Annotated in this window: 50 protein-coding genes and 1 pseudogene; 17 read left to right on the plus strand and 34 right to left on the minus strand. The window is 66.8% G+C overall.

What is annotated here, in order from left to right; genetic code table 11:
- Positions 1–367, plus strand: a pseudogene (locus VNQ78_RS11235) (altronate dehydratase); the annotation flags it as partial.
- Between the two features lie 7 nt (positions 368–374).
- On the opposite strand, the gene VNQ78_RS11240 reads toward VNQ78_RS11235, so the two are convergent.
- Complete coding sequence (locus tag VNQ78_RS11240) at positions 375–1,352, minus strand: LacI family DNA-binding transcriptional regulator (protein ID WP_325689697.1); 978 nt, start codon at positions 1,350–1,352, stop codon at positions 375–377.
- A gap of 176 nt (positions 1,353–1,528) precedes the next feature.
- Here VNQ78_RS11240 and ptsP point away from each other — a divergent pair, with 176 nt between their 5' ends.
- The 4 genes from ptsP (at position 1,529) to VNQ78_RS11260 (ending at position 7,250) form a co-directional block, all read left to right on the plus strand.
- Positions 1,529–4,054: a phosphoenolpyruvate--protein phosphotransferase gene (gene ptsP, locus VNQ78_RS11245; protein WP_325689699.1), complete on the plus strand. Its 2,526-nt coding sequence runs from the start codon at positions 1,529–1,531 to the stop codon at positions 4,052–4,054.
- A complete protein-coding gene (locus VNQ78_RS11250; protein ID WP_325689701.1) occupies positions 4,054–4,998 on the plus strand; it encodes a 1-phosphofructokinase family hexose kinase in 945 nt (314 codons plus the stop codon). The genes ptsP and VNQ78_RS11250 overlap by 1 nt, the downstream gene beginning before the upstream one ends.
- Before the next feature lie 39 nt (positions 4,999–5,037).
- Positions 5,038–6,738 (plus strand): fructose-specific PTS transporter subunit EIIC, encoded by a 1,701-nt coding sequence (locus VNQ78_RS11255; RefSeq protein ID WP_325689702.1) that lies wholly within the window; start codon positions 5,038–5,040, stop codon positions 6,736–6,738.
- Positions 6,739–6,857: 119 nt separating this feature from the next.
- Positions 6,858–7,250: a hypothetical protein gene (locus VNQ78_RS11260; protein WP_325689704.1), complete on the plus strand. Its 393-nt coding sequence runs from the start codon at positions 6,858–6,860 to the stop codon at positions 7,248–7,250.
- A 91-nt stretch (positions 7,251–7,341) separates the two neighbouring features.
- On the opposite strand, the gene VNQ78_RS11265 is transcribed toward VNQ78_RS11260, so the two are convergent.
- Positions 7,342–8,709 (minus strand): dicarboxylate/amino acid:cation symporter, encoded by a 1,368-nt coding sequence (locus VNQ78_RS11265; RefSeq protein ID WP_325689706.1) that lies wholly within the window; start codon positions 8,707–8,709, stop codon positions 7,342–7,344.
- Between the two features lie 202 nt (positions 8,710–8,911).
- On the opposite strand from VNQ78_RS11265, the gene VNQ78_RS11270 reads away from it, so the two are divergent.
- The 3 genes from VNQ78_RS11270 to VNQ78_RS11280 all read left to right on the plus strand — a co-directional run bounded on the left by VNQ78_RS11270 (position 8,912) and on the right by VNQ78_RS11280 (position 14,373).
- Entirely contained in the window at positions 8,912–10,603 is a 1,692-nt protein-coding gene (locus VNQ78_RS11270; RefSeq protein WP_325689708.1) for a sensor histidine kinase, read from the plus strand.
- Positions 10,600–11,955, plus strand: a complete 1,356-nt coding sequence (locus VNQ78_RS11275) for a sigma-54 dependent transcriptional regulator (protein ID WP_325689710.1) — start codon at positions 10,600–10,602, stop codon at positions 11,953–11,955. The genes VNQ78_RS11270 and VNQ78_RS11275 overlap by 4 nt, the downstream gene beginning before the upstream one ends.
- 111 nt (positions 11,956–12,066) lie before the next feature.
- Positions 12,067–14,373 (plus strand): Tex family protein, encoded by a 2,307-nt coding sequence (locus tag VNQ78_RS11280; protein ID WP_325689712.1) that lies wholly within the window; start codon positions 12,067–12,069, stop codon positions 14,371–14,373.
- Positions 14,374–14,435: 62 nt separating this feature from the next.
- On the opposite strand, the gene pdxY is transcribed toward VNQ78_RS11280, so the two are convergent.
- The 15 genes from pdxY to VNQ78_RS11355 form a co-directional block, all read right to left on the minus strand.
- Positions 14,436–15,272 (minus strand): pyridoxal kinase, encoded by an 837-nt coding sequence (gene pdxY / locus VNQ78_RS11285; protein WP_325689714.1) that lies wholly within the window; start codon positions 15,270–15,272, stop codon positions 14,436–14,438.
- Complete coding sequence (locus VNQ78_RS11290; protein WP_325689716.1) at positions 15,269–15,973, minus strand: MOSC domain-containing protein; 705 nt, start codon at positions 15,971–15,973, stop codon at positions 15,269–15,271. Before VNQ78_RS11290 ends, pdxY begins: the two co-directional genes overlap by 4 nt.
- Before the next feature lie 105 nt (positions 15,974–16,078).
- Positions 16,079–17,053, minus strand: coding sequence for a class 1b ribonucleoside-diphosphate reductase subunit beta (gene nrdF, locus VNQ78_RS11295; protein WP_325689718.1), 975 nt, complete (start codon positions 17,051–17,053; stop codon positions 16,079–16,081).
- Between the two features lie 75 nt (positions 17,054–17,128).
- On the minus strand, positions 17,129–19,255 hold the full coding sequence (nrdE, locus tag VNQ78_RS11300) for a class 1b ribonucleoside-diphosphate reductase subunit alpha (RefSeq protein WP_325689720.1): 2,127 nt from the start codon (positions 19,253–19,255) through the stop codon (positions 17,129–17,131).
- Positions 19,237–19,653, minus strand: a complete 417-nt coding sequence (gene nrdI / locus VNQ78_RS11305; RefSeq protein ID WP_325689722.1) for a class Ib ribonucleoside-diphosphate reductase assembly flavoprotein NrdI — start codon at positions 19,651–19,653, stop codon at positions 19,237–19,239. The genes nrdE and nrdI overlap by 19 nt, the downstream gene beginning before the upstream one ends.
- Before the next feature lie 9 nt (positions 19,654–19,662).
- The gene (gene nrdH / locus VNQ78_RS11310) at positions 19,663–19,884 is read right to left on the minus strand and encodes a glutaredoxin-like protein NrdH (RefSeq protein WP_325689724.1); all 222 of its coding nucleotides are present in this window, start codon (positions 19,882–19,884) and stop codon (positions 19,663–19,665) included.
- A 379-nt stretch (positions 19,885–20,263) separates the two neighbouring features.
- Positions 20,264–20,902 carry a 3-oxo-tetronate 4-phosphate decarboxylase gene (otnC, locus tag VNQ78_RS11315; RefSeq protein ID WP_325689727.1) on the minus strand — a complete coding sequence of 213 codons (639 nt, stop codon included), beginning with the start codon at positions 20,900–20,902 and terminating at the stop codon, positions 20,264–20,266.
- Positions 20,895–22,160, minus strand: coding sequence for a 3-oxo-tetronate kinase (gene otnK / locus VNQ78_RS11320; RefSeq protein ID WP_325689729.1), 1,266 nt, complete (start codon positions 22,158–22,160; stop codon positions 20,895–20,897). The genes otnC and otnK overlap by 8 nt, the downstream gene beginning before the upstream one ends.
- A 53-nt stretch (positions 22,161–22,213) precedes the next feature.
- Positions 22,214–23,344: a M20/M25/M40 family metallo-hydrolase gene (locus VNQ78_RS11325; RefSeq protein WP_325689731.1), complete on the minus strand. Its 1,131-nt coding sequence runs from the start codon at positions 23,342–23,344 to the stop codon at positions 22,214–22,216.
- On the minus strand, positions 23,341–24,516 hold the full coding sequence (locus tag VNQ78_RS11330) for a M20 aminoacylase family protein (RefSeq protein ID WP_325689733.1): 1,176 nt from the start codon (positions 24,514–24,516) through the stop codon (positions 23,341–23,343). Before VNQ78_RS11330 ends, VNQ78_RS11325 begins: the two co-directional genes overlap by 4 nt.
- Positions 24,500–26,173 (minus strand): ABC transporter ATP-binding protein, encoded by a 1,674-nt coding sequence (locus VNQ78_RS11335; RefSeq protein WP_325689735.1) that lies wholly within the window; start codon positions 26,171–26,173, stop codon positions 24,500–24,502. The genes VNQ78_RS11330 and VNQ78_RS11335 overlap by 17 nt, the downstream gene beginning before the upstream one ends.
- 3 nt (positions 26,174–26,176) lie before the next feature.
- Positions 26,177–27,052, minus strand: a complete 876-nt coding sequence (locus tag VNQ78_RS11340; RefSeq protein WP_325689737.1) for an ABC transporter permease — start codon at positions 27,050–27,052, stop codon at positions 26,177–26,179.
- On the minus strand, positions 27,052–27,993 hold the full coding sequence (locus tag VNQ78_RS11345; RefSeq protein WP_325689739.1) for an ABC transporter permease: 942 nt from the start codon (positions 27,991–27,993) through the stop codon (positions 27,052–27,054). The genes VNQ78_RS11340 and VNQ78_RS11345 overlap by 1 nt, the downstream gene beginning before the upstream one ends.
- A gap of 69 nt (positions 27,994–28,062) precedes the next feature.
- Complete coding sequence (locus VNQ78_RS11350) at positions 28,063–29,628, minus strand: ABC transporter substrate-binding protein (protein ID WP_325689741.1); 1,566 nt, start codon at positions 29,626–29,628, stop codon at positions 28,063–28,065.
- Positions 29,629–29,694: 66 nt separating this feature from the next.
- Positions 29,695–31,221, minus strand: coding sequence for a M81 family metallopeptidase (locus tag VNQ78_RS11355; protein WP_325689743.1), 1,527 nt, complete (start codon positions 31,219–31,221; stop codon positions 29,695–29,697).
- An 82-nt stretch (positions 31,222–31,303) separates the two neighbouring features.
- On the opposite strand from VNQ78_RS11355, the gene VNQ78_RS11360 reads away from it, so the two are divergent.
- Together VNQ78_RS11360 and VNQ78_RS11365 are read left to right on the plus strand one after the other, a co-directional pair.
- A complete protein-coding gene (locus VNQ78_RS11360; RefSeq protein ID WP_325689745.1) occupies positions 31,304–32,092 on the plus strand; it encodes an IclR family transcriptional regulator in 789 nt (262 codons plus the stop codon).
- An 82-nt stretch (positions 32,093–32,174) separates the two neighbouring features.
- The gene (locus VNQ78_RS11365; RefSeq protein ID WP_325689747.1) at positions 32,175–32,603 is read left to right on the plus strand and encodes a VOC family protein; all 429 of its coding nucleotides are present in this window, start codon (positions 32,175–32,177) and stop codon (positions 32,601–32,603) included.
- Positions 32,604–32,624: 21 nt separating this feature from the next.
- Here the strand turns inward: VNQ78_RS11365 and VNQ78_RS11370 are convergent, their stop codons facing one another.
- The gene (locus VNQ78_RS11370) at positions 32,625–33,143 is read right to left on the minus strand and encodes a MarR family winged helix-turn-helix transcriptional regulator (RefSeq protein ID WP_325689749.1); all 519 of its coding nucleotides are present in this window, start codon (positions 33,141–33,143) and stop codon (positions 32,625–32,627) included.
- Positions 33,144–33,243: 100 nt separating this feature from the next.
- Entirely contained in the window at positions 33,244–33,492 is a 249-nt protein-coding gene (locus VNQ78_RS11375) for a succinate dehydrogenase assembly factor 2 (RefSeq protein ID WP_325689795.1), read from the minus strand.
- A 108-nt stretch (positions 33,493–33,600) separates the two neighbouring features.
- On the opposite strand from VNQ78_RS11375, the gene VNQ78_RS11380 reads away from it, so the two are divergent.
- Positions 33,601–34,803, plus strand: a complete 1,203-nt coding sequence (locus tag VNQ78_RS11380) for a pyridoxal phosphate-dependent aminotransferase (RefSeq protein ID WP_325689751.1) — start codon at positions 33,601–33,603, stop codon at positions 34,801–34,803.
- Between the two features lie 4 nt (positions 34,804–34,807).
- Here the strand turns inward: VNQ78_RS11380 and VNQ78_RS11385 are convergent, their stop codons facing one another.
- Entirely contained in the window at positions 34,808–35,062 is a 255-nt protein-coding gene (locus VNQ78_RS11385; protein ID WP_325689753.1) for a hypothetical protein, read from the minus strand.
- 101 nt (positions 35,063–35,163) lie between these two features.
- Between VNQ78_RS11385 and VNQ78_RS11390 the strand changes: the two genes are divergently transcribed.
- Entirely contained in the window at positions 35,164–36,048 is an 885-nt protein-coding gene (locus VNQ78_RS11390) for a LysR substrate-binding domain-containing protein (RefSeq protein ID WP_325689755.1), read from the plus strand.
- Positions 36,049–36,087: 39 nt separating this feature from the next.
- Here VNQ78_RS11390 and aspA read toward each other — a convergent pair whose 3' ends face one another.
- The 8 genes from aspA to VNQ78_RS11430 form a co-directional block, all read right to left on the minus strand.
- Positions 36,088–37,494 carry an aspartate ammonia-lyase gene (gene aspA, locus VNQ78_RS11395; protein WP_325689757.1) on the minus strand — a complete coding sequence of 469 codons (1,407 nt, stop codon included), beginning with the start codon at positions 37,492–37,494 and terminating at the stop codon, positions 36,088–36,090.
- A 185-nt stretch (positions 37,495–37,679) separates the two neighbouring features.
- Complete coding sequence (locus tag VNQ78_RS11400; RefSeq protein WP_325689759.1) at positions 37,680–38,555, minus strand: LysR family transcriptional regulator; 876 nt, start codon at positions 38,553–38,555, stop codon at positions 37,680–37,682.
- 67 nt (positions 38,556–38,622) lie between these two features.
- Entirely contained in the window at positions 38,623–39,402 is a 780-nt protein-coding gene (locus VNQ78_RS11405) for a DUF1217 domain-containing protein (RefSeq protein ID WP_325689761.1), read from the minus strand.
- Positions 39,399–39,803, minus strand: a complete 405-nt coding sequence (gene flbT / locus VNQ78_RS11410; RefSeq protein ID WP_325689763.1) for a flagellar biosynthesis repressor FlbT — start codon at positions 39,801–39,803, stop codon at positions 39,399–39,401. Before flbT ends, VNQ78_RS11405 begins: the two co-directional genes overlap by 4 nt.
- Positions 39,800–40,165 (minus strand): flagellar biosynthesis regulator FlaF, encoded by a 366-nt coding sequence (locus VNQ78_RS11415; protein ID WP_325689765.1) that lies wholly within the window; start codon positions 40,163–40,165, stop codon positions 39,800–39,802. Before VNQ78_RS11415 ends, flbT begins: the two co-directional genes overlap by 4 nt.
- 67 nt (positions 40,166–40,232) lie before the next feature.
- Positions 40,233–41,072 carry a flagellin gene (locus VNQ78_RS11420; protein WP_325689767.1) on the minus strand — a complete coding sequence of 280 codons (840 nt, stop codon included), beginning with the start codon at positions 41,070–41,072 and terminating at the stop codon, positions 40,233–40,235.
- 165 nt (positions 41,073–41,237) lie between these two features.
- Entirely contained in the window at positions 41,238–41,531 is a 294-nt protein-coding gene (locus VNQ78_RS11425) for a hypothetical protein (RefSeq protein WP_325689769.1), read from the minus strand.
- Positions 41,528–41,758, minus strand: coding sequence for a hypothetical protein (locus tag VNQ78_RS11430; RefSeq protein WP_325689771.1), 231 nt, complete (start codon positions 41,756–41,758; stop codon positions 41,528–41,530). The genes VNQ78_RS11425 and VNQ78_RS11430 overlap by 4 nt, the downstream gene beginning before the upstream one ends.
- 107 nt (positions 41,759–41,865) lie before the next feature.
- On the opposite strand from VNQ78_RS11430, the gene VNQ78_RS11435 reads away from it, so the two are divergent.
- Together VNQ78_RS11435 and VNQ78_RS11440 are read left to right on the plus strand one after the other, a co-directional pair.
- Positions 41,866–43,287, plus strand: a complete 1,422-nt coding sequence (locus VNQ78_RS11435) for a flagellar hook-length control protein FliK (RefSeq protein WP_325689773.1) — start codon at positions 41,866–41,868, stop codon at positions 43,285–43,287.
- 12 nt (positions 43,288–43,299) lie between these two features.
- Entirely contained in the window at positions 43,300–43,959 is a 660-nt protein-coding gene (locus tag VNQ78_RS11440; protein ID WP_325689775.1) for a flagellar hook capping FlgD N-terminal domain-containing protein, read from the plus strand.
- 9 nt (positions 43,960–43,968) lie between these two features.
- On the opposite strand, the gene VNQ78_RS11445 is transcribed toward VNQ78_RS11440, so the two are convergent.
- Positions 43,969–44,943 carry a glutathione S-transferase family protein gene (locus VNQ78_RS11445; RefSeq protein ID WP_325689777.1) on the minus strand — a complete coding sequence of 325 codons (975 nt, stop codon included), beginning with the start codon at positions 44,941–44,943 and terminating at the stop codon, positions 43,969–43,971.
- Positions 44,944–45,185: 242 nt separating this feature from the next.
- Between VNQ78_RS11445 and VNQ78_RS11450 the strand changes: the two genes are divergently transcribed.
- Both VNQ78_RS11450 and VNQ78_RS11455 read left to right on the plus strand, forming a co-directional pair.
- Positions 45,186–46,121 (plus strand): XdhC family protein, encoded by a 936-nt coding sequence (locus VNQ78_RS11450; protein WP_325689779.1) that lies wholly within the window; start codon positions 45,186–45,188, stop codon positions 46,119–46,121.
- Positions 46,118–46,666 carry an NTP transferase domain-containing protein gene (locus tag VNQ78_RS11455; protein WP_325689781.1) on the plus strand — a complete coding sequence of 183 codons (549 nt, stop codon included), beginning with the start codon at positions 46,118–46,120 and terminating at the stop codon, positions 46,664–46,666. Before VNQ78_RS11450 ends, VNQ78_RS11455 begins: the two co-directional genes overlap by 4 nt.
- Here the strand turns inward: VNQ78_RS11455 and VNQ78_RS11460 are convergent.
- The 3 genes from VNQ78_RS11460 to VNQ78_RS11470 all read right to left on the minus strand — a co-directional run bounded on the left by VNQ78_RS11460 (position 46,663) and on the right by VNQ78_RS11470 (position 51,632).
- The gene (locus tag VNQ78_RS11460; RefSeq protein ID WP_325689783.1) at positions 46,663–47,541 is read right to left on the minus strand and encodes an MBL fold metallo-hydrolase; all 879 of its coding nucleotides are present in this window, start codon (positions 47,539–47,541) and stop codon (positions 46,663–46,665) included. The two genes, VNQ78_RS11455 and VNQ78_RS11460, sit on opposite strands and share 4 nt — an antisense overlap.
- Before the next feature lie 119 nt (positions 47,542–47,660).
- Positions 47,661–51,095 (minus strand): pyruvate carboxylase, encoded by a 3,435-nt coding sequence (locus tag VNQ78_RS11465; protein WP_325689785.1) that lies wholly within the window; start codon positions 51,093–51,095, stop codon positions 47,661–47,663.
- Positions 51,096–51,182: 87 nt separating this feature from the next.
- Positions 51,183–51,632, minus strand: coding sequence for a nucleoside deaminase (locus VNQ78_RS11470; RefSeq protein ID WP_325689787.1), 450 nt, complete (start codon positions 51,630–51,632; stop codon positions 51,183–51,185).
- A 108-nt stretch (positions 51,633–51,740) separates the two neighbouring features.
- Here VNQ78_RS11470 and VNQ78_RS11475 point away from each other — a divergent pair, with 108 nt between their 5' ends.
- A complete protein-coding gene (locus VNQ78_RS11475; RefSeq protein ID WP_325689789.1) occupies positions 51,741–53,366 on the plus strand; it encodes a pseudouridine synthase in 1,626 nt (541 codons plus the stop codon).
- Between the two features lie 68 nt (positions 53,367–53,434).
- Here the strand turns inward: VNQ78_RS11475 and hemP are convergent, their stop codons facing one another.
- Positions 53,435–53,611 (minus strand): hemin uptake protein HemP, encoded by a 177-nt coding sequence (hemP, locus tag VNQ78_RS11480; protein WP_325689791.1) that lies wholly within the window; start codon positions 53,609–53,611, stop codon positions 53,435–53,437.
- Positions 53,612–53,745: 134 nt separating this feature from the next.
- The coding region (locus tag VNQ78_RS11485; protein WP_325689793.1) for a metal ABC transporter substrate-binding protein at positions 53,746–54,250 on the minus strand (505 nt) is incomplete at its 5' end.

The following is a 54,250-nucleotide window of genomic DNA, read 5'->3' on the forward strand; positions in this document are numbered from 1 at the left end:
GGAACCCGTGACCGAACATGGCATGGTCTTCATGGACAGCCCCGGCTACGACCCGGTCTCGGCCACGGGGCAGGTGGCCTCGGGCGCGAACCTGATCTGCTTCACCACCGGGCGCGGCTCGGCCTTCGGCTGCGTGCCGGCGCCCTCGCTGAAATTCTCGACCAATACCGCGACATGGAAGCGGCAGCAGGACGACATGGACCTGAATTGCGGTGGCATCATCGAGGGGGAGGCCACGATCGAGGAACTGGGCGAGGTCATCTTCCAGATGATGATCGACTGCGCCTCGGGCAAGAAATCGAAAAGCGAGGAGCTGGGCTATGGCCAGGACGAATTCGTGCCCTGGCAGATCGGCGTCGTGACCTGAAGGCCGCTTACGCCGGGGCGGTCGATCCGCGGATGACCAATTCTCCCGTCAGGATCACCGTGCGATAGGGTTGGGGGGGCGTGGCGATGCGCCCGCGCAGCATCTGCATCGCCTCGCGCCCGAAGGCATCGACCGGCTGGCGGATCACGGTAATCCCCGGCTCGACCAGCGAGGTCCAGGCCTCGTCGTCGAAACCCGCCAGCGCCATGTCCCGCGGGATCGCAAGGCCCCGGTCGCGGCAGAGCCGCAGCGCCGCGCCGACGAAGAGCCCGTTCGACAGGATCAGCGCCTCGGGCGCTTCCTCGTCCAGCAGGCGTTCCAGCGCCTCGCGCCCGCCCTCGGGATTGGGCGGGGCGGTCCGGGCCATGGGGGCAAGGCCAAGCTCGGCCATCCGTGCCTCATAGGCCACGCGCCGCTCGCTCCCCGTGCCGGAGGTCGCGCCGAACAGGCCAGCGATGCGCCGCCGCCCGCCCTCGACAAGGTGATCGACCAAAAGGCGCATGGCCCCGGCATTGTCCAGCACCACGGCATCGCGCGGCCCGCCGTTCAGGCTGCGATCCACCAGCACCGTCGGCACCGGGAAATCCGCCAGCGCCCGCCCGGCAAGAAAGCGGGTCGGCGCAAGGATCAGCCCCGCCGCGCGCTCCTCGGCCATCAGATCCAGATACATCTGCTCGCGCGCGGGGTCTTCGTCGGTATTGCACAGGAAAACCCGCATCCCGGCGCGATAGGCCTCGTCCTCGACCGCGCGGGAAAGCTGGGTGAAGAACGGATTGCGGATATCGGCGACCACCAGCCCGATCGTCATTGATCGCTGCGAGCGCAGGCGGCGCGCGGACAGGTTTGGCCGATAGCCGGTCTGGGCCACCGCCGCCTCGACCTTGCGGCGCACCTCGGCGCTGACTGGGCCTTTTCCCAGGGCGCGGGACACTGTCGAAGGCGCCACACCCGCCGCGCGGGCCACGTCCTTGATGCCGATGCTCATGATTTTGTGGAAACGTTGCTGGTTCAGAAAGCCCGGATCATCGCGGCAATTTGCTGCAAAGGCAAGGTTATTCTCTGTCCTGCGAAACGACTGGGCGGGATACGATGAAAATATTGTGGAAACGTTTCCACATCTGCGCTAGGAATCGGCGAAATGCGAAGATGGGAGGGAACGGCGTGAGTGTTGCAGCAGGTCTTCTGCCCGGAGAGCTGGTCCGCCTCGATGCGCGGGTGACGGACAAGGCCGATGCGATCCGGCAGCTTTCGGCCCTGCTGGTGTCGGGCGGTTTCGTGCGCGCGGGCTTCGATGCCAGCATGGAACGGCGCGAAGCGGCCTCGAACACCTATCTGGGCAAGGGCATCGCGATCCCGCATGGCATGGTCGAGGATCGCGACATGATCCTGCGCGACGGGATCGCCGTCCTCCAGGTTCGCGACGGCGTGGCATGGAATGCCGACCAGCGCGCGACGCTGGTTGTGGCCATCGCCGCCCGCTCGGACGCGCATATCGGCATCCTGCGCCGCCTGACCCGGCTGATGCAGGACGAGGGGCGGTTGGCCGTGCTCTCAACCACGGACGATCCCGCTACGATCGTCTCGGCCCTGAGCGGCGAGGAAGCGGTTGCCGCCGAGGCCGCGCCGCAGGGGGATTTCGCGCAATCCTTCGCATGGGTCTGCGACTATCCGAACGGTCTCCACGCCCGCCCCGCGACCGAATGGGCCGAGACGGCGCGCCGCTTTGCCGCCCGTATCCGGCTGAGGAAGGGGGATGAGGTCGCCGACGCCCGCAACATGATCTCGATCCTGCAACTCGGCATTCAGCAGGGCGAGGCGGTGACGATCTCGGCCGAAGGGGCCGATGCTGCCGATGCGCTCTCGACGCTGCGGGTGGTGATGACCGGCCTTGCCGCGCGCGAAAAGGCCGAGGCCGCGAAGGCCGAAGAAAAGCGCCGCGCCGCCCACGCAGGCGGTGGCTGGCTGCCGCAGGGCGAGGGGGCCGATGCGGTCGAGGGGGTCGCGGCCTCGCCCGGCCTTGCCATCGGCGTGCTGCACCGGATGGAGGCGGAACCGGTCACGATCCCCGACGAGGCGGCCCCGCTTTCCGAATCCGCCGACCGCCTGCATGAGGCGCTGGCCCGCGCGCAGGACCAGCTTCGCGCGCTGGCCGATGACACCGCCCGTCGTCTGGGCGAGGCCGATGCGGGGATCTTCCGCGCGCAATCGGCGCTGCTCGACGATCCGCAACTGATCACGCTCGCCTCGCAAAAGCTGGTCGAGGGGCATGGCCTTGCCTGGTCCTGGCATCAGGCGGTGGCCGAGACGGCCGATCAGCTTCAGAAGGTCGGGAATGCCGTGCTGGCCGGGCGCGCCGTCGATCTGCGCGATGTCGGGCAGCGGGTGCTGGCGCTGATCGACCCTGCGCTTGCGAAACCCGCCCCGGCCGAGATGCCCATGGGCGCGATCCTGATTGCCGATGACCTGACCCCGACCGATACCGCTGGGCTCGATGCCGGGCGGGTCGCGGGGCTGGTGACGGCTCAGGGCGGTCCGACCTCGCATACCGCGATCCTGGCCCGGACGCTGGGTCTGCCCGCCGTGGTGGGCGCAGGTGCCGCACTGTCGCGACTGGCCGATGGGGCGCAGGCGATCATCGACGGCAATGCGGGGCGGCTTTATCTCAACCCGGACGCGGCCGACCTCGCCTCGGCTCGGGACTGGATCGCGGGCGAGGAGGCGAAGCGCGCCCATGCGGCCGAGGCCCGCGCCCTGCCGGCCCGCACCCGCGACGGGCATGAGGTCGCGATCGGCGCGAATATCAACCTGGCCGAGCAGGCGGCTTTCGCCATCGAGCAGGGGGCCGAGGGCGTCGGGCTGATGCGGACCGAGTTCCTGTTCCTCGAACGCGGCGACAGCCCCAGCGAGGAGGACCAGTATCGCGCCTATGCCGACATGGCCCGCGCGATGGGTGACCGGCCGCTGGTGATCCGCGCGCTGGATATCGGCGGCGACAAGCAGGTGAGCTATCTTGACCTCCCGCGCGAGGAGAACCCGTTCCTTGGCGTGCGCGGCGCGCGGCTTTTGCTGCGCCGGGCCGAATTGCTGGTGCCGCAGCTTCGCGCGCTTTACCGCGCGGCGCGGGACGGGGCGCGGATCTCGGTCATGTTCCCGATGATCACCTCGGTCGAGGAGTTGCTGCGCCTGCGCGCGACCTGCGGGCAGATCCGGCAGGAACTCGACGCGCCCGAGATCCCGCTTGGCATCATGATCGAGGTGCCCTCGGCGGCGCTGCTTGCCGACCGGCTGGCGCCCCATGCCGATTTCTTCTCGATCGGGACGAATGACCTGACGCAATACACGTTGGCGATCGACCGCCAGAACCCGGTCCTCGCGCCCGAGGCGGACAGCCTGCACCCGGCGGTGCTGAAGCTGATCGACCTGACCGTGCGGGGCGCGCGCCCGCATGGGCGCTGGGTCGGGGTCTGCGGCGGCATCGCGGGCGATCCCTTTGGCGCGGCGCTGCTGACCGGGCTTGGCGTCGATGAGCTGTCGATGACCCCGCGCGACATTCCGGCCGTCAAGGAACGCATCCGCCAGTCGGATCTGGCGGGTTTGCAAGCGCTTGCCGGTCGCGCGCTGGAGGCGGTCGATGCCGCCGCCGTCCGGGCGCTTGCCGAAACGCAGGACCAGGAGGAGGTCGCATGATGATCCGTACCCTCGCGCTCAACCCCGCGATCGACCAGACCGTCCGGCTTGACCGCCTAGTGCCGGGAGAGGTGCTGCGCGCCGATGCAAGCCGCCTCGATCCCGGCGGCAAGGCGGTCAATGTCGCCTCCTGCCTTGCAGATTGGGGGATGAAGGTGGTGGTGACCGGCCTTCTGGGCCGCGACAATGCCGCGGCCTTCGAGCAGCTTTTTGCCGCCAAGGGCATTGCCGACCACATGATCCGCGTCGCCGGCGCGACGCGCACCAATATCAAGCTGCTTGAGGCGGATGGCCGCACCACCGATGTGAATCTGCCGGGCTTCACCGGCGGGGCGGCGGATATCAAGGCGGTCTCGAACCAGCTTGTCCATGCCGGGGCGGGCGACCTTGTCGTCATCTCGGGCAGCCAGCCGCCGGGACTGCCCGAGGATCTGAGCGAATGCATGGTGGCCGATCTGGCGCGGCGCGGCGTGCGCGTGATCCTCGATGTCAGCGGCGCGCCGTTGGCCCGCGCGCTGGCCGCCCCGCGCGAGGCGCTGCCCTATGCCATCAAGCCGAACCGGCACGAGCTTGAGGTGGCGCTTGGCCGTCCGCTCTCGGACCCCGCGGCGCTGGTCGGCGCGGGCGGCGAGTTGATGGCGCGGGGTATCCAGCTGGTCGTCGTCTCGCTTGGGACCGAGGGGGCGCTTTTCCTCTCGGCCGAGGGCGGGGTGATCGCGCGGCCGCCGGACCTGTCGCGCGGCAGCACGGTCGGGGCAGGGGATGCGATGGTCGCGGGGATCACCGCTGCGCTGGCCGAGGGGCTTTCGCTGCCCGCGCTGGCCCGGCAGGCGACCGCATTCGCCGCCGGCAAGCTCAGGAATGCCGGCCCGCATCTGCCCCCCGTGGCCGAGGTGCGTGCCATCGCCGCCGCGGTCCGGCTGAGCGGGATCGGACAGGGATGATTGCCGGGCGCGCGCCGTCCCGGACGTGAAGGAGACAGGATGGATCAGACCTTTGCCATTATCGGCGCAAGCGAGATGGGCCCCCATGCGATCCTTGCCCGCGAGGCGCTGAAGAAGGCCGCCCGGTCGCTGGGCCGCGGGATCGAGGTCGAGCTGCGCACGCCCGAGGGCGTCACCGACCCGCTGGACCCGGAGGCGCTTGGGCGCGCCGGACGCCTGCTGCTGGTCGGTGACGTCCCCGACGATACCGCCCTTGCCGGGCATGACCCGCTGCGCGTCAGCATCGCCGAGGTGCTGACCGACCCCGAAGGCGTGCTGTCGCGCGAGGTGCCCGCAGCACCCGCCGGGCAGGCGGTCCTGAAGATCGTCGCCATCACCTCCTGCCCGACCGGCATCGCCCATACCTTCATGGCAGCCGAGGGGTTGCAGGAGGGGGCGAAGTCGCTGGGCTACCAGATCCGGGTCGAGACGCAGGGCTCGGTCGGGGCGCAGGACGCGCTGACGCCCGAGGAGATCGCCGCCGCCGATCTGGTGGTGATCGCTGCCGACCGGCAGGTCGAGCTGTCGCGCTTTGCGGGGAAGCGCGTCTTTCAGTCGGCGACCAAGCCCGCGATCAATGATGGCGCGGCGCTGATCCGCAAGGCACTGGCCGAGGCCACCCTTCAGGGCGGCGGCGCGGGCGTGGCGACCGAGGCCCCTGCGCAGAGGACCGGGTTCTACAAGCACCTGATGACCGGCGTGAGCTTCATGCTGCCCTTTGTCGTCGCGGGCGGGTTGCTCATTGCGATCGCCTTCGCCTTGGGCGGGATCTATGTCTATGAGGACCAATATGCCGGGACGCTGGGCCATACGCTGTTCCAGATCGGCTCGAAGGGCGCCTTCACGCTGATGGTCCCGGCGCTGGCCGGATATATTGCCTATTCCATCGCCGACCGGCCCGGCATCGCGCCCGGCATGACCGGAGGCGTCATCGCAGGAACCATCGGCGCGGGCTTCCTTGGCGGGATCCTTGCCGGTTTCATCGCGGGCTACGCTGTCATGGCCTTGAACCGCGCGATCCCGCTGCCCCGGACGCTGCAGGGGTTGAAGCCGGTGCTGATCCTGCCGCTGCTCGGGACGGCGGCGACCGGCCTTCTGATGTATTACGTCGTCGGCGGCCCGACTGCGCAGGTGCTGGCCGCGATGACGGCGTGGCTGCAGGGGATGCAGGGCGCCTCGGCGCTGATCCTCGGCCTGATCCTCGGGGGCATGATGGCGGTGGACATGGGCGGGCCGGTCAACAAGGCGGCCTATGTCTTTGGCACCACGCTCATCGCCTCGAACGTGACCCAGCCGATGGCGGCGGTGATGTGCGCGGGCATGACGCCCCCGCTGGCGCTGGCGGTGGCGAGCCGCATCTTCCCCTCGCGCTTCACGCTGGAGGAACGCGAGGCGGGGAACGCTGCCTTCGTCCTTGGCCTTGCCTTCGTGACCGAGGGGGCGATCCCCTTCGCCGCGCGCGATCCCCTGCGGGTGATCCCGTCGCTGATCGCGGGGTCTGCGGTCGCGGGCGCGATCTGCATGGTGCTGGGGGTCGAGCTGAAGGTGCCCCATGGCGGCGTCTTCGTGCTGCCGATCCCGAACGCGGTGGTGAACCTGCCGGGCTTTATCATCGCCATGCTGGCCGGGACCGCCGTTTCGGTCGCAGCGCTCGGTCTGGTCAAGAAGCGCATCACCGCGCCGACAGCCGTGCTTGCCTGAGCCGATCGTATCAGGAAAGTGACAGGAAGCCGTCCTGGAAAAAGGGCGGCTTTTCCTTTGCTTGCGCGGATTTCGGGGAATTGCGAGGTTGCCTCTGAGACCATCCTCAGGGAACAATCATGCTTCGTGTCGTCCTGCTTGCACTTTCTACCCTGCTCGCCGTTCCGGCTGTTGCCGAGCAGGCCGCTTTCTCGGGTATGCCCGCCCCGAAGAACCAGAAGGAATGGCATCGCGCGGTCAAGGTCCGGCTGAATGCCAACGGGACCGGCCGCTGGCTGGCGCAGGGGCCTGAACGGCTCGGAGCAGGAAAGCGCACGGCGTTGCTGGGCTTTACCATCAATCCTGATGGCAACATCACCAGTGCCAAGGTCGTCGCGGCCAGCAAGGCCATCCCGCCCGAAGCTCAGGCCCGTATCGCGAAGTCGGTAGAGGCCATGCCCCGGATGCCCGCCTTTACGCCTGACATGCCCCCGACGCCCCGGTTGGTGATAGTTCCCCTGCGGATCAACTAGTCCAGCGCATGGAAAAGGCCGCGGCCCTTGCGGGTCGCGGCCTCTCCCGGGTGGGCAGCGGGGAGGAGCTGCCCGTGGGTCGCGCCGATGATCAGTCGGCGCTGGCCTCGCCCAGACGCAGCCCGGCGGGTGCCGGCTCAAGCACGGTGACGGGACGGACATGGCCCTCGGCCTCGCCGGCAAGCGCGCGGTCCAGCGCCTCGCGGTCCAGCGCGCCTTCCCAACGGCTGACGACGATGGTGGCGACGGCATTGCCGATGAAGTTGGTGATCGAGCGGCATTCCGACATGAAGCGGTCGACGCCAAGGATCAGCGCCATCCCGGCGACCGGCACCGTCGGCACCACCGACAGCGTCGCGGCCAGTGTGATGAAGCCCGCCCCGGTGACGCCCGCCGCGCCTTTCGACGACAGCATCGCCACCGCCAGCAGCAGAAGCTGCTGCGAGATGGTCAGGTCGGTATTCGTCGCCTGCGCGATGAACAGCGCCGCCAGCGTCATGTAGATATTGGTGCCGTCAAGGTTGAAGGAATAGCCCGTCGGCACGACCAGCCCCACGACCGAGCGGCGGCAGCCCGCCTTCTCCATCTTCTCCATCAGCGCGGGCAGGGCGGATTCGGACGAGGAGGTGCCCAGGACCAGCAGGATCTCGGCCTTGAGGTAAGCGATCAGGCGCAGGATCGAGAAACCGTTCGCCATGCAGACCGCGCCGAGGACCACGATCACGAACAGCGCCGAGGTCAGGTAGAAGGTGCCGACCAGCGTGGCGAGGTTCACGACCGAGGCGATGCCGTATTTCCCGATGGTGAAGGCGAAGGCGCCGAAGGCACCGATCGGGGCCGCTTTCATCAGGATGTCGACGACGCGAAAGACGACATGGCTCAGCGTCTCGAAGAGCGAGACGACGGGCTTCGCCCTCTCGCCGACGAGGATCATGCCGATGCCGAACAGGATCGCGACGAACAGCACCTGAAGGATGTTGCCCTCGACAAAGGCCGAGGCGAGCGTCGTCGGGATGATGTCCATGACGAAGCCGGTCAGCGAGGTCTCATGCGCCTTCTCGGCATAGGTGCTGACCTTGCTGGCGTCGAGCGAGGCGGGGTCGATGTTCATGCCCGCGCCGGGCTGGATGACATTCGCGGTGATCAGGCCGACGACCAGCGCCAGCGTCGAGAAGGTCAGGAAATAGGCGAAGGCCTTGCCGACGACCGAGCCGACGCCCTTCAGCGTGCCCATGCCGGCAAGCCCGGTCACGATGGTCAGGAAGATGACCGGCGCGATGATCATCTTGACGAGCTTGATGAACGCATCGCCAAGCGGCTTCAGCGCCTCGCCGGTCTGCGGATAGAAATGCCCGATCAACGCACCGGCGATGATCGCGATCAGCACCTGTGCGTAGAGGTGGCGATAGAAAGGACGGGATGCGTGGGGGGTCGGCTGCGCCGACATGTCGATTTGCATTGAGGCCTCCTCCAACCTGCGATGTCATGTTGTGACGGTTTTTTTATCTGCCCCCGGAGTGGCGGCCAAACGCTGGGTGCATGGCTGCAATGCGCTGATTTCATGTGGTTTTGATGCTGGGCGGCAGCAGATTTTGTGCGGTTTTCCACACGCCAAGAACGTGCTAGTGTGATTTTTCACACAAAGGCGGCGAAAGGGAATCATGGCGCAGGACCAAGGCGGGCAGGGCGCGGTCGCGCGTTCGGGGCGGATGCTCTGGCCATTGCTGGGCGTGGCGCTGGCCGTCCTTGCCTTGCTTGCGGCGGGGTTTCACATCGGCCAGCGCAATGCTCTGGCCGATCTGCGCATGACGCAAGAGGTCGAGTTGAACTCGCGCGTGCAGGCGCTGGAAAGCGTGCTGCTGCGCCAGCGGGCGGTGGCGACGGTCCTTTCCGATGACGCGATGATCCGGCAGGCGCTTCTCAGCCCCGATCCGGGCGACAGGCTGGCCGCCTCGCAGAAGCTGGACCGGCTGCGGGACGAGACCGACAGCGCCGTCATCTATCTGCTCGACCGGCAGGGGACGGCCATCGCCGCCTCGAACTGGGACGAGCCGGACAGTTTCGTCGGGCAGGATTACAGCTTCCGCGACTATTTCAGCGAGGCCATCCTGCAAGGCGAGGCGACGCAATTCGCGCTGGGAACCGTCAGCAACCGCCCCGGCCTCTACCTCTCGCATGACGTGAGGAGCGCGCCGGGCGGCGGTGGCGAGGGTCTGGGCGTCGTGGTGGTCAAGGTCGAGTTCGACCCGCTCGAGCGGAACTGGGCCGGGGATGCCGCGCTGACCTATGTGACCGATGCCGCCGGGCAGGTGATCCTGTCGGGCAATCCGGCGCTGCGCTTTGGCCTCGCCCCGCCGGTTCCCGACGCCGTGCTGGCACGGGCCGCGGTGCCGGGCACCGACTGGACGATGACGATTGCCAGCTCGGCCCGCCCGGCGCGCCATGCGGCACTGCTGACCCTGGGAACGGTCGGCTTCGGGCTGGCGCTGCTGTCGGTGCCGGCGCTGCTGCTTTTGCGCCAGCGTCGACGCGCGGCCCGCGAGGCCGAGGCGGCCCGCCGCTACCGCGCCGATCTGGAACGCGCGGTCGAGGAGCGCACCCGCGCCCTCTCGGACGAGATGCGCGAGCGGCAGGCGACCGAAAAGCGCCTCTCGCGCCTGCAGGACGAGATGGTTCAGGCCAACAAGCTGGCGGCTTTGGGTCAGATCACCGCCGGCGTCGCGCATGAGGTGAACCAGCCCCTCGCCACCATCCGCCTGCTGGCCGAGAACGGGGCGGCGATGCTGCCGGCGGGTCAGGCCCCCGATGTGGCGGCGAACCTCTCGGGCATCGCGCGGATGGCCGACCGGATCGGGCGCATCACCGACCAGTTGCGCGGCTTCGCCCGCAAGGCGACGGGCGCGGTCGGGCCGGTCTCGCTGCGCGAGGCGGTCGATGTCGCGCTGCTTTTGACCGAGGCCCCGCGCGCCGCGCAAGGAATCCGGCTGGAGGCGCCGCAGATCGGCCCCGGGATCCGCGTCATGGCCGAGGCGGTGCGGCTTGAGCAGATCCTCGTCAACCTGCTGCAAAACGCGCAGGAGGCGCTGGCGGGATGCCCCGACCCCTTGATCCGCATTGGTATCGAGACCGGAGACGTCGTGCGCATCACCGTCGCCGATAACGGCCCCGGCCTCTCGCCCGAGGCGCTGGCCCAGCTTTTCATCCCCTTCGCGACCAGCAAGCCCAGCGGAATGGGCTTGGGACTGGTCATCTCGCAAGAGATCGCGCGGGATTTCGGCGGCTCGCTTGCTGCCGCCTCGCCACAGCCGGCGCGGGGTGCCAGCTTCGTTCTTGAACTGCGGGGGGGCGCATGATGGAAAGTGATCGCCTTGTCCGGCTGGTCGATGATGACGCGGACCTGCTGGCGGCATTGGGCCAGTCCCTGCGTCTGGCCGGCTTCACGGTCGAGCCTTTCACCTCGGGCGCCGCGGCGTTGGAGGGGCTTTCTCCCGACTATCCTGGCGTGATCCTTAGCGATGTGCGGATGCCCGGCATGGACGGGCTGGAGCTGTTCGGCCGCCTGAACGAGATGGACCCGGAACTGCCGGTGATCCTGCTGACCGGGCATGGCGACGTGCCGATGGCGGTCGCGGCGCTGAAGCGCGGCGCCTATGACTTCCTGACCAAGCCCGTGGGCGCCGACCAGCTTGCCGCCGCGCTGGCGCGCGCCTGCCAGTCCCGCGCGCTGGTGATCGAGAACCGGGCGCTGCGCCAGCAACACCAGCAGGCGCGGGCTGAGGAAACGCGGCTGATCGGGCAAAGCCCCTTCATGGCGCATCTGCGCGACAATATCGAACGCCTCGCCTCGGCCGGGGGCGATCTGCTGCTGGTGGGGCCAAGCGGGTCGGGCAAGGAAACCGTCGCCCGCGCCATCCATCGTCAGGGCCCGCGCCGGTCGCGCGCCTTTGTCCATGTCGCCTGCGCGACGCTGGACGAGGCGCGGTTCGATGCCGAATATCTCGGCCTCGATCCCTCGGGGCCGATGGGCCGCAGCGCCGGGCGGTTGCTGGCGGCGCATCGCGGCACGCTGTATCTGGACGAGGTGGATGCCCTTTCGCCCGCGCTGCAAGCCCGCCTCATGGCGCTGATCGAGGCGGGGGAGATCTGGCCCCCCGGCACCGCCGCCCCGCGTCCCTTGGACCTGCGCGTCATCGCCTCGTCCCGGGGTGATCTGGAGGGGCGGATGCGCAAGGGTCTGTTCCGGGGCGACCTTTATTACCGGCTGTCGGGCGTCGTTCTGACGCTGCCGCCGCTGGCCGAGCGGCGCGAGGACATCCCGGACCTCTTCCGGCATTTCTTGCTTGAGGCCTGCGCGCGGCTCGACATTGCGCCCCCGCCGGTCACGCCATCGACGCTGGCGCGGCTTGCCGCACATGACTGGCCCGGAAACCTGCGCGAGCTTCGCCGCTTTGCCGAGGCCCATGCTCTGGGCCTTTCCCCCTTTGCGGGGCAGGCCGCCGCCGATCCCGATGAGGGGCTGGCCGCCATGGTCGCGGATTACGAGGCCGGGCTGATCCGCGAGGCGCTGCGCCATGTCGGGGGCAGCGCCAGCCGCGCCATGACGCGGCTGCGGCTGCCGCGCAAGACATTCTACGACAAGCTGGCGCGCCACGGCATCAAGCCCGCCGATTTTCGCGGCAATGGGGCGGGAACCGGCGCAGGATAGGGCCAGCCGCGCAGGCTTCCGACCGGCAGGCTTTTGCTTTTCCCGCAGCTATCGCTTGGCCGTAGGGCCGGCGCGCGATATGACGGCAGCCTGAAAGAATGGAGCCCGGACATGGACGCGACCGACCGTATTGCGCGCAGGATTGCCAGTGAAATCAATGCGACGCCCCAGCAGGTCACGGCGGCGACCGACCTTCTGGACGGGGGCGCGACCGTGCCCTTCGTCGCGCGCTACCGCAAGGAGGTGACGGGCGGCCTCGACGATACGCAACTGCGGACGCTGGCGGAACGGCTGGCCTATCTGCGCGAGCTTGAGGCGCGGCGGAAGGCGATCCTCGAATCGATCGCGGGGCAGGGGAAACTGACCGACGACCTCGCCCGCGCGGTTGCCGGGGCCGAGACCAAGGCGACGCTCGAGGACATTTACCTGCCCTTCAAGCCCAAGCGCCGCACCAAGGCGATGATCGCGCGGGAAAACGGGCTGGAGCCGCTTCTGCGCGCCATTCAGGACAACCGCGCCGCCGATCCCGAGGCGCTGGCGGCGGGCTACCTGACCGAGAACGTCGCCGACCTGAAAGCCGCGCTGGACGGCGCGCGCGACATTCTGGTCGAGGAACTGTCCGAGAATGCCGACCTGCTGGGCCGGTTGCGCCAGTTCATGCAGACGGATGGCCGCATCTCGGCCAAGGTCGTCGCGGGCAAGGAGCAGGAAGGCGCGAAGTTCAGCGACTATTTCGACCATGCCGAGAAATGGTCCGCGATCCCCGGCCACCGGGCGCTGGCGATCCTGCGCGCCGCCAAGGAGGAGGTGCTGACCATCGAGATCGCCCCCGAAGGCGATGACGGCACCGCCCGCGCCGAGGGCATCGTCGCCCTGGCGCTGGGGCGGTTGGGCGACGCGCCGGGCGACAAATGGCTGCGAAAGGTCGCGGGCTGGACTTGGCGGGTGCGCCTGTCGAATACGATGTATGTCGACCTCTTGACCGAATTGCGCCAACGCGCCCATGCCGAGGCGATCCGGGTCTTTGCCCGCAACCTCAAGGATCTGCTGCTGGCCTCGCCCGCCGGTCCGCGCCCGACCATCGGGCTTGATCCGGGCATCCGCACCGGCGTGAAGCTCGCCGCTGTCGATGCGACCGGCAAGGTGGTCGAGACCGCGACGCTTTACCCCTTCCAGCCCAAGAACGACCTGCGCGGGGCGGAAGCCGCGCTTGCCGCTGCCATCCTGCGCCACAAGATCGAGCTGATCGCGATCGGCAACGGCACCGCCAGCCGCGAGACCGAGCGTATGGTCGCCGATGTGCTGAAACGCCTGCCCGCAGGCGTGAAGGCCCCGGTCAAGGTCATCGTCAGCGAGGCGGGGGCTTCGGTCTATTCCGCCTCCGAACTCGCCGCGAAGGAGTTTCCCGACCTTGACGTGAGCTTGCGCGGCGCGGTCTCGATCGCGCGGCGCTTGCAGGATCCGCTGGCCGAACTGGTCAAGGTGCCGCCGGAATCGATCGGCGTCGGCCAGTATCAGCATGACGTGGACCAGCGCCAACTGGCGAAGACCCTGGAGGCCGTGGTCGAGGATGCGGTGAACGCGGTCGGGGTCGATCTGAACACCGCCTCCGCGCCGCTCCTCGCCCATGTCGCGGGTCTGGGGCCGTCGCTGGCGCAGAACATCGTGACCCATCGCGACGCGACCGGGGCCTTCGCCTCGCGCGCGGCCCTGAAGAAGGTCGCGGGCCTCGGCCCCCGCGCTTTCGAGCAATGCGCGGGCTTCCTGCGCATCCGCGACGGGAAAGAGCCGCTCGACGCCTCCTCGGTCCACCCCGAGGCTTACGGCGTCGCGCGGAAGATCGTTGCCGCCTGTGGCCGCGACATCCGCCAGATCATGGGCGATGCCGCCGCGCTGAAGGGCGTCCGGGCAGAGGCTTTCGTGGACGAGAATTTCGGCCTGCCGACGATCCGCGACATCCTGTCCGAGCTGGAAAAGCCCGGCCGCGACCCGCGCCCCAGCTTCGTCACCGCGAGCTTTGCCGAGGGGGTCGAGGAGATCAAGGATCTGAAACCCGGCATGTCGCTGGAAGGCACCGTCACCAATGTCGCGGCCTTCGGCGCCTTCGTCGATATCGGCGTGCATCAGGACGGGCTGGTCCATATCAGCCAGCTTGCCGACCGCTTCGTGAAAGACCCGAACGAGGTGGTGAAAGTGGGCGACGTGGTCCGCGTCCGCGTGACCGAGGTTGATGCGCCCAGAAAGCGCATCGGCCTGACCATGCGCAAGGATGGCGGCGCCTCGGCCCGCGACAGCCAGGCCGCCGAACGCGGGCCGAAATCCCAGCCGGCGCGCGGCCCGAAAACCGCGAAACCGGCCCCGAAGGACGAGCCGGGCGCCCTTGGCGCGGCCCTCCTCAACGCGCTCCGCAAGGGCTGAGGGGGCATGTCCCCGCGCCGCCTGCGGCCCCTCGACGGGGCGCGGGCGGCGCTGCCCTTGGCCTAGAGCGTCAGCAGCGCGGCGCGGAAACCGGGATCCGACAGGACGACCTCCTTCGCGCCCAGTTCCGCCGCCCGGGCCAGCGCGCGCGATGTCTGGGCCTGCGCGAAATCGACCGCCGAGGAGAGGTCGCGACCCCGTCCCAGCGCGGCGGTGATCAGCCCCGCGAACAGATCGCCCGTCCCGGCCAGCGCCACCGGCAGATGCGGCACCGGGTGGCGGCTGAGGCCCTCTGGCCCGATCACGACGCTTTCGAGCATCCCTTCCGGCGTCTCGCGAAGGCGGCAGCCGGTCGCGATCAGGCTGGCGCCGGGTGCCATCCCCAGCGCCCTTGCCGCGCGGGGCAGGTCGTCGAGGCAGGCGATGGGCTCTCCGGTCAGATAGGCGATCTCGAACGGATTGGGCGAGGCCAGATCGGCCAGCGGCAGCAGGCGGTCGCGATGGATCGCGGCAATGCTCTCGGGGACGTAAAGCCCCGGCGCGTCATCCCCCATCACCGGGTCGCAGTAATAGACCAGCGCCGGATTGGCCGCCTTGGCGCGCGCCACGAAATTCGCGACCATCCCCGCCACCTCGATCGAGCCGATATAGCCGCTGACAAGGAAGGCCGCGCGCCCGGGCAGGCCACGTTCCCAGACACCCTCGAGCAGGTCGGCGAAGAAATCCGCGGGCATCGCCCGGCCGCGCAGCGTCGGGTAATCGGGCGTGTTCGAGAACACCACCGTCGGCACCTGCGCAACCTCCAGCCCCACGGCGAGCATCGGAAACACCGCGGCGGAATTGCCGACATGGCCCATGACCACCTGGCTCTGGATCGAGATGACCAGCGGCGGCCTCATGCCCCTCCCTCCAACTGGCCGTTCAGACGGCCATTCAAACGGGGCGACCAATCCTCGACCCGGCCGCTTTCCAGCCGCCGGACCGCGTATTTCCGCCAGCCCTCGGCCAGCAGGTCCAGCGCCGCGATACCCTGCAATTCCTGCCTGTTCAGGCGGTCGACATAAAGCGCGTGCCACAGGCGGCACAATGTCCATTCCTGCGCAAGCCGGTCAACCAGCGTCATCGCGTCTCCGGACGCAACCACGCCGGGTTCCAGCACGCGGTAATACCAGCCGGTCCGGCCACTCTCCTGCACCCGCCGCGCCATGTCCGCGACCCCGAAACGCTGCGAGAGCTTCCAGCAGGGCTGCCGCCCCTGACTGACCTGCACCAATGCCCCACCCAGCCGGAAAATGTCGCCGACCGCCACCGTCGCCTCGGTCAGCCCAAGGGTCGAGACGTTCTCGCCAAAGGCCCCCGGCGCCTCCAGCAGCGCGAGCGCCCCCAGATCCGCCCGCCATTCGGGATAATGATCGCGGGGATAGTGATGGACGGCCTTCTCGACCCCGCCATGCACCCGCCGGTCGGCCTGCTCGTCGCCCGCGAACCCGGTCGGACCCAGGTGCAAGGGGTGGTCGACCGGGCGCTTCGCAATGCCGCTCAGCCGGTCGCTGCCGGGCAGGGGGGCGACAGGCCCGGTCAGAAGGGTGATGGCGGTCATGGCGAACTCCGGCTTTGCGGGCCAGACTAGCCCTTCGCAAGGGCGCGGCAAGGGGCGGAAAAAGGAAACGCCCGCCGATGGAGGGCGGGCGTCATCCTCGCGGGATCAGAAATCCCAGTCTTCATCCTCGGTCGCGACGGCCTTCCCGATCACATAGGACGAGCCAGAGCCGCTGAAGAAGTCGTGGTTCTCGCTGTCCGGGGACAGCGCCGCCATGATCGCCGGGTTGACCTCGCACGCGGCGGGCGGGAACAGCGCCTCATAGCCTAGGTTCTGCAGCGCCTTGTTGGCATTGTAATGCAGGAAGGCCTTCACATCCTCGGTCAGCCCGATCCCGTCATAAAGCTCGGCGGTGTATTTCTGCTCGATATCGTAAAGATCGAAGATCAGCGAGAAGGCGAAATCCTTCAGCTCCTGCTGCCTTTCCGCCGAAAGCTTGCTGGCCGCGCGCTGGAACTTGTAGCCGATGTAATAGCCATGCACGGCCTCGTCGCGGATGATCAGGCGGATCAGGTCGGCGGTATTGGTCAGCTTCGCCCGGCTCGACCAGTACATCGGCAGGTAGAAGCCCGAATAGAACAGGAAGCTCTCCAGGAAGACCGAAGCGATCTTGCGCTTCAGCGGGTCCGATCCGGCCTTGTATTCCTCAAGGATCAGCCGCGCCTTGGCCTGCAGATGCGGGTTCTCCTCGGACCAGCGGAAGGCCTCGTCGACCTCCTTGGTCAGGCACAAAGTCGAGAAGATCGAGGAATAGCTCCGCGCATGGACCGCCTCCATGAAGGCGATGTTCGACAGCACCGCCTCTTCATGCGGCGTCTGGGCGTCGGGCATCATCGAAGGCGCGCCGACGGTGTTCTGCACGGTGTCGAGCAGGGTAAGCCCGGTAAAGACCCGGATCGTCAGCTCCCGCTCGGCCGGGCGCAGCGTCGCCCAGCTCTGCACGTCATTCGACAGCGGCACCTTCTCGGGCAGCCAGAAGTTCACCGTCAGCCGGTTCCAGACCTCCAGGTCCTTCTCGTCGTCCAGCCGGTTCCAGTTGATGGCCTTCAGCGCCGGCCGCGTGGCGATATGGTCTTTCATCGAAAAACCCCTTTCATCGTTTTCTAAATACCCTACGGGGGTCCGGGGGTGTAAAACCCCCGGCAGCGGCGCGGCTCAGAGCGTGCAGGACACGCAGCCCTGCACCTCGGTCCCCTCCAGCGCGGTCTGGCGCAGGCGGATGTAGTAGATCGTCTTGATGCCCTTCTTCCAGGCATAGATCTGGGCGCGGTTGATATCCCGCGTCGTCGCTTCGGCCGGGAAGAACAGCGTCAGGCTCAGGCCCTGATCGACATGCTCGGTCGCCGCCGCATAGGTGTCGATGATCGCATCCGGGCCGATCTCATAGGCGTCGCGGTAATATTCGATATTCTCGTTCGACATGAAGGCGGCGGGGTAATAGACGCGGCCGATCTTGCCTTCCTTGCGGATCTCGATCTTGGCGACGATCGGGTGGATCGAGCTGGTCGAGTTGTTGATATAGCTGATCGACCCGGTCGGCGGCACGGCCTGCAGGTTGCGGTTGTAAAGCCCGGTCGCCATCACCTCGGCCTTCAGCGCGGCCCAGTCCTCGCGCGTCGGAAGGGTGATGCCCTCGAAGACGCGGGTGACATCGGCCATGGTCGGCAGCCAGTCGCGGTCGGTATATTTGTCGAAGAAGCTGCCATCGGCATATTTCGACTTCTCGAAATCCTTGAAGGTCGAACCCTTCTCGCGCGCCAGCAGGTTCGAGGCGCGGATCGCGTGATAGGCGACGGCGGCGAAGTAAACGCTCGTGAACTCGACGCCCTCGGGGCTGCCATAATGGATGCGCTCGCGGGCGAGGAAGCCGTGCAGGTTCATCTGGCCAAGGCCGACCGCATGGGCCTCGTCATTGCCGCGCCGGATCGAGGGGACCGAGTCGATCGAGGACATCTCCGACACTGCGGTCAGCGAGCGGATCGCGGCCTCGACGGTCGCGCCGAAATCCGGCCCGTCCATGGTCGCCGCGATATTCAGCGAGCCGAGGTTGCAGGAAATATCCGTGCCCAGATGCGAATAGCTCAGATCCTCGTTGAACTCGCTGGCCTCGTTCACCTGCAGGATTTCCGAACAGAGGTTCGACATGGTGATGCGGCCGTGGACCGGGTTCGCCTTGTTCACCGTGTCCTCGAACATGATGTAGGGATAGCCCGATTCAAACTGGATCTCGGCCAGCGTCTGGAAGAAGGCGCGGGCGTTGATCTTCCGCTTCTTGATGCGCTTGTCATCGACCATCTCGGCATATTTCTCGGTGACCGAGATTTCCGAGAAGGGGACGCCATAGACCTTTTCGACGTCATGGGGCGAGAAGAGGTACATGTCCTCGTTCTTCTTCGCCAGTTCGAAGGTCAGGTCGGGAATGACCACGCCCAGGCTCAGGGTCTTGATGCGGATCTTTTCGTCCGCGTTCTCGCGCTTGGTGTCGAGGAAGCGCAGGATGTCGGGATGATGCGCGTTGAGGTAAACCGCGCCCGCGCCCTGCCGCGCGCCAAGCTGGTTCGCATAGCTGAAGCTGTCCTCCAGAAGCTTCATCACCGGGATGACGCCCGAGGACTGGTTCTCGATCCCCTTGATCGGTGCGCCTGCCTCGCGCAGGTTCGTCAGCATCAATGCGACGCCCCCGCCGCGCTTCGACAGTTGCAACGCCGAGTTGATGGAGCGCCCGATGGACTCCATGTTGTCCTCAAGCCGCAGCAGGAAGCACGAGATCAACTCGCCACGGGATTTCTTGCCCGCATTCAGGAAGGTCGGCGTCGCGGGCTGGAAGCGACCCGAGAGCATCTCCTCCATGAAGCTCATCGCAAGCTTCTCGTCGCCGCGCGCCAAGGTCAGCGCGACCATAACCACGCGGTCCTCGTAACGCTCAAGGTAGCGTTGGCCGTCACGCGTCTTCAGCGTGTAGCTGGTGTAATACTTGAACGCGCCGAGGAAGGTCGGAAAGCGGAACTTGCGCCGGAAGGCGGTGTCCCAGATCGCGCGCTGGAAGTTCTTGGAATACTGGTCCAGCACCTCCGGCTCGTAATAGCCTTCCTCGACCAGATAATCGAGCTTCTCGTCCAGCGAGTGGAAGAAGACCGTGTTCTGGTTCACATGCTGCAGGAAATACTGGTGCGCGGCCTTGCGATCAGCGTCGAAGCGGATCTTCCCCTCGCTGTCGTAAAGGTTCAGCATCGCGTTCAGCGCGTGATAGTCCAGCTCGGCCTTTACGCCATCGTCAAGCATTCTGTCCCCCAGAATTTATGAAGCCCGGCCTCAACGCGGGCAATGTCTTCGTCATTGCCCGCAAGCTCGAAACGATAGAGCACGGGCACCTTGCATTTCTCGGCGATGACCCGCCCGGCAAGGGCAAAGGTCGCGCCGAAGTTCCGGTTGCCCGCGGCGATGACGCCACGGATCAGGGACCGGCGGCCCGGATCGTTCAGAAAGCGGATCACCTGTTTGGGGACCGCGCCCCGGCCCTCGCCATCGGCGAAGGTCGGGCAGATCAGCACATAGGGCAGGGCGGGTGTGGGCATCTCGTCCCCGGGCGAGGCCGGGATGCGGTCGGCTGGCAGGGCGAGGCGCGTCACAAAGCGCGCCGTGTTCCCGGAGGCCGAAGAAAAGAAGACGAGCCCGCCCATCTCAGGCGATCAGGAAAGACGGCCGATCATGTCGGGCCGGAAGCCGGCCCAATGCTCGTCGCCGGCGATGACGACAGGGGCCTGCCGATAGCCAAGCGAGGCGACCATCTGCATTGCGGCGTCATCCTCGGTCAGGTCCACGATGTCATAGGCCAGTCCGCGGGCGTCCAGGGCGCGCGTGGTGGCGGTGCATTGCACGCAGGCGGGTTTGGAATAGACGGTGATGCTCATGCCTGTGGTCCCTCTTTTTTCATACGGTCGTGTCGGATCCTGCCCGCAGCGACGAATGCCAGTGCCCCGACGGAAACCCACACCGGAACCTAGCCAATCGCCAACTACTAACAGTTGTTTTCGCACTGCGAAGACAAGCGGGTAATTGCCCGGCATTGCCGCATTTCGCTGGCGCGTTCACCCATCATATAGACAATCTTTGCGTCGCGCCACCCATATCTTGTGGTCTAAAGCCAGAACGTTAGGTTGCCGAGTCGCGTTGCCAAAGCGCATCTGTCAACCGGAAGCTGGGGGCTGAGGCGTGATTTTTGCCCGGCGGTCGTGACTGTCTGCCGGGGACGGGGGCAGCTTCTAGCCCCGCTCCCGGCAGGCGTCCACCTCAAAAATCGCGGGGGAAGCGGGCTTCCAGATCACGAACCTGTTCGGGCGTCAGCGGGCGGGTCCGCATCCCGCGAAGGGCAAGGAAAAGCTTTGCCGTCTCTTCAAGCTCTTCCGTCGCATAGACCGCATCTTCCAGCGACTTGCCCGCCACCACCGGACCGTGGTTCGCCAAGAGCACGGCATGATGGTCTGAGGCCATTTCCTCGACCGCGCGCGCCAGATCGAGGTCTCCGGGCGCGAAATAGGGGATCAGCGGCAGGCGGCCGACTCGCATGACGTAATAGGCCGTCAGGGGCGGCAATACGTCGCGGTGGTCGATGTCATTGAGGCAGCTGACCGCGACCGAATGGGTCGAATGCAGATGCACGATCGCGCCCGCGCGCGGGCGGCGGCCATACATCGCCATATGCAGGAAGCTCTCCTTGGTCGGCTTGTCGCCCGAGAGGAGATTCCCCGCCAGATCAAGGCGCGAGATCCGCGCCGGGTCGATCGCCCCCATGCTGGAGCCGGTCGGCGTCATCAGCCAGCCATCCTCCAGCCGGACCGAGATATTCCCCGACGATCCGAAGGTCAGGCCGCGATCGAACAGCGATTTCGCAAGGCGCGCGATTTCCTCGCGTTGGCGCGTCTCAGACATCGAGCATCTCCAGCGCTTGCGTGAACATGTCGGGGCCGCCGAAATTTCCCGATTTGAGGCAAAGCGCCAGCGCGCGCCCCTCGACCGTGGCTCCGCACCACGGCACGCCGGGGCAGACCTCGGGGCCGATCGCCAGCTCGTTGACGCCAAGGGCCGAGATGACCGCGCCCGAAGTCTCGCCCCCCGCGACCAGAAACCGCGAGAAGCCGCGCGAAAGCAGGCCCTGCGCGATCGAGGAAAGCGTCCTCTCCATCATCTCGCCCGCTTCCATGACGCCGTAGCGGCGCTGGTTCGCGGCCACTTCCTCGGGGTCGGAGGAGCCATAGATCAGGACCGGCCCGGGCTGCGCCACGGCCCATTCGACCGCCTCGGACGCGACGTCATCCCCCGCCGCCACGCGGTTTATGTCGATCTTCAGCGAGGGCCAGCGCGCTGCGGCCTGCGCAATCTGCCCCCGGGTCGCGGTCGAGCAACTGCCCGCCAGCACCACGCCGCGCCCCTCCGTCAGCGGCAGGCGGGGCGGCATCGCTGCGCCAAGCTGACCGCTGCCCCGCAGGTTCGCGGGCAGCCCCATCGCGACGGCCGAGCCGCCTGTGACCAGCGCCATCCCGTCCAGCGCGCGGCCAAGGGCCAGCATATCCGCATCCTCGACCGCATCGGGGACGGCATAGCGGAACCCCTCGGCGCGCAGCCGGTCGAAGGCCGCGCGGATCGCCTCCGGCCCCTGCCGCACGGTTTGCAGGGCCACCAGCCCCGTTCGCCCCCGCGACTGCGCGTCCATCAGCCGGATCAGGCTGGAATCGCGCATCGGCGTCAGCGGGTGGTCCTTCATCGGGCTTTCCGCCAAGGGCAGGTCGCCCACGAACAGGTTGCCCTTGTAGATGGTGCGCCCGTTCTTCGGAAACGCGGGCGAGATCACGGTGAAATCCTGCCCCATCGCCTCCAGCAGCGCGTCCGTGACCGGGCCGATATTTCCCTGCGCCGTCGAATCGAAGGTCGAGCAATATTTGAACACCACCTGCCGCACGCCCTGACCCTGCAACCAGTCGAGCGCGGCGAGGGATTGCGAAACGGCCTGATCCGCCGGGATCGTGCGCGATTTCAGCGCGATGACGACCGCATCCGCGCCCTCGGGCGCCTGACCTGGGGCGGGGACGCCGATCACCTGCACGACCCGCAGCCCGGCCTGAACCCATGTGCTGCAAAGATCCGTCGCGCCGGTGAAATCGTCCGCGATGGCGCCAAGGATAATGGCCATCCGTTCCCTCCCTCAAATCCCCGGCCGATTTAGACCCGGCCGGGGAGGCGGGGTCAACGGATGTTGAGCAGCAGCCCCGCCGCCAGCTTCGCGCGCTCGACAAGGCTTGCGACCTCGATATGCTCGCCCAGCGTATGCAGCCCCTTGCCGCGCACCCCGATGGAATCGAGCGTCGGAACCCCCATCGCGCCGGTGAAATTCCCGTCCGAGCCGCCGCCCGCCGAGCCTGCATTCATCTGGAAGCCGATATCGGCGGCGATGCCCTTGGCCAGTTCGTAAAGCGCCATGGTGCCAGGCTGCGGTTCCCATACCGGACGGGTCACGCCGCGCGTCACCTTGAACTCGACGCCGTTCTCCTCGCCCTGCAGCGCCATGATCGCGGCGACGCCCCGGTCCAGATCCTCCTGCCGCTTGGCCATGCTCAGCGCCTCGGCCCGGCATTCCGAGCTGACGCAGTTCACCCATTGCCCGGCATGGATTACCCCGACCGAGAAGGTGCAGTCCTCGGTGGTCATCGCCTCGACCTCGAGGATCTTCCGCGCCATGGCCGCGATGGCCGAGCGTCCGTCCTTCAGCGCCCAGCCGGCATGGCTGGGGCGGCCTTGGGTCAGAAGATTGAAGCGCGCGATGGCATAGCGCCCGATCACCGCGCCACCGTCGGGCGAGGCGGGTTCGGGCAGCAGTACGGCGCGCTGGCCGCGCGCGGCATCCTCGATCAGCCCGCGCGTCGCCGGGGTGCCGACCTCCTCGTCGGGGGTGAAAAGGAAGGTGACGGGCAAAGGCGTCACCAGCCCGGCGCGGGTGATCTGGCGCATCGCCTCGTAAAAGACATAATTGCCGCCCTTCATGTCCATGATGCCGGGGCCGTAGCAGAGGTCGCCCTCGCGCCGGAAGGGCAGCTTTTCCAGCGTGCCGATCGGGTGGACGGTGTCCATGTGGCCCGAGACGAGGATGCCGGGCTTGCCCTGATCGGGATGGGGGAAGGTCACGCGGATCGAATCGCCAAATCCCATGGTTCCGGGGATGGTCTCGACCGTGGCGCCGATGGCGGTCATGTCGCGCGCGGCCAGCGCCATCATCCGGCTGACGGCGGGACCGTCCCAGGTCGGGCTTTCGCATTCGATCCAGGGGCGCAGGCCCTCCAGCATCTCCTCGGCGTCGAAGGGCAGGTTCAGCGCGTTCATGCGGCGGCCTCCATCGGCAGGCGGCGTTCGATCAGGCGGGCATAGATCGAGGCGCCGACGGGCAGGATCGCGGTATCCAGCACGAAGCCGGGATTATGCAGCGGCACGGTCCCGGCATGGCCCAGATTGCCGTAAGCGCCGGGGACGAGTTGCAGCATGTCGGCGAAATCCTCGGACCCGGTCATCGGCTCGGCGCGGTCCGAGACATTCTCGGCCCCGATGATATCGGCGGCGGCGGCCATCCATTCGTCGGACAGCGCGGCATCGTTCAGCAGCACGTCGAAAATCTCGCGGAAGCGGATATCGACGGCGACGCCATGGGCCAGCGCGAAACCCTCGCAGATCTCGCGCATCCGGGTCTGCATCAGGTCGCGGACCTCGGGCTTGAAGAAGCGGATGGTGCCCGCAAGTGTCGCGGTCTCCGGCACGACGTTATAGGCGCTGCCCGCGTGGATCTGCGTGACCGACAGCACCCCCGCCTCAAGCGGTGCGAGGTTGCGGCCCAGAATGGTCTGGAATTGCCCGACCAGCGCCGAGGCAACGACCAGCGGGTCGCGCGATTGCTGGGGCATCGCGGCATGGCTGCCCTTGCCGGTGATGGCCACGTCAAAGAAGGACGCCCCCGCCATGGCCGGGCCCTTGACGATGGTGGCGCGCTGCGGCCGGCCGTTCGGCTGGTTGTGCATCCCGTAGACCTCATCGACCGGGAAACGCTGGAACAGCCCCTCGGCGATCATGCCGCGCGCGCCGCCCAGCCCTTCCTCGGCGGGCTGGAAGATGAAGACGGCGCTGCCGTCGAAATTCCGGCTGGCGGCCAGATATTTCGCCGCGCCCAACAGCATGGTCGTATGCCCGTCATGGCCGCAGGCATGCATCCGCCCCGGATTTTGCGAGGCATAGCCAAGCCCCGAAACCTCGGTGATCGGCAATGCGTCCATGTCGGCGCGCAGGCCGATGCGGCGGTTACCAGCGCCGCGACCTTTCAGGATGCCGACGACGCCGGTTTTCGCGACATTCTCATGGACTTCGTCAAAGCCCCATTCGCGCAGCTTCGCCGCGACGACGCCCGAGGTGCGGACCTCCTCGAAGCCGATTTCGGGATTGGCGTGCAGGTCGCGGAAAATGGCTTCCAGCGTCGGCGCGTCGGCCTCGATCTCAGGAAGGACGGGCATCAATGACCTCGTTCATTGGTTTGAAATTCTGGAAATCCCAGTCGCGGCCGGGGGCGGCCTCGATCAGGGCGCGGGTATAGGGATGGGCGGGATGGGCCAGCACCTCCGCCGCCGGGCCCTGCTCGACCACGGCGCCGCGCTGCATGACGATCACCTCGTCGCAGATCTGGGCGGCGACGCGCAGGTCATGGGTGATGAAGACGATGGCGATGCCCAGCTCCTTCTGGAGCTGGTCGAGCAGGTCGAGAACCTGCGCCTGCACCGACACATCGAGGGCCGAGACCGCCTCGTCCGCGACCAGCACGTCGGGGCGCATCATGATGGCGCGGGCGATGGCGATGCGCTGGCGCTGCCCGCCCGAGAACATGTGCGGATAGCGTTTCAGCGCGTCCCTGGGCAGGCCCACGACCTGCAAGAGGCGCGCGGCCTCGGCCAGCGCCTCGCCGCGCGGGGTGCCATAGTTCAGCGGCCCCTCGATCAGGCTTTCGGCGATGGTCCAACGCGGGTTCAGCGACCGCATCGGATCCTGAAACACCACTTGCAGCTTCTTGCGATGCGGGCGCAGCGCGCCGCGCGACAGATGCGCGATATCGGCCCCGTCGAGCTTGACCGCGCCCGAGGTCGGGTCGATCAGCCGCATGATGCAGCGCGCGACGGTGGACTTGCCCGAGCCGGATTCGCCGACGATCCCCAGCGTCCTGCCCCGCGCCAGCGTGAAGCTGACATTCTTCGCGGCATGGGCCTGCGGAACCTTCTTCAGGATGCCGCGGCTGCCATAGATCTTGTTTAACCGCTCGACACTCAACACAATATCTTCTCCGGCAGGCCGGGCCGGGCGCGGAGAGAGGCTGGGGACCGAGGCCAGCAGCTTGCGGGTATATTCGGCCTTCGGCGCCCGCAGCACCGCCTCGATCGGGCCATGTTCGACGATCTCGCCATGCTTCATCACATAGACGGTATCGGCGATCTCGGCGACGACGCCCATGTCATGGGTGATGAAAAGAACCGCGGTGCCGTGCTTCTGCTGAAGCTCGTCGATGAGCGCGAGGATCTGCTTCTGCGTGGTCACGTCCAGCGCCGTCGTCGGCTCGTCCGCGATCAGTAGCACCGGCTCCAGCACCAGCGCCATGGCGATCATGATGCGCTGGCGCTGCCCGCCGGACAGCTGGTGCGGATAGCTTTGGAAGATGCGCTCGACATCGGGCAGGTGGACCTGCCGCATGATGTCGATGGCCCGCGCCCGACGCTCGGCAGCGGAAAGCCGGGTGTGAAGCTCCATCACCTCCATGATCTGGTCGCCGACGCGCAGGACCGGGTTCAGCGCCGTCATCGGCTCCTGAAAGATCATCGCGACGCGGGCGGCGCGCAGTTCGCGCATTTGCGCCTGCGACAGCGGCAGCAGGTTCTGGCCCTGCAGGTTGATCCGCCCCTGCGCGACCTTCAGGGCCGAGGGCAGCAGCCCCATGATCGCCAGCGACGTGACCGATTTCCCCGAGCCGGATTCCCCGACAAGGCAGACCGTCTCGCCCTGCCGGATGGTGACGTCGATGCCTTTCAGCACCTGCGGCTGGCCCGGCGTGTCGGGCAGGGCCACCACCAGATCCTCGGTCGAGAGGGCGACCTCGGCCTGATCGAAATTGCGTGACTTGAACAGCATGGCTTACCCCGCGCGTTTCTTCAGCCGCGGGTCCAGCATGTCGCGCGCGGCATCGCCCAGAAGGTTGATCGACAGGATGCAGAGCGACAGCATCAGGCCGGGATAGAGGATCAGCTCGGGCTTGATCCTGAAGAACATCCGGCCCTCGGCCATGATGTTGCCCCAGGTCGGCGTCTCGGTCGAAACGCCGGCGCCAAGGAAGCTGAGGATCGCCTCGGTCAGGATGGCGGAGGCGAGGATATAGGTCCCCTGCACGATCAGGGGCGCCAGCGTGTTCGGCACCAGATGCCGGAACAGGATCTTCGGCATCGAGGAGCCGAGCGCGATCGCGGCCTCGACATAGGGTTCCTCGCGCGCGGAAAGGACGACCGCGCGGACGAGGCGGACGACGCGCGGGATCTCGGGGATGGTGATGGCCGCGACGACCGACCCGACCGAGGGGCCGTTCAGCGCCACCAGCGCGATGGCGAGCAGGATCGACGGAATCGCCATCAGCGCATCCATCATCCGCATGATGACCGCATCCGCCGTGCGGAAGAAGCCCGCGACCATGCCGATGACCAGCCCCAGCAGGATCGAGACGATGGCCGTCGCCACCCCGATCATCAGCGAGAGCCGCCCGCCGATCAGCACGCGGCTGAGGATGTCGCGGCCGAAATTGTCGGTGCCGAGGGGGTGGCCCTCGATCGGGCCCTTGAGGCGGACCAGCGGGTCCATTTTCAGCGGATCATGCGGCGCAATCCAGGGCGCGAAGAGGGTGACGAGCAGGATTACGACCAGCACGATCAGCGCAAGCTTGGGCGCGATGCCGAATTGAGGCAGCCGGATCATCCGCAGGACCGGCTGCAGGGCCGAGTCGGGTTGAGGCGTCTGGGACATCAGTAGCGGATCCTCGGGTCAAAGATGCTGTAGCTGAGGTCGATGAGCAGGTTGACGAGGACATAGAGAAAGCTCGTCAGCAGGATCATCGCCTGAATGACCGGATAGTCGCGGGCAAGGATGGCATCGACGGTCAGCCGGCCGATGCCGGGGATGTTGAAGACCGTCTCGGTCACCACGACGCCGCCGATCAGCAGCGCGAAGCCGGTGCCGATCACCGTGAGGATCGGGACGGCGGCGTTTCTCAGCGCATGGCGGAACAGGACCGTGCGCTCGGGCGCGCCCTTGGCGCGGGCGGTGCGGATGTAATCCTCGCCCAGCACCTCAAGCATGTTGGCGCGGGTCATGCGGGCGATCAGCGCGACATAGATCGTGGTCAGGGTCAGCGCCGGCAGCAGCGCGTTCTTGAGGAAGGGCAGAACCCCCGCCGAGATCGGCGTGAAGCCCTGCACCGGGAACCAGCCGAGTTTCAGCGAGAATGCGAGGATCAGCAGATAGCCGATGACAAAGACCGGGACCGAGAAGCCGAGGACCGAGAAGGTCATCACCGCGTAATCGGCGGCGCTGCGATGCTTCCACGCGGCGACGACGCCCATCGGCACTGCCAGCAGGACCGAGATCACGATGGTCAAAAGCGCGATCGACAGCGTCGGCCCGAAGCGGTCGGCGATCATGCCGGAAACCGGCGTGTGCGAGATCAGCGAGGTGCCAAGGTCGCCGCGCAGCAATTGGCCAAGCCAGGTGATGAACTGGACATGGATCGGCTGGTTCAGCCCCATGGCCTCGCGGATGCGCTCAAGCTGGGCGGGGGTCGCCATGTCGCCCGCGATGATCGCGGCCGGGTCGCCCGGCGTCAGGCGCAGCAGCAGAAAGACGAAAACCGCGACAAGCAGCATGACCGGGATCACGGCAAGGATGCGGCGAAGAATATATCCAAGCATCGGAAAAGTCCCTGTACGGACCGGAAGTAAGGGGGCGGCGCAGAAGCCGCCCCCGCGTGGACCCGGGCCCTATTCGGCCTTCTTGAGGTTCCAGAACACCGGCACCGGCGAGGGCAGCATGTCGGTGATGGACGCGCGGCGGGCCTGCGGCAGGCTGTATTGGCCCAGGGGCACCTCCAGCACGGTGTCGATCGAATGGGCCTGGATCTTTTCGCCCACGGCCTTCTGGCCGTCGAGATCGGTGGCGGCGATATATTCGTCCTTCAGCGTCTCGATCGTCTCGTCGATGGGCCAGCCGAACCATGCGCTGTCACCGCGCCCGTTCAGCATCGGGTTCGAGATCGGGTTCGAGATCTCGGGCACCATCCAGTTGGTGATGAAGAGGTTCCAGCCCCCGTCAGCCGGAGCCGACTGGCTGGCGCGGCGCGTCACCAGCGTCTGCCAGTCCATCGGCTGCATGTCGACGGTGAAGCCCGCATCGCGCAGCATCTGCGAGATCACCACCGGCTGCGTCACCAGCGCCACCATGTCGGTCGGCGCCATCAGCACGACCGGCGTGCCGTCATAGCCCGATTCCTTCAGAAGCGCCTTGGCCTCCTCCATGCCGTCGCCCTTGGTCAGACTGTCGGTCCCGGTCGCGCTTTCCAGCGGCGTGCCGCAGCCCAGCAGCGCGCCGCAGGTCTGGTAATAGTTCGGATCGCCGACCATCGCCGCCAGCACCGATTCCTGCGAAATCGCCTTCAGCGCGGCCTGACGCACCTTCTCGTTGTCGAAGGGCGCGTGGAGGAAGTTCATCCGCATCATGGTCTGCATGCCGGTCGGCTCGCGCACTTCGACCGAGATGTTCGGATCGCCCTCCAGCAGCGGGATCAGGTCGACCTGCATCTGCTCGATATAGTCGATCTCGCCGCCCGAGATCGCGTTCACCGCGGTCTGGATGTCGGGCATGTTGACCCATTTCACCTTGTCGACATTCACGACCTTGCCGCCCGCCATCCAGCTTGCCGGTTCGCTGCGCGGCACATAGTCGGCGTTCTTCTCATAGGTGACGCTGATGCCGGGCTGGAACTCGGCCTCGACGAACTTGAAGGGGCCCGAGCCGGTGTAATCGGTGATCGCGGTGTCGGCGGGCGTCTCGGCCACGCGGGCGGGCATGATGAAGGGGGGCAGGGCGGATTGCTTGGAAAGCACGTCCAGCATCGGCGCGAAGGGTTCCTTCAGCGCCCAGGTGACGGTCTTGTCATCCGTCGCCTCAAGCTTGTCGGTCCGGTCGAAGATGATCTGGCCGCCGGCATCGCGCTCGCCCCAGCGTTTCAGCGAGGCCACCACATCCGCCGCCGTCACCGGCGCGCCGTCATGGAATTTCAGCCCGTCGCGCAGGGTGAACACATAGGTCTTGCCGTCCTCCGAGATCGTCCATTCCGCCATCTGCGGTTGCGGCCTGAACTCGGCATCCTGCGCGATCAGCACGTCATAGATCATATAGGCGTGGTCGCGGGTGATATGGGCAGTGGTGATCACCGGGTCGAGCACGCGCAGGCCCGAATGCATCACGGCGGTCACGGTGGTTTCGGCCCAGGCCGCGCCCGCCATCATGGTCGAGGCAAGGAGTGCTGCGGTCAATCTGTTGAACATGGTTGTCCTCCATCTGTGGGATCAGGGGGCCGCATCCCGGTTCTGACGCCGGGTTCGCGGAGGGCTTCAGGGTTTGAACGGCGCGCCCTCCGGCTCCAGCCGGATGCCGGGGCGCAGGTGCCGCCAGCGCAGGGTGGCCGGACTGATCGGCATTGGACCGGGGGCCACGCAGGTCAGGATCGTCTCGGCGATCTGCTGGAAATCGGCGCGGAAATGGACCGAGCTTTTATTGACCAGAATCGCCTGCTCCTCGGGCTGAATGCCAAGGAAGCGATACATCTCGCGATCGGCCATCTGCGCCTTTTCCGATGTGACGGCGATGCGGATATCGCCCAGACGCAGGCAGGCCGAGGGGCCGAGGTCCAGATGCGCGCCGCCGTAATAGCCTCCGGTCGCGTGCAGCCTGCCGTCCGAGATCGCCTCGACGGTGAAATCGGCCTCGAAAGGGGCATCGCCCGGAATGCCGGACTTGCCGCCAAGCGCGATGCGGATCTCTGCGCCGGGACCGGCGCGATGGGCGGCCGCGGCGGCCTCGGGATCGGCGATGAGGCCGATCGCCGCCGATGTCGCGCCGCAGGCGGCAAGGGCGCGCAGCATCCCCGTCGTGTCGCTGTCGCCGCCCGCGCCGGGATTGTCCTGCGTATCGGCGATGACCACCGGGCGCGTCGCGCCCTCGGCCAGCCGCATCGCCTCGCGCACGCCTTCCTCGGGGGCGTAGGAGCGGCCGGCGAAGGCCGTCTCGGCTTTGGCCACCGCATCGGCGATCCGCTCGGCCGCCGCTTCGGCCACCGCCTGCGTCTCGGCGTAGGCCACGACCGAGGGGCCGCAATCGGCGAAATCCGCCGCGGGAAAGCCCATGAACAGCGACGCGCCATGCAGGCCGGGCCGATCCTCGGCCGCGAGCGCATAAAGCCCCGCACCCGGTTCGCCCAGCGTTGATTGCCACGCGATCGGGATCAGGAAATCGAGCTGGCGGAACGCCTTGCAGCTTTTCCCACCCGCCATCAGCCGGTCGAGTTCGACCGCGGCGCGCCGGCCCGTTTCGGCCATGTCGACATGGGGATAGGTGCGGAAACCGACCAGCATGTCGGCGGCATCGACCATGGTTTGCGTGATGTTGCCATGCAGGTCGAGGGCGGCGACCACCGGCACATCCGGTCCCACCACCTCGCGCACGCGGGCCAGAAGCGCACCTTCGCCGTCCGGCGCACCCTCGGCCACCATCGCGCCATGCAGGTCGAGGAAGACGCCGTCCAGCGGACCCGCCTGCCGCAGCCCCTCAATGATCTCGCCGGTGATCGCGGCGTAGCAATCCGCCGTCACCGGGGCCGAGGGCACCGCGCCCGCCCAGACGATCGGCAACAGATCCCATCCCGCGGCCTCGGCATGTTCGACCGCGCCCGCGACCGGCAGGTTCACGTCCCGCGCCCGCTCGACGATTCGGGCGCCGCGCGACAGGGGCAGATAGCCGCCGCCCTGTTCGAAGGCCGCCATATCGGCGGGGCTGGGCGCGAAGGAATTGCTCTCATGGACAAAACCCGCAAGCGCCACGCGGGGCGGATGGGTCCGGGCTTTCGGCGTCTTTTCATTCATTTGCATTGCTGTCCGATACATTTGCATTGCATACTGACTGTAGTGATCCGTAATTCGTTCTGTCAACTTGGAGAATGAAGCTTTGTCTCCGCTTCCCGAAACTGACCCAGATGCGGCACATGATCCGCTTTTCGTGCAATCGCTGGCCCGTGGCTTTCACGTTCTGGCAAGTTTTGGCGGCGCCGAACGGGCGCTGACGCTTTCCGAAATTGCCTCTCGCGCAGGCATTACCCGCAGCGCGGCCCAGCGGATCGTTCACACGCTGCGCCAGACCGGGCACCTGCGCCTCAGCGAGGACGGGCGCGGTTTCCTGCCCGATCTTGGCATTCTGGACCTGACCTATGATTTCCTGCGGCTGAACCCGCTGATCCGCAGCGCAAGCTCGGTCCTGCTGGAGTTGCGGCGCAATGTGCGCGAGCGGGTCGACCTGTCGCTGTTCGACGGGCAACGCATGGTCTATGCGGCCCGGATGCAGAGCAAGCGCGAGATGTTCTTCGCCATGCTGCTGGGGCATTCGGTCCCGACCTATTGCACCTCGGGCGGCTGGGCGGTGATGGCGATGCTGCCCGATGCCGAGGTCGACGCCCTGCTTGCCGCCGCCGACCTGCGCCACATCACCCCGCGCACCCTGACCGATCCCGACCAGATCCGGGCGCAGATCGCGCTGGTGCGCCAGAGCGGGCACGCGCTCGCCCTCGAACAGATCGTGATGGGAGAGATCGCGCTGGCCGTTGCCATTGCGGGGTCTGACGGGCGGCCGGTGGCGGCGATCCATGTCGCGGGCTCGCTCTCCGAATGGGAGCCGGAGGAGTTCCGCCGCCGCGTCGCGCCGCTGGCGGCCGAGGCGGCGCTGGCGATCACCGGCGGCTGAGCGCGCGGCAGGGAAACCTTTCGGCGCGCTTGCCGTTCGGATGCGGCGCTGACATCCTGCCGCCAGCAACAGGAGATTTGAGATGGAAATCCGCTATCTGCACACGATGGTGCGCGTCCTCGACCTCGAGAAGACCATGGCCTTCTTCCGCCTTCTCGGCCTTGAGGAGACGCGCCGGATCGACAATGACAAGGGCCGCTTCTCGCTGGTCTTCATGGCGGCGCCCGGCCAGCCGGAATGCCCGGTCGAGCTGACCTGGAACTGGGACGGAGACGACGGCCTGCCCTCGGACAGCCGGCATTTCGGCCATCTCGCCTATAGCGTCGGCAACATCTACGAGATGTGCCAGAAGCTGATGGATGCGGGCGTGACCATCAACCGCCCGCCGCGCGACGGGCACATGGCCTTCGTGCGCAGCCCCGACAATATCTCGATCGAGCTTTTGCAGGCGGGCGAGGCGCTGCCGCCGCAAGAGCCCTGGGCCAGCATGGGGAATACCGGCCACTGGTAACGGGCCGGGGCGGCCCCGCCTTCAATAGATGTAGCGGATCTGTTCCAGCCAATAGCGTTCGATCCGCCGCCATTGCAGGTTCACCAGCTCGATCGCGGGGTCGTCCAGAACGCCGGAATCGCCAAGCCCCTCGGCATGGCGCGCGAAAAGCGCCGCGACATTGTCGCGGACCTCGCGCCCCTCGCGCGTCAGGCGGACCCGGACCGAGCGGCGGTCGGTCTCGCACCGCTCATGGCTGAGATAGCCAAGCTCGACCAGCTTCTTCAGGTTGTAGCTGACATTCGAGCCCTGATACATGCCGCGACTGCGAAGTTCGCCCGCGCTGACCTCCGACCCGCCGAGATTGTAGATCAGGAGCGCCTGGATCGGCGTCAGGTCCGAGCGGCCCAGCCGCTCGAACTCGTCCTTCACCAGATCCTGAAGCAGGCGGTAGAGCCGCTCGAGGATCTGGAGGCTTTCCAGATAGGCGTCGATGCGCGCGACAGGCGCGGGTTGCGATACGACCGCGCCGTCAAAGGGTCGGGGGCTGGGCTGGGGCATCCGGCTCATTCCGTTCTGGGTCAGTTTCAGCGACCCTGAGCGATATTTCCGAATCCCCGGTTAACCGGCGCAGCCCTTTCGCGCGATTTGCCTAAATTTTTCAGGATTTCGGGCGCAGGCGATCCGCCGCGAAGGCGGCGATCCGGTCCAGCATCGGCGACAGCGCCTCCGGCCCCGGCTGGTTCCCGGCCATGCGCGCGGTGACCCAAGGGTAGAGATCCTGGTCGTTTTCTCTCAGCAGCGCCTCGTAGATATCCAGTTCGGCGGGCGCGAGCTTCTCGATCTCGCTGTCCGAGAAGGGGCCAAGGATCAGGTCCATCTCTTTCATACCACGCCGCCAGCTGCGCATCCGCAGCCGTTTCAGCCTTGCTTCTTGCTCGTCCAACTTTGCCCCCGGCTTGTCTGTCCGCGCCTGCGCGCCTAAGACTTCAGGCACCCCAGCCGCAGGATGAATTCGATGAGCCTTTTGTCCCAGACGCTCGCCCGCGTCAAACCCTCGCCCACCATGGCCATCACGGGCCGCGCCCGCGAGCTTGCCGCCGAAGGGCGCGACATCATCAGCCTTTCGGCGGGTGAGCCGGATTTCGACACGCCTGAGCATATCCGCGACGCGGCCAAGGACGCGATCGACGCGGGCCATACGCGCTATACCGCCGTGGACGGCATCCCCGAGCTGAAACGCGCGATCTGCGAGAAATTCCGGCGCGAGAACGGACTGGACTACAGCCCCGCGCAAATCACCGTCGGGACCGGCGGCAAGCAGATCCTCTATAACGCGCTGATGGCCACGCTGAATCCGGGGGATGAGGTCATCATCCCCGCGCCCTATTGGGTCAGCTATCCCGATATGGTGCTGCTGGCGGGCGGAACGCCGGTGATCATCGAGGCCGAGATGCAGAACGGCTACCGCATCACGCCCGAGCAGCTTGAGGCCGCGATCACGCCCCGGACGAAATGGGTCATCCTGAACTCGCCCTCGAACCCGACCGGGGCGGGCTATGCCGAGGATGCGATGCGCGGGCTGACCGACGTGCTGATGCGTCACCCGCATGTGCTGGTCCTGACCGACGATATCTATGAGCATCTGGTCTTTGACGATTTCAAATTCGTCACCCCCGCGCAGGTCGAGCCGGGCCTGAAGGAGCGCACGCTGACCATGAACGGGGTCAGCAAATCCTATGCCATGACCGGCTGGCGCATCGGCTATGGCGCGGGGCCGGTCGAACTGATCAAGGCGATGGGCAAGCTCCAGTCGCAATCGACCTCGAACCCGACCTCGATCAGCCAATACGCGGCGCTCGCGGCGCTAGAAGGGCCGCAGGACTATCTGGAGACGAGCCGCGCCGTGTTCCAGCGCCGCCGTGATCTGGTGGTGGAGGGGCTGAACACATGTCCGGGCGTCGTCTGCCCGGTGCCGCAGGGCGCGTTCTACGTCTATCCCTCGATCCGCGATCTGATCGGCAAGACCTCGGCCGGCGGCACCGTGATCACGGATGACGAGGCTTTCGCGACGGCGCTGCTGGACGAGACGGGGGTTGCGGTGGTCTTCGGGGCGGCCTTCGGCCTCAGCCCGCATTTCCGCATTTCCTATGCAACCTCGGACGAGGTGCTGGCGGATGCGTGCGACCGCATCCGCCGGTTCTGCGAAGGGCTCCGCTGAGCCCTTACCAGAGGTATTTCCTCAGCGCGCTGCCCTCGACGTCCTCGAGGGCGGCGGCGGTGGCGCTGACGCCGACGTCGCGCAGCAGATGCGGGGGCAGATGGGCAAGCGCCTTGCGGGTCGCCGGATCGTCCAGCGCGGCGAAGCGATCGGTTTCGATCGCACGGCATTTCGATGCGCCGCGGTCGCCAAGACCGATCAGTGACAGAAGCCTGCCGGCCAGCCCCATCGGCTGCCGGGATATGATGTTGTCAAACATTGCCTTATTCTCCGCAATGCATGTGGTTCATGCCTGCCGACAATGCTACTCTTTGGCGCCCTTGACCAACAAAGGCTCAGACGCGTCCATAAGGCTGCCTTATGTCGATTCCACCCCTTCCCGCGCTGCGCGCCTTCGAGGCCGTGGCCCGCAATCTCAGCTTCACCCGCGCCGCCGAGGAGTTGGGGATGACGCAGGCCGCCGTCAGCTATCAGATCCGCCTCTTGGAGGATCGGCTGGGCGTGCCGCTGTTTCTCAGGATGCCGCGCCAGATCTCGCTGACCGAGACCGGGGCGCTGTTCGCCCGCCCGACGATCGAGGCCTTCGATCTGCTGCGCGAGACCTATGCCGATCCTTCGGCCGACTCGGTCTCGACTCTCTCGATCTCGACGGTGCCGACGCTGGCCGGGGCGTGGCTCTCGCAGCGTCTGGGCAAGTTCCAGATGAACCACCCGAACCTTGCGGTGCGGCTCGAGACCAATGACAGTCTGGTCGATTTCGCGCGCGAGGATATCAGCGTCGCGATCCGCGCGGGCGACGGGGAATGGCCGGGGCTGATCTCGCATTTCCTGATGGCTGTGGAATATACCCCGATGCTGACGCCCGAGATGGCCCGCAAGCACGACCTGCGCGAGCCTGCGGACCTGCTGCGGATGCCGCTGCTGGATGCCGGAGACCCGAACTGGGCGGTCTGGATGCAGGAGGCGGGGCTCGACTATCCCGAATGCCCGCCGCGCGCCGGGCTGACGCTCTCGACCGACCTGCACGAGGCGCGGGCGGCGCTGGCGGGCTATGGCGTCGCGCTGCTGACGCCGCGCTTCTTCCGGTTCGAGCTGGCGACCGGCAGCCTGATCCAGCCTTTCCCGCAGGTCTCGAAGAATGGGCGGGGCTATTGGCTGGCCTATCCGCAGGGTCGCCGGAACCGGCCCGCCATCCGCAAGTTCCGCGCCTTCCTGCTGGACGAAGTCGCAAGCGACCCCGGCTAGAGAGCCGGGGCCGCCTTACCCCTGGGGGCAGGGGATGGGTCAGGCGACGAAGGGGGCGGGCTTTGTCAGCGTCTCGGGGCGCAGGATCGCATCCAGCCGTTCCTTGGGCAGCAAGCCCTTTTCCAGCACCAGTTCATAGACGCCGCGGCCGGTCAGATGCGCCTCGGTCGCGACCTCGGTGGCGGCGGCATAGCCGATATAGGGGTTCAGTGCCGTGACGATCCCGATCGAGCGGCGCACGGTTTCCTTCAGCACCTCGCGATTGGCGGTGATGCCGCGCACGCAATTCACCTCCAGCGTGGCCAGCCCCGCGACCAGATGGTCGACCGAGCGGAACATCGAATAGGCGATCACCGGCTCGAAGGCGTTCAGTTGAAGCTGCCCGGCCTCGGCCGCCATGGTGATGGTCATGTCATTGCCGATCACCTCGAAGCAGATCTGGTTCATCACCTCGGGGATCACGGGATTGACCTTGCCCGGCATGATCGAGGAACCGGCCTGCTTCGCCGGCAGGTTGATCTCGTTGAAGCCCGCGCGCGGACCCGAGGAGAGCAGCCGCAGGTCGTTGCAGATCTTCGAGATCTTGACCGCGACCCGTTTCAGCACGCCCGAGACCTGCACGAATGCGCCGGTGTCCGAGGTGGCCTCGACAAGATCAAAGGCGGTGACGACGGGGATCACGGTGATCTCGGCCAGACGCGCGCGCACCCGCTCGGCATATTCGGGATGGGCGGTGATGCCGGTCCCGATCGCCGTCGCGCCCAGATTGATCTCGCAGATCAGGGCCGCGGCTTCGGCAAGGCGCTGCTCGTCCTCGCCGATGGTGATGGCGAAGGCGGTAAATTCCTGCCCCAGCGTCATCGGCACGGCTTCCTGCAACTGGGTGCGGCCCATCTTCAGGATGTCCTGAAACTCGGCCCCCTTCTCGGCGAAGGCCATGCGCAGCGAGGCGAGCGAGGCGATCAGCTTCTGGATCCCCTTCCACGAGGCGAGCCGCAGCGCCGTCGGATAGACGTCATTGGTCGACTGGCTCAGGTTCACATGCTCGTTCGGGTGCAGATAGCGGTATTCGCCCTTGGCATGGCCCATGATCTCCAGCGCGCGGTTCGCGATCACCTCATTCGCGTTCATGTTGGTCGAGGTGCCCGCGCCGCCCTGAATCTGGTCGACGACGAACTGGTCATGCAGCTTGCCGGCGCGGATCTCCTCGCAGGCGGCGACGATGGCGTCGCGCCGCTCGGGTGAGAGCAGCCCCAGATCGGCATTGGCCAGCGCCGCCGCCTGCTTGATCGCGGCCAGTGCGCGGACCAGTTCGGGTATCTCGCCGATCTTGCGGCCCGAGATCGGGAAATTCTCGACCGCGCGAAGGGTATGGACACCCCAATAGGCCTCGGCCGGAACCTCGCGGTCGCCAAGCAGATCGTGCTCTATGCGCATATTTGTCATGTTCACCTCGGCTACATGCCACCGGTCCCCGCGATGGCGGGTCCGCTCTGGCGATGCAGGGCTTTAGGATTTGTATATTAACAGGTTATCGGCGGCATTTCGCCCCCTTGCCTTTGCGATCTAGGCCCGCTCCGGCGTGATTTCCAATGCCGAGTCGTGCTGGGTTATTCCGAAAGGGAATAACTTCAGGCGAGTTGGCCCGCCGCCTGCCAGACCCGGCCGGTGATCCCCCGCCCGCGCGAGGGGTTGCGGTAAAGGCGGATTTCCATGGGCAGTTCCGGCGCCACGACCTCCAGCCGGCCCGATCCGATCTCGTCCGCAACCAGCAGGCGCGGCAGCCAGACGATCCCGTGCCCCGCGAGCGCCATGCCCTTCATCGCCTCGGCCATCGAGGCCTCGTCGATATGGGCGACATAGACGCGCGGCGCGCCGGGTTGCGCCTGCGCGATCCGCGTCATCGCGTTCAGGAACGAGCCGCGCGAATATTGCAAAAGCGGCATCCCCTCGGTCAGCCATTCGCCGGGCCAGCCGGGCCGCGCGACCGCGACAAGGCTGTCCTTGCCCACCACCAGATGCGGATAGCGCGCGGGGTCGAGGGGGATGTTCACCTGCGGATGGGCATAGGTCAGGAAGAAGTCATAGCCGCCCTCGCTCAGCGCCTCGACGCAGCGGTCGAAATTCTCGGGCTTGACGCGGCTGGTCATCGGGCCGGCGACCGATTTCAGCCGCATCAGCCAGCCGGGCAGAAAGGTCACGCTGAGGCTGTGCAGCGACAGGAAGGAAATCTCGCCGCCGCGCGCCCGGGAATGGTCGCGAAACTCGGCCCGGCGGGACTGGATCATCCGCACGGCCTCCTCGGCCGTTTCGCGAAACAGCACGCCTTCGGGGGTGAGTGTGACCGGATAGCTCTCGCGCGAGACGAGGTCCGCGCCCATCCACTCCTCCAGCGCGCGAATGCGGCGGCTGAAGGCGCTTTGCGTGACGCCGCGCAACTCGGCCGAGCGTGAGAAGCTGCGCGTCTCGGCCAGCGTCAGGAAATCCTCCAGCCATTTGAAATCCATCGGTCCCCCTTCGCCTCTTTTACCCGAGGCCGGGGACGGCCGCCACCGAAAGCCCGGTGGGGACGGGTCAATATCCCCTGAGGATCGTCAGAGCGGCGGCATAGGGGCTCGACGCCGCATTGGCCGTCACGCTGGAGCGCAGCAGGTAGGTTTTCAGCAGGTTCTCAAGTTTCGACGGGTCGGAAAACTGCGCCAGCGAGGCGTCGCCGGTCAGCCGCTGAAGCCGGGTCTTCATCTCCTCGACCTGCCGGTCGAGCGGCAATTGCCCGAAGGTCTTCCCCATGCCGAACGCCCCCTCGAATACCTTCCGCAAGGGTTGCGAGGCGAGGATCTGATACCATTTGGTATTCTCGGTCTTGTCGGCGGCGGCGAGGTCGGGCAGGTCGCGGCGCGCGTTCAGCGCAAGCTCGATCTCCTGATGGCGCTCGCCGATATTCCGCTCGAAGGATCGCGCGACATAGAGGTCGAGGATCTTGTCGACATCCGCCGCAGGTTCCCCCGACCCGCCCATGCCGAAGGCTTGGTTCATCTTCAGATAGCGCTTGTCGGAAAGCCGGTTCACCAGGCTCGAACTGTCCTCCGGGTCCGCCTCGAGGATCTTCTTGATAAAGAGGCGGTTGTTGATATCCCCCTCCAGCCCGAAGGCGCGCAGCGCCACGTTCAGCAGGCGATAGTCCGAGACCAGCGCGTCCGCCGTCGTCACCTGCGGCAGCTTGTCGGCGGCATAGTCGCGCGAACGCTGGATCGTCGGGCTGCGCTCGAACACGGCGCGCTGGTTGGCGGCGGTCCGCTCCAGCAGCTTCCAGCCAAGATAGCCGCCCTGACCGACCTGAACATTGTAGCTCATGGCTGGTCCTGCGCCAGCAGTCGCGCCTCCCGCGTGAGGAGCCTGCGCAAATGCTTCATCGCCTGATAATAGTTCCGGTCGATCAGCGAACGGGTCGCCGCGTCGAGGATATTGCGGCTTTCGCTGTCGCCGAAGGCGCGGGAAAGCTGCTCGATCCCGTGCAGCGCCTGCTGGCGGCCCTGGGTTTCGTTGGCGTCGCCGGTGATGACGAGCTGGCAGATATAGCAGACCCGCGCCACCGGCGTCTGCGCGTCATCGGGATGGATCGCATCCCTCAGCCGCAGGATATGCGCGTTGGGCGAGCGGATCGAGAGCCGGGTGCGCTTGTCGCCATTCTCGATCACCGCGCCATTGATCAGCACCCTTTCGCGTGGCGCAAGCTTCAGGATCAGCCCGCTCATGCGGCGCCCTCGCCCCGGAGGCCGCGCATCACCGCAAGGTTGATGTCGATCAGCACCTCGGTCGAGCCCTTGCCGCCAAGCACGGCCTGCCCGTGCCTCAGCGAGAACATCGCAAGCGAGAGGAGCCCGGCCTTGGTCCGGTCCTCGATCCCGTTCGCCGGGTGAGCGAGGTCCGTGGCCAGCACGGTCCAGAGTTCATTATTGCGGGCCACGGCGGCGATGGTCCGCTCGCAGCCGCATTCGCGCGGGGCAAGCTTCAGCATCCCCGTCACCCGCGAGAGGGCGTCATATTCGATATCCCTCGCGCCCCTCAACGCGGGGCTGCCATAGGCGCGGTCCATATAGGGCATGATCGCGTTCACGTTCGTGCTTCCCGTCCGGGGTTAGGGGGTGGGGCGGGGGCCGGTGTCAGGCCCCCGCCGGTTCTCATCAGCCGCGGAACAGCGACAGGATCGAGGACGGCGCCTGGTTGGCGATCGACAGCGCCTGGATCCCCAATTGCTGCTGGGTCTGCAGCGCCTGCAGGCGGGCAGAGCTTTCCTCCATGTCGGCATCCACCAGCGAGCTGACCGCCATCTTGAGCGAGTCGGTCAGTTTCGAGACGAAGCTCACCTGATCGGTGATCCGCTGCCCCGATTGGCCAAGCTGGGCGGCGCCGGCGATGGCGGTGTCCATCAGCGCCTTGATGTCGTCGAGCGCCGACGCGGCCGAGGCCTGGTCGGTGATCGCCGTGACCGTGCCGCCGACGATGCTGGCCTCGAAATCGACCGAGTCCACGTCGATGGTCGAAGGCGTCACCGTGGTGCCGCTGCGGTCGAGCGAGCCGATGACCGAATAGGTCGCGCCGCCATTGATGCCATTGGTGCTGAGCAGGTTCACACCGTTCGCCTGCGTGCCCGCGACAATGGCCGCGATCTGTTCCCGCTTCTTGGTCATGGCGGTTTCGATCGTGCCGAAATCGGCATCGCTGCGGTTCGCCCCGATCGCCAGATCCTGCATGTCGCTCAAGAGCGACTGGATCTGTTCGGCACCGACCCTGGCGGTCGCCACGGTCTGCCCGGCGACGTTCAGGTTCGACTGGATGGTCTCGAAGGATTTCTGGTCGGTCTCCATCGTCTTCGAGATCGCCCAGACGGCGGCATTGTCCTCGGCCGAACCGACGGTTTTGCCGGTCGAGATTTCCGCCTGGGTCTTGGCAAGGTTGCCATTGATGCTCTTGAGCGTCTGCAGCGCGACAAGGGCCGAGTTGTTGGTCAGAATGCTGGACATTTTTCACTCCGCTTTAGGGGCAGTTTTATTCCCGGTTTGACACGAAGGCCTTTCTGACCCGCAGCTTGCGCCGGTGCCTTTTGCACAAGGACGAACTTAGTCGCCGGTTCTGAACAAATCCTGAATCGGAAACCGCGATCAACGGGATTGATCGCGGCAATTAATTCAAAATCTCCGCACTTCGGATGGCGCGGTCATCTCGACCTGGCGTGATCCCGAGCGGTCATAGGTTTCAAGCCGCCGCGCCGTGGCAAAAAGCCCGCGCACATGCGCGCGGGCAAGCGCGAGGCCGTCGCGCGCCGCGCGGCTCAACGCCCGGATATGCTCCAGCTCGCGGGTCATGTCGCGATCGGGAGCAGTCCCGGAGGCCATAAATTCCGAAATGATTTCATAGGCAAGCTCGAACCGGCCCGCCTCGACCGCGATCCGCGCCTCGCGCAGTTTGCCCGGCCCGCTCATGCCGCGAAGCCCAGGTCGATCCGCCGCGCGAGGGCTGTGGCGTGGATCTCGGTCAACAGGCTCGACATCTGATCCTCGCCGATTCCGCCGCCGAATTCGCCGCCAAGCGGCTTTGATCCGGCATATTTCAACATTTCGGTAAGGAATGCCTTTTCCAATCCTTCGGACACAGCCGGGGATTGCAGGGTATTTGCCTGAGTGATTGCGGGCGCTGATTGGATGATCATGGGGCCTCCATTATTTCCATGTGATTTTCAATTACGGGCTCGCGGTAAATATTTGGTAATCGAAAGCCGCTAGACCGCCGGTGAATGGAAATGGCCCGGTGATGCTGATGAACCCGATCGAAACGCTGCTTGCCTCGGCCTTTGCCGCAATCAGGGATGTGTCGCTGCCGGTCGAAACGGGCGCGCCAGGGGGCTGGAGTTTCGAGATGGAGATGGAATTGGCAGAGGAGGCGCCCGCGCTGCCCGAACCCGATTCCCCGGAGGAGGAGGCCGAGCCACAGGAGATTCTGGCCGAACCGGACCCCGCCCCCGCGCAGCCTTTGGCCGAACCGGACCTCGCGCCCGCATTGCCCTTGGCCGCCATTCCCGCCGCGCCGGTCAGCCCCGAGGCAGGTGGCGATCAGCCCGAAAAGGAAGTCGCCGCACCTGACGAGGGCGCAAGACCCGCGCCGCCTGTCGCCAAGGCGGAGGATGGGTCGCCCGACCCGACGGCAACCCCCGCGCCCCGCCATGCCGATCCCGTGCCGCTTGTGGTGCTTTGGTCGGGGGAGGGTGCCTTGCCTGCACCAGAGGCGGTTGTCGCAGAGGTTACGGCTATCGCACGCCCCGAAATCTCCGGTGTCGAAGGCGGGGAGGTCAGGGGCGCTCCACTGCCAGCAGGGCAGCCCGCCCCCGCGACGATGATCCGCACGGCCGCGCCATTATCGCCGGTCGTGATGCCGCTGCCGCCCGAGCCAGTGCAGATGCCGTCTGAGCCGGAAAAGATGCCGGATCTTGCCGATGAATGGGCCCGGCTGGTCGGGCAGGGCAGGCTCGCGCGCCGGCAGCCGGAAGCCGAGGGGCCGGCTATGCCGCTTCACGTGCCGGCCATCCCGGCTCCGCGCCCTTCACGGGAATCGGGTCCGGCGATGGTGGTCGAGGCCGCCGCGCCCCCAGCCGCAAAACCCGAAGCCAGCATCCCACTTACGGCGACAGTGCCGCCGCCGACGACCGGCGCGGCAGATGCCGTCGCGACCAAGGAACCATCCGCGGTTGAGCCGGGCTTTGCCGCCGAGGTCGCCGTCCATCTTCCCCCCGACCGGCGGATGGAGGGCGCGAGGGTCTCCGTCCCCCATGCGCCCCCCGCCACGCAGGTCGAGCCGCGGCACGTCATCCGCCAACTCAGCGAACGGATCGCAGAGTCGCCCCGCAATCAGATCGAGATCACCCTGACGCCCGAGGAACTGGGCAAGGTCCGGCTGGTCATCACGCAGGGCGACAGCCCAACCGTCACCGTTCATGCCGAGAATCGCGACACTCTGGACCTGCTGCGCCGGAACGGCGAGTTGCTGGCGCGCGAGCTGCGCGACACGGGGCTGGGCGGGGCCACGATCTCCTTCGGGGACCGGGGTGCAGGGTCCGGCACGATGCAGCAACCCGAGCGGTTGCGCTATGGCACCGATCACCCGCGCGAGGGCGAGGAGGCGACAGGCACTGCGACAACGCAGCATCGGCCCGTGCAGGGCCGGCAAATCGACATCCGCATCTAGAAAGGGCAGAACATGGTCAGCGGCATCAGCGATGCGACCGGTATTTCCACCACCAATTCGGCCTCGACCACCTCGGCGACTAATTCGACCGGCGGGGATTACCTGACCTTCCTCAGGATGCTGACCACGCAGGTCCAGAACCAGGACCCGCTGAACCCGATGGAGAGCACGGATTTCGCGGTCCAGCTTGCCACATTCTCGGGGGTCGAGCAGCAGGTCAGGACCAACGACCTGCTCTCCGAACTGGTCACGGGATCGACGGGCGGCCAGCTTGGCCAGCTTGCCGGCTGGATCGGGCGCGAGGTGCGCACGACCGGCGCCGTCTGGTATGCGGGCGAGGCGCTGACGCTCCAGATCGACCCCGAGGCCGGGGCAGATGCGGTGAACCTCGTGACGCTCGACGCCGCGGGGCGCGAGGTTGCGCGGGAGGCGATCGGCACCGGCGCGGGAGAGGTGGACTGGATCGGCACCGACGCCTCGGGCGCGGCATTGCCCGAAGGGCTCTATCAGTTCCGCCTCGAATCACTGAAGGCGGGCGAGGTGATCGGGCTGTCGGACGTGCCGGCCTATTCCCGCGTGACCGGGGCCGAACTCTCGCAAAGCGGGGCGGTGCTGATCCTTCAGGGCGGCGGCGCCGTCCTTGCGGCGGAAGTGACCGGCATCAGGGAATGACCCCGGCCCTCAGCCCCGGCCGTGCGGCTCCTCCCAGTCGATGATCGGGTTGATCGGGATGATCCGGTTCGGATTGATGGTGTTGTGGCTGTAATGATAGTGGCGCACGATATGGTCGAAATGCACCGTCCCGGCGACGCGCGGCCATTGATACAGCTCGCGCGTCCAGCCCCAGAGGTTCGGATATTCACGCAGCCATTTGCGGTTGCACTTGAAATGCGTGTGATAGACCAGATCGAAGCGCAGCATCGTGGTCAGCAGCCGCCAATCCGCCTCGGTCACGCGGTCACCGCAGAGGTAGCGGCTGCGTGCCAGATGCCCCTCGAGCCAGTCGAGCGCGTCGAAAAGCGGGTGGATCGCCTCGTCATAGGCCGATTGCGAGGTGGCGAATCCGGCCTTGTAGACGCCGTTGTTCACATTGTCATAGATACGGTTGTTCAGCGCGTCGATCTCGCCCATCAGGGCATTGGGGCAATAGTCGTCGCGGTTCCCGGTCAGGTCGTCGAAGGCGCTGTTGAACATGCGGATGATCTCGGCGCTTTCGTTCGAGACGATGGTGCCCCGCGCCTTGTCCCAGAGGACCGGGACCGTCACCCGGCCAGAGGCCTTGGGATCGGCCCGAAGGTAGACCTCGCGCAGGAAGTCGAGGCCAAACAGTGTGTCGCCGGTCGCGCCCCGGAAATCGGTCGAGAAGGTCCAGCCGTCCGAGAGCATGTCGGGATGGACGACCGAAACCGAGATATGCGGCTCAAGCTCCTTCAGCGCGCGAAAGATCAGCGTCCGATGTGCCCATGGGCAGGCATAGGAGACATAGAGGTGATAGCGCCCGCTTTCGGCCGGGAAACCACCCTCGCCCGTGGGGCCGGGGCTGCCATCGGCGGTGATCCAGTTCCGCCATGAGGTCGTCGTGCGCTGGAAACGCCCGCCGGTGCTTTTGGTGTCATACCACTCATCATGCCAGATTCCGTCGACCAGACGTCCCATTCTCGTCCTCCGCTTGCCGTTTCGGCTGCCCTTTGTGGCGTGATCGGGCGGTTTCCGGTTCCGTCGTGCAATCCGCGCCCCGGCCACGATCCAGACCCATGCAAGTCGATCATCGGCAGCGGGGCGGGACTGTCAAGGCGGCGGACATGCCGCTCGGGATGCCCGCCCGGACGCTCGCGCGCCCCTTCCGGTCTGCGGATCAATCCCTATACTCGGGAAGGATGCGGCATGGGGAACGCGGGATGAAGGATGAACGGGCCGGGTCGCAAGGCGGGACGCGGGCAGCGGTGCGGATCCGCGCCTCGGACCTGCCGGTCGCGGGGGCCGAGGCCGCGGCGCTGGCCTTCATCGCCGGGGTCGACGGGCCGTCCTATCGCCCGGTCGGCGCGGCCATGGTGCTGGCGCGGGATGGCAGCCGGCGCGGCTCGCTTTCCTCGGGTTGCATTGATGCCGATGTCGCCCATCATGCCGCAGCGGTTGCGGAAAGCGGCCGGGCCGTGGACCTCCGCTATGGGGCCGGATCGCCCTTTCGCGACATCGAACTGCCTTGCGGCGGCGGGCTGGACATCCGGGTGGTTCCGGCCCCGCAGGACGGGACGCTGCCACGGCTAGCGGCTGCGCTGGCCGCGCGCCAGCCGGTCTCGCTCTGGCTGGGGCGGACCCTCTCGCTCGCGCCGCTTCCGGATGCCGACCTGCTGCTGAGGGTCGATCCCGACCCGCGCTTCGCCGTCTTCGGCAAGGGGCCGGAGGCGCTGGCCTTCGCCCGGATGACGGCGGGGGCGGGGTATGAGACGCACCTCGCCTCGCCCGATGCCGAGACGCTGGAACTGGCCGGGGGCGGCGTGATCCACGGCGCGCCGCTGCCGGCGGGGCTGGGACAGGTTTCGGTCGATGCCTTCACGGCGGCGGTTCTGTTCTTTCACGACCACGACCATGAGCCCGCGATCCTTGCCCGCCTGCTTGCCGGACCGGCCTTCTATGTCGGCGCGCAGGGCAGTCGCCGCGCCGCGGCCGAGCGGCTGGAGCGCCTGCGCGAGATCGGCCTGCCCGAGACGCAGCTTCGGCGTCTGCGCGGACCGATCGGGATGATCCCCTCGACCCGCGATGCGCGCACGCTCGCCGCCTCGGTCCTGGCCGAGATCCTGGCCGAGGCGATGCAGGGACAGGCCGGGGCGTGAAGCTGGTCGTCGTGGTCCTCGCCGCCGGCCAGTCGCGGCGTTTCGGCAATCGCGACAAGCTGCGCGCGCCGGTCGCGGGCCGGCCCCTCGCCGCCCATGCGGTGCGGGCGTTGCGGGGGCTGCCACGGCATGGCGCGGTGGTCGTGCTGCGCGACCGGGGGCTGGCCGGGCTGTTTCCGGGCTTTCGCAAGGTCATTCTCGCGCGGGGGCGCAGCGCACAGGCGATCAGCCTTGCCGCCGGGCTGCGCGCGGCGCGCGACATGGGGGCAAGCCATGCGCTGATGGTGCTGGCCGACATGCCCTGCCTGACGCGGGCCGACCTCGCGCTGGTCGCCAGGGGCGCGGGGGCGCATCCGGCGATGGCGCGGGGCAGGGTGCCGATGCCCCCGGCGCTGATCCCGCGGGCGCTGTTTTCACGACTGATCCGGCTGGAGGGAGACAAGGGCGCCGGGCAGATCCTGCGCCGCCGCCCGGATCTGGTGCTGCGCGACCTGCCCGCGGCGCGGCTGGTCGATGTCGACCGGCCAAGAGATCTCCCCCATTAGGCGAAGGGCGATTGCAGCAGGTCCAGCGGGATCTTCAGATAGCGGCGACCGTTCGATTCAGGCTCGGGCAGGCGGCCGCCATTGGTGTTCACCTGCAGGGCGTGCAGGATCAGCTTCGGCATGGACAGGGTCTTGTCGCGGGCTTCGCGCGCGGCGACGAAGGCCGCCTCGGTCAGGTATTTCGACATGTGGATATTCGTGGCCCGCTGCTCGGCGACGGTCGATTCCCATGCCGGCGCGCGCCCGCCCTCGCAATAATCGTGGCCGGTGAAGATGCGCGTCGTATCGGGCAAGGCAAGGATCGACTGGATCGAATGCCACAGCGCAGGGGCCGAGCCGCCGGGGAAATCGGCCCGCGCGGTGCCGCTGTCGGGCATGAACAGCGTGTCATGGACGAAGGCCGCGTCGCCGATCAGATATGTCACCGAGGCGAGCGTATGGCCGGGCGAGAACATCACGCGGCAGGGAATGCTGCCCAGCATGAAGCTTTCACCCTCGGCGAACAGGTGATCCCATTGGCTGCCATCCGCCGCGAAATCGGGTCGGTTGTAGAAGTCGCGCCACAGCGCCTGCACCTCCGTCACCTTCTCGCCGATCCCGGTCGGCGCGCCGGTCTGCCGCTTGAGGTAGTCGGCCGCCGAGAAGTGGTCGGCATGGGGATGGGTGTCGAGGATCCATTGCACCTCATAACCCTTTTCCGCGACGAATTTCAGGATGCGGTCGGCCTCGATCGTCGCGGTCGCGCCGGATTTCTCGTCGAAATCCAGCACTGGGTCGATGATCGCGCATTTCCCGGTCACCGGGTCGGCTGCGACATATTGGATCGAGCCTGTGCGCGCCTCATAGAAACCTGTCACCTCAGGGGCTTGCGACATGGAATATTTTTCTCCGTTAATGGAAAAATATGGAACAATGTCAACTTCATACCCAATGACAGCGCGGCAGGCAACTCGCGCGGAGGCGAAAGGAAAAGGGGCCTTTCGGCCCCCTTTTTTCACCCGATCTCGACCAGCAGGTCTTTCGCGTCGATACCCTGTCCGGCACTGACATGCAGCGCCTTGACCACGCCTTCGCGGTCGGCATGGAGGCCGGTTTCCATCTTCATCGCCTCGATGGTCAGGAGGAGATCGCCCGGCCTGACCTTCGCGCCCTGCGTCACCGCGACCGAGGCGACGACGCCCGGCATCGGCGCGCCGACATGGCCTTCGTTCGCGGGGTCGGCCTTGGGCCGGGCGGCGGTCTGGGACTTCACCAGCCGGTTCGGCGCCCGGATTACGCGCGGCTGGCCGTTCAGCTCGAAGAACACCTTCACGTCGCCGTTTTCGTCGGTCTCGCTCAGCGTCAGCAGGCGGATCTCCAGCGTCTTGCCCGGGTCGATCTCGGCCTCGATCCCGTCGCCCGGCTCCATGCCGTAGAAGAAGGTGCGGGTCGGCAGGGTGCGGACCGGGCCATAGGTCTCGTGCCGGGCCATGTAATCGGTGAAGACCTTGGGATACATCAGGTAGCCGTTCAGGTCCTCGTCATCGACCGGCTTGCCGTCCAGATCGGCCGAGAGCTTGGCGCGCACCGCCTCGATATCGACCGGCGGCATGCTGGCACCGGGCCGGGTGGTCAGCGGCGCCTCGCCCTTCAGGATCTTTTTCTGCAGCGCCTCGGGCCAGCCTCCGGGCGGCTGGCCCAGATTGCCGCGCATCATGTCGACCACGCTGTCGGGGAAGGCGACCTCGACCGCCGGATCCTCGACCTGCGCGCGGCTGAGGCCCTGCGCCACCATCATCAGCGCCATGTCGCCGACCACCTTGGAACTGGGCGTGACCTTGACGATATCGCCGAACATGCGGTTCACCTCGGCATAGGTCTTGGCGACCTCGTGCCAGCGGTCCTCGAGGCCAAGGCTGCGCGCCTGCGCCTTCAGGTTGGTGAACTGCCCGCCCGGCATCTCGTGCAGATAGACTTCCGAGGCCGGGGCCTGCAGCCCGCTCTCGAAGGCGGCATATTGGGCGCGCACCGCCTCCCAGTAATTGCTGATCTCGCGGATGGCGCCGATATCGAGGCCGGTGTCACGCTCGGTATGGCGCAAGGCCTCGACCACCGAGCCGAGGCAGGGCTGCGAGGTATTGCCAGAAAACGCGTCCATCGCGCAATCGACCGCATCGACGCCCGCCGCCGCCGCGGCAAGGATCGTCGCGCCGCCGATGCCGCCGGTGTCATGGGTGTGAAAATGGACCGGCAGCCCGACTTCTTCCTTCAACGCCCGGATCAGGATCGTGGCCGAGGCGGGCTTCAGAAGCCCGGCCATGTCCTTCAGCCCCAGCACATGCGCGCCGGCGGCCTTCAGCTCGCGGCCCATGCCGACATAATAGTTAAGGTCGTATTTGGCGCGCTCGGGGTCGAGGATGTCGCCGGTATAGCAGATCGTGCCCTCGCAGATCTTGCCGGCCTCGATCACCGCATCCATGGCCACGCGCATGTTCGGGGTCCAGTTCAGGCTGTCGAAGACGCGGAACACATCGACGCCCGAGCTTGCCGCCTGCCGGACGAAGCTTTGCACGACATTGTCGGGGTAATTGGTATAGCCGACGCCGTTGCTGGCGCGCAGCAGCATCTGCGTCATCAGGTTCGGCATCCGCGCGCGGATGTCGCGCAGCCGTTGCCACGGGCATTCCTGCAGGAAGCGGTAAGCCACGTCGAAGGTCGCGCCGCCCCAGCATTCCACGGAAAAGAGGCCGGGCAGGTTCGCGGCATAGGCTGGCGCGACCCGGATCATGTCGATCGAGCGCATCCGCGTCGCGAGGAGGCTCTGGTGCCCGTCCCGCATCGAGGTGTCGGTGATCAGCAGGCGCTTCTCTGCCAGCATCCAGTCGGCGACGGCTTGCGGCCCCATCTCCTCCAGCAATTGCCGGGCGCCCGGCACCGGCGCGGCCTTTGGCTTCGGCGGCACCGGGGTCTTGGCCTCGGCCGGGGGCAGCGGACGACCCGCCGTCTCTGGATGGCCGTTGACCGAGATGTCGGCGATATAGGTCAGGATCCGCGTTGCCCGGTCGCGGCGCTTGCGGAAATGGAACAGATCCTCGGTCGTGTCGATGAACTTGGTGGTGTAGCTGTCATCGAGGAAGGTCGGGTGCTTCAAGAGGTTGATGACGAATTCGATATTCGTCGCCACCCCGCGCACCCGGAATTCGCGCAGCGCCCGGTCCATGCGGGCGATGGCCTTCTCGGGCGTCTGGGCATGTGCCGTCACCTTGACCAGCAGCGAATCGTAATAGCGGGTGATGACGCCGCCGGAATAGGCGGTGCCGCCGTCGAGGCGGATGCCGTTCCCCGTCGCGCTGCGATAGGCGGTGATGCGGCCGTAATCGGGGATGAAGTTGTTCAGCGGATCCTCGGTCGTGACCCGGCATTGCAGGGCATGGCCGTTCAGATGCACGCCCGCCTGGCTGGGCACGCCGGTCGCCTCGGCCAGCGTCGCGCCCTCGGCGATCAGGATCTGGGACTGGACGATGTCGATGCCGGTGACTTCCTCGGTCACGGTATGCTCGACCTGGACGCGCGGGTTCACCTCGATGAAGTAGAACTTCTGCTCGTCCATATCCATCAGGAACTCGACCGTGCCGGCGTTCTGGTAGCCGACGGCGCGACCGATCTTCAGCGCGAGGCCGCAAACCTCGGCCCGCTGTTCCTCGCTGAGATAGGGCGCGGGCGCGCGCTCGACCACCTTCTGGTTCCGGCGCTGGACGGTGCAGTCGCGCTCATAGAGGTGATAGAGCCCGCCATGGCTGTCGCCCAGAAGCTGCACCTCGACATGGCGGGCGCGCAGGATCATCTTTTCCAAATAGCCCTCGCCATTGCCGAAGGCAGCCTCGGCCTCGCGCCGGCCTTCGCGGACCTTCTCGGGCAGTTCCTCGGGACTCGCGATCGGGCGCATGCCGCGCCCGCCGCCGCCCCAGCTGGCCTTCAGCATCAGTGGATAGCCGATCCCTGCCGCCTCGGCCTTGATCGCCTCCATGTCATCGCCCAGCACTTCGGTCGCCGGGATGACCGGCACGCCTGCCTTGATCGCGACGCGGCGTGCGCTGGCCTTGTCGCCAAGCGCCCGCATCGTATCGGCACTCGGGCCGATGAAGGTGATCCCGGCCGCATGGCAGGCATCGACGAAATCCGGGTTCTCGGAAAGCAGGCCATAGCCCGGATGGATCGCATCCGCGCCCGAGAGCTTCGCCACCCGGATGATCTCGGGGATGGAGAGATAGGCCGCGACCGGCCCCAGCCCTTCGCCGATCCGGTAGGCCTCATCCGCCTTGAAGCGGTGCAGGCCCAGCTTGTCCTCCTCCGCATAGACCGCGACCGTGCGCTTGCCCAATTCATTCGCCGCCCGCATCACACGGATCGCAATCTCGCCACGGTTGGCGACAAGGATCTTGTTGAACATGTGTTCTCCCCCGACATGGTCGGCGGCATGGTAGTCATGCTGCAATGCAGCGCAAGGGCGCTATGCAGAACCTGCCATAGAAAAAAGCTATCGCCGGTCGAGGAAGAAGTTGCGCAGCAGGTCGCGCGATTCCGCCGCCGATATCCCGTCGAAGATCTGCGGGCGGTGGTGACATTGGGGGTGGTCAAACACCCGCGCACCGTGGCGCACGCCGCCCATGCGCGGGTCGTCGGCACCGTAATAAAGCAGCTCGATCCGCGCGGCCGAGATCGCGGCGGCGCACATCGGGCAGGGCTCCAGCGTGACCCAGAGCCGTGCGCCCGGCAGGCGTTCGGACCCAAGCGCCCGGCAGGCCTCGCGGATGGCGAGGATTTCGGCATGGGCCGTCGGGTCCGAAAGCTCGCGCGTGCGGTTCCCGGCGCGGGCAAGGACGCGGCCCCCGGCATCGGTCAGGACGGCACCCACCGGCACCTCGCCGCGCCGCGCGGCGTCGCGGGCCTCGGCCAGGGCTTCGGGCATATGGGACGAAAACTCCATGCCGGTTTCTGGCCCGGCGGCGCGTCATGCGCAAGAACCGCTTTCCATGTTATGCGTTATGGCGTAGAGCCCCGCTTTTGCTACCGCAGAGATGCGCAGGAGATCGCCATGACCGACACGCCCGAAACCCCCGAAACCGAATCCCCGAAAGCCGAAGGCGACCGCATCGCCAAGGTGATGGCACGCGCCGGCGTCGCCAGCCGCCGCGAGGCCGAGCGCATGATCGTCGAGGGCCGCGTCAGCGTGAACGGCAAGAAGATCGACAGCCCGGCGCTGGACGTGCTGCCCACCGACCGCATCAGCGTCGACGGCAAGAAGCTGGACGAGCCGCAGGAGACGCGGCTGTGGATGTATTACAAGCCCCTCGGCCTCGTGACGACCGAGTCGGACGAGAAGGGCCGCCAGACGGTATTCGACGCGTTGCCGCGCGATCTGCCGCGCGTGATGACGGTGGGGCGGCTCGACCTGAATTCCGAGGGGCTGCTCTTGCTGACCAATGACGGCGAGCTGAAGCGCCGGTTGGAGCTGCCGACGACCGGCTGGCTGCGCCGCTATCGCGTGCGGGTGAACGGCCAGCCGAGCGACCTGACCTTTGCCCCGCTGCGGCGCGGCGTCACCATCGACGGCGAGGATTTCGCCCCGATGGAAATCAAGCTCGACAGCCAGCAGGGCGCGAATGCCTGGCTGACCATCGGCATCCGCGAGGGCAAGAACCGCGAAATCCGCCGCGCCATGGCCCATGTCGGCCTGATCGTGAACCGGCTGATCCGCATCGGCTATGGCCCCTTCAAGCTGACCGGCATGGAGGAGAACGAAGTCCGCGAGATCAAGCGCAAGGTTCTGCGCGACCAGCTGGGCGGGCTGCTGACCGGCGAGGAAACCGACGCGAAACCCCGCAATTTCCGCGAGCGTGGTGCCATGCGGCGCGACGAGGAAACCTCGGACCGGCCGCGCAAGCCTTTTGCCCGCCGTGAGGATGGGGATCGGAAGCCTTTCGCGCGTCGTGAGGATGGCGACCGCAAGCCGTACGCCCGTCGCGATGGCGATGATCGTAAGCCCTTCGCCAAGCGCGAGGATGGCGATCGGAAGCCCTATGCGCGTCGTGACGGTGATGATCGGAAGCCCTTCGCCAAGCGTGAGGATGGGGATCGGAAACCCTATGCCCGCCGCGAGGATGGTGACCGCAAGCCATACGCCCGTCGCGATGGCGATGATCGTAAGCCCTTCACCAAGCGCGAGGACGGTGACCGGAAACCTTACGCCCGCCGCGAGGAAGGTGATCGCAAGCCATACGCCCGCCGTGACGGCGATGATCGTAAGCCTTTCGTCAAGCGCGAGGACGGCGACCGGAAACCCTATGCCCGCCGCGAGGACGGTGATCGCAAGCCCTACGCTCGTCGCGATAGCGATGATCGTAAGCCTTACGCCAAGCGCGAGGATGGTGACCGCAAGCCTTATGCCCGCCGTGAGGATGGTGACCGCAAGCCTTACGCCCGTCGCGATGGAGACGACCGGAAGCCCTTCGCCAAGCGCGAGGACGGCGAGCGCAAGAGCTTTGGCGCGCGCGCGGACGGGGATCGCAAATCCTTCGGCAAGCCGCAGGACCGTTCGGGTCGGAGTTTCGGCAAGCCGGCCGGGAAACCTGCTGGCAAACCTGCCGGAAAGCCCGGCGGCAAGCCCGGCCCGCGCGGCGGCTCGGATCGGGGGCCCAGCAAGGGGCCGCGCCGCAGCTGAACCGGCAGTGCTCGCAAATGAAAAAGGGCGCGGAGAAATCCGCGCCCTTTTCCATCCGGGGAGGATGATTACTTCGTCAGGATCAGCTTGCCGGCGCGGGTGATGCGCAGGTTATAGACCTGATCGCCAAGGACGATCAAAGCCTGGTTGCCACCATTGGTCAGAACCTCGGCTTCGTATTGGGGCAGGCGCTGCAGTGCGGTCACACCGGGGCGCGTGAATTCGGCGGGTCGGGTCGCGGTCATATCCAGTTCCTCGTTGTGCGTCGCTATTGGTCTGTCGCTGTAACTGGAACCTGACAAAAAACATTGGGTATGTCAAAGGAAAAGAGTCGGGTTTTCTTTAGGGCAATGTTTTTGCGGCATATCCCGCGCGCTTGTCACTTTGACAGGCAGGTGGCGATGGTCTGGCCAAGCTCGCTCAGGAAGCCGGGATAGGTGGGCGTGCTGCCGGAGGCCTTGCCCTCGGGGGCAATCGCGTCACCCAGCCGGATCCCGGTGCCCTCGATCGCGGTTTGCAGCAGGCGGGGATCGTGGTTCGCCTCGGGGAAGGCGCAGACGGCCTTCTGATCGCCCAACTCGCCCCGGACCTGCTGCAATCGCGCGGCCGAGGGGCTGGAGGCATCGCCAAGGCTGACGGCAATCGCCGGGGCAAGCCCGTAATGATCGGTGAAATAGCCATAGGCGTCGTGAAAGACCACGAAGCGGCGATCCTTCAGCGGCGCGAGCGTGGCGGCAAGCGCGGCATCGGCGGCTTTGACCTCGGCGACGCCCGCCTCGGCATTGGCGCGGTAGGTCGCGGCATTCTCGGGGTCGCGCTGCGACAGGGCCTCGGCGATGGCGTTCAACCAGACGGTGCCGTTCTCGGGGTCAAGCCATGCGTGG

This window comes from Paracoccus sp. (in: a-proteobacteria), assembly GCF_035556475.1.
Taxonomy (GTDB): domain Bacteria; phylum Pseudomonadota; class Alphaproteobacteria; order Rhodobacterales; family Rhodobacteraceae; genus Paracoccus.

Bases quoted from the DNA above. Each gene is read 5' to 3' on its own strand.
- VNQ78_RS11240 (WP_325689697.1), bottom strand. From the start codon at position 1,352: ATGAGCATCGGCATCAAGGACGTGGCCCGCGCGGCGGGTGTGGCGCCT.
- VNQ78_RS11250 (WP_325689701.1), top strand. From the start codon at position 4,054: ATGATCCGTACCCTCGCGCTCAACCCCGCGATCGACCAGACCGTCCGG.
- VNQ78_RS11255 (WP_325689702.1), top strand. From the start codon at position 5,038: ATGGATCAGACCTTTGCCATTATCGGCGCAAGCGAGATGGGCCCCCAT.
- VNQ78_RS11260 (WP_325689704.1), top strand. From the start codon at position 6,858: ATGCTTCGTGTCGTCCTGCTTGCACTTTCTACCCTGCTCGCCGTTCCG.
- VNQ78_RS11265 (WP_325689706.1), bottom strand. From the start codon at position 8,709: ATGCAAATCGACATGTCGGCGCAGCCGACCCCCCACGCATCCCGTCCT.
- VNQ78_RS11270 (WP_325689708.1), top strand. From the start codon at position 8,912: ATGGCGCAGGACCAAGGCGGGCAGGGCGCGGTCGCGCGTTCGGGGCGG.
- VNQ78_RS11275 (WP_325689710.1), top strand. From the start codon at position 10,600: ATGATGGAAAGTGATCGCCTTGTCCGGCTGGTCGATGATGACGCGGAC.
- VNQ78_RS11280 (WP_325689712.1), top strand. From the start codon at position 12,067: ATGGACGCGACCGACCGTATTGCGCGCAGGATTGCCAGTGAAATCAAT.
- pdxY (WP_325689714.1), bottom strand. From the start codon at position 15,272: ATGAGGCCGCCGCTGGTCATCTCGATCCAGAGCCAGGTGGTCATGGGC.
- VNQ78_RS11290 (WP_325689716.1), bottom strand. From the start codon at position 15,973: ATGACCGCCATCACCCTTCTGACCGGGCCTGTCGCCCCCCTGCCCGGC.
- nrdF (WP_325689718.1), bottom strand. From the start codon at position 17,053: ATGAAAGACCATATCGCCACGCGGCCGGCGCTGAAGGCCATCAACTGG.
- nrdE (WP_325689720.1), bottom strand. From the start codon at position 19,255: ATGCTTGACGATGGCGTAAAGGCCGAGCTGGACTATCACGCGCTGAAC.
- nrdI (WP_325689722.1), bottom strand. From the start codon at position 19,653: ATGGGCGGGCTCGTCTTCTTTTCTTCGGCCTCCGGGAACACGGCGCGC.
- nrdH (WP_325689724.1), bottom strand. From the start codon at position 19,884: ATGAGCATCACCGTCTATTCCAAACCCGCCTGCGTGCAATGCACCGCC.
- otnC (WP_325689727.1), bottom strand. From the start codon at position 20,902: ATGTCTGAGACGCGCCAACGCGAGGAAATCGCGCGCCTTGCGAAATCG.
- otnK (WP_325689729.1), bottom strand. From the start codon at position 22,160: ATGGCCATTATCCTTGGCGCCATCGCGGACGATTTCACCGGCGCGACG.
- VNQ78_RS11325 (WP_325689731.1), bottom strand. From the start codon at position 23,344: ATGAACGCGCTGAACCTGCCCTTCGACGCCGAGGAGATGCTGGAGGGC.
- VNQ78_RS11330 (WP_325689733.1), bottom strand. From the start codon at position 24,516: ATGCCCGTCCTTCCTGAGATCGAGGCCGACGCGCCGACGCTGGAAGCC.
- VNQ78_RS11335 (WP_325689735.1), bottom strand. From the start codon at position 26,173: ATGCTGTTCAAGTCACGCAATTTCGATCAGGCCGAGGTCGCCCTCTCG.
- VNQ78_RS11340 (WP_325689737.1), bottom strand. From the start codon at position 27,052: ATGTCCCAGACGCCTCAACCCGACTCGGCCCTGCAGCCGGTCCTGCGG.
- VNQ78_RS11345 (WP_325689739.1), bottom strand. From the start codon at position 27,993: ATGCTTGGATATATTCTTCGCCGCATCCTTGCCGTGATCCCGGTCATG.
- VNQ78_RS11350 (WP_325689741.1), bottom strand. From the start codon at position 29,628: ATGTTCAACAGATTGACCGCAGCACTCCTTGCCTCGACCATGATGGCG.
- VNQ78_RS11355 (WP_325689743.1), bottom strand. From the start codon at position 31,221: ATGAATGAAAAGACGCCGAAAGCCCGGACCCATCCGCCCCGCGTGGCG.
- VNQ78_RS11365 (WP_325689747.1), top strand. From the start codon at position 32,175: ATGGAAATCCGCTATCTGCACACGATGGTGCGCGTCCTCGACCTCGAG.
- VNQ78_RS11370 (WP_325689749.1), bottom strand. From the start codon at position 33,143: ATGCCCCAGCCCAGCCCCCGACCCTTTGACGGCGCGGTCGTATCGCAA.
- VNQ78_RS11375 (WP_325689795.1), bottom strand. From the start codon at position 33,492: ATGCGCAGCTGGCGGCGTGGTATGAAAGAGATGGACCTGATCCTTGGC.
- VNQ78_RS11380 (WP_325689751.1), top strand. From the start codon at position 33,601: ATGAGCCTTTTGTCCCAGACGCTCGCCCGCGTCAAACCCTCGCCCACC.
- VNQ78_RS11385 (WP_325689753.1), bottom strand. From the start codon at position 35,062: ATGTTTGACAACATCATATCCCGGCAGCCGATGGGGCTGGCCGGCAGG.
- VNQ78_RS11390 (WP_325689755.1), top strand. From the start codon at position 35,164: ATGTCGATTCCACCCCTTCCCGCGCTGCGCGCCTTCGAGGCCGTGGCC.
- aspA (WP_325689757.1), bottom strand. From the start codon at position 37,494: ATGACAAATATGCGCATAGAGCACGATCTGCTTGGCGACCGCGAGGTT.
- VNQ78_RS11400 (WP_325689759.1), bottom strand. From the start codon at position 38,555: ATGGATTTCAAATGGCTGGAGGATTTCCTGACGCTGGCCGAGACGCGC.
- VNQ78_RS11405 (WP_325689761.1), bottom strand. From the start codon at position 39,402: ATGAGCTACAATGTTCAGGTCGGTCAGGGCGGCTATCTTGGCTGGAAG.
- flbT (WP_325689763.1), bottom strand. From the start codon at position 39,803: ATGAGCGGGCTGATCCTGAAGCTTGCGCCACGCGAAAGGGTGCTGATC.
- VNQ78_RS11420 (WP_325689767.1), bottom strand. From the start codon at position 41,072: ATGTCCAGCATTCTGACCAACAACTCGGCCCTTGTCGCGCTGCAGACG.
- VNQ78_RS11425 (WP_325689769.1), bottom strand. From the start codon at position 41,531: ATGAGCGGGCCGGGCAAACTGCGCGAGGCGCGGATCGCGGTCGAGGCG.
- VNQ78_RS11430 (WP_325689771.1), bottom strand. From the start codon at position 41,758: ATGATCATCCAATCAGCGCCCGCAATCACTCAGGCAAATACCCTGCAA.
- VNQ78_RS11435 (WP_325689773.1), top strand. From the start codon at position 41,866: ATGAACCCGATCGAAACGCTGCTTGCCTCGGCCTTTGCCGCAATCAGG.
- VNQ78_RS11440 (WP_325689775.1), top strand. From the start codon at position 43,300: ATGGTCAGCGGCATCAGCGATGCGACCGGTATTTCCACCACCAATTCG.
- VNQ78_RS11445 (WP_325689777.1), bottom strand. From the start codon at position 44,943: ATGGGACGTCTGGTCGACGGAATCTGGCATGATGAGTGGTATGACACC.
- VNQ78_RS11450 (WP_325689779.1), top strand. From the start codon at position 45,186: ATGAAGGATGAACGGGCCGGGTCGCAAGGCGGGACGCGGGCAGCGGTG.
- VNQ78_RS11460 (WP_325689783.1), bottom strand. From the start codon at position 47,541: ATGTCGCAAGCCCCTGAGGTGACAGGTTTCTATGAGGCGCGCACAGGC.
- VNQ78_RS11465 (WP_325689785.1), bottom strand. From the start codon at position 51,095: ATGTTCAACAAGATCCTTGTCGCCAACCGTGGCGAGATTGCGATCCGT.
- VNQ78_RS11470 (WP_325689787.1), bottom strand. From the start codon at position 51,632: ATGGAGTTTTCGTCCCATATGCCCGAAGCCCTGGCCGAGGCCCGCGAC.
- VNQ78_RS11475 (WP_325689789.1), top strand. From the start codon at position 51,741: ATGACCGACACGCCCGAAACCCCCGAAACCGAATCCCCGAAAGCCGAA.
- hemP (WP_325689791.1), bottom strand. From the start codon at position 53,611: ATGACCGCGACCCGACCCGCCGAATTCACGCGCCCCGGTGTGACCGCA.